The 55889-nt window shown below is 73.3% G+C and carries 56 protein-coding genes and 1 pseudogene (2 of these 57 running past the window's edge); 34 read left to right on the top strand and 23 right to left on the bottom strand.

What is annotated here, in order from left to right; all coding sequences use genetic code 11:
* Positions 1-85, top strand: partial view of a sugar phosphate isomerase/epimerase family protein gene (locus AC1VM9_RS02270; RefSeq protein ID WP_483120938.1) — the 3' end only. It extends 713 nt beyond the left edge of the window; only the last 85 of its 798 coding nucleotides appear in the window; its start codon lies beyond the left edge, outside the window; the stop codon is at positions 83-85.
* A gap of 54 nt (positions 86-139) precedes the next feature.
* On the opposite strand, the gene AC1VM9_RS02265 is transcribed toward AC1VM9_RS02270, so the two are convergent.
* From AC1VM9_RS02265 to ku, 3 genes are all read right to left on the bottom strand, one after another.
* The gene (locus AC1VM9_RS02265) at positions 140-868 is read right to left on the bottom strand and encodes an SDR family oxidoreductase (RefSeq protein WP_483120936.1); all 729 of its coding nucleotides are present in this window, start codon (positions 866-868) and stop codon (positions 140-142) included.
* A gap of 63 nt (positions 869-931) precedes the next feature.
* Positions 932-2158, bottom strand: coding sequence for an acetyl-CoA hydrolase/transferase family protein (locus tag AC1VM9_RS02260; RefSeq protein WP_483120935.1), 1227 nt, complete (start codon positions 2156-2158; stop codon positions 932-934).
* Positions 2159-2251: 93 nt separating this feature from the next.
* The gene (gene ku / locus AC1VM9_RS02255; RefSeq protein WP_483120933.1) at positions 2252-3226 is read right to left on the bottom strand and encodes a non-homologous end joining protein Ku; all 975 of its coding nucleotides are present in this window, start codon (positions 3224-3226) and stop codon (positions 2252-2254) included.
* An 18-nt stretch (positions 3227-3244) separates the two neighbouring features.
* Here ku and ligD (AC1VM9_RS02250) point away from each other — a divergent pair, with 18 nt between their 5' ends.
* Together ligD (AC1VM9_RS02250) and ligD (AC1VM9_RS02245) are read left to right on the top strand one after the other, a co-directional pair.
* Positions 3245-4192, top strand: a complete 948-nt coding sequence (gene ligD / locus AC1VM9_RS02250; protein ID WP_481345741.1) for a non-homologous end-joining DNA ligase — start codon at positions 3245-3247, stop codon at positions 4190-4192.
* Entirely contained in the window at positions 4192-5079 is an 888-nt protein-coding gene (gene ligD / locus AC1VM9_RS02245; RefSeq protein ID WP_483120931.1) for a non-homologous end-joining DNA ligase, read from the top strand. The genes ligD (AC1VM9_RS02250) and ligD (AC1VM9_RS02245) overlap by 1 nt, the downstream gene beginning before the upstream one ends.
* A gap of 131 nt (positions 5080-5210) precedes the next feature.
* On the opposite strand, the gene AC1VM9_RS02240 is transcribed toward ligD (AC1VM9_RS02245), so the two are convergent.
* Together AC1VM9_RS02240 and AC1VM9_RS02235 are read right to left on the bottom strand one after the other, a co-directional pair.
* Positions 5211-5540 carry a histone-like nucleoid-structuring protein Lsr2 gene (locus AC1VM9_RS02240; RefSeq protein ID WP_481340370.1) on the bottom strand — a complete coding sequence of 110 codons (330 nt, stop codon included), beginning with the start codon at positions 5538-5540 and terminating at the stop codon, positions 5211-5213.
* A 240-nt stretch (positions 5541-5780) separates the two neighbouring features.
* Complete coding sequence (locus AC1VM9_RS02235; protein ID WP_483120929.1) at positions 5781-6050, bottom strand: hypothetical protein; 270 nt, start codon at positions 6048-6050, stop codon at positions 5781-5783.
* Between the two features lie 104 nt (positions 6051-6154).
* Between AC1VM9_RS02235 and radA the strand changes: the two genes are divergently transcribed.
* The 3 genes from radA (at position 6155) to AC1VM9_RS02220 (ending at position 9701) form a co-directional block, all read left to right on the top strand.
* Positions 6155-7585 carry a DNA repair protein RadA gene (gene radA / locus AC1VM9_RS02230; RefSeq protein WP_481340374.1) on the top strand — a complete coding sequence of 477 codons (1431 nt, stop codon included), beginning with the start codon at positions 6155-6157 and terminating at the stop codon, positions 7583-7585.
* Positions 7586-7640: 55 nt separating this feature from the next.
* Positions 7641-8717: a DNA integrity scanning diadenylate cyclase DisA gene (disA, locus tag AC1VM9_RS02225; protein ID WP_481340376.1), complete on the top strand. Its 1077-nt coding sequence runs from the start codon at positions 7641-7643 to the stop codon at positions 8715-8717.
* 90 nt (positions 8718-8807) lie between these two features.
* Positions 8808-9701, top strand: coding sequence for an HhH-GPD family protein (locus AC1VM9_RS02220; RefSeq protein ID WP_483120927.1), 894 nt, complete (start codon positions 8808-8810; stop codon positions 9699-9701).
* Positions 9702-9789: 88 nt separating this feature from the next.
* Here AC1VM9_RS02220 and AC1VM9_RS02215 read toward each other — a convergent pair whose 3' ends face one another.
* The gene (locus AC1VM9_RS02215; protein ID WP_481340380.1) at positions 9790-10179 is read right to left on the bottom strand and encodes a pyridoxamine 5'-phosphate oxidase family protein; all 390 of its coding nucleotides are present in this window, start codon (positions 10177-10179) and stop codon (positions 9790-9792) included.
* 125 nt (positions 10180-10304) lie between these two features.
* Between AC1VM9_RS02215 and AC1VM9_RS02210 the strand changes: the two genes are divergently transcribed.
* Genes AC1VM9_RS02210 through AC1VM9_RS02200 form a run of 3 tightly spaced genes read left to right on the top strand, consistent with a single transcriptional unit; the run spans position 10305 to position 12929 of the window.
* Positions 10305-11099, top strand: coding sequence for an ABC transporter permease (locus AC1VM9_RS02210; protein WP_481340382.1), 795 nt, complete (start codon positions 10305-10307; stop codon positions 11097-11099).
* Positions 11092-11973, top strand: a complete 882-nt coding sequence (locus tag AC1VM9_RS02205; RefSeq protein ID WP_483120925.1) for an ABC transporter permease — start codon at positions 11092-11094, stop codon at positions 11971-11973. Before AC1VM9_RS02210 ends, AC1VM9_RS02205 begins: the two co-directional genes overlap by 8 nt.
* A complete protein-coding gene (locus AC1VM9_RS02200; RefSeq protein WP_481345632.1) occupies positions 11970-12929 on the top strand; it encodes an ABC transporter ATP-binding protein in 960 nt (319 codons plus the stop codon). The genes AC1VM9_RS02205 and AC1VM9_RS02200 overlap by 4 nt, the downstream gene beginning before the upstream one ends.
* Positions 12930-12947: 18 nt before the next feature.
* Here AC1VM9_RS02200 and AC1VM9_RS02195 read toward each other — a convergent pair whose 3' ends face one another.
* From AC1VM9_RS02195 to AC1VM9_RS02150, 10 genes and pseudogenes are all read right to left on the bottom strand, one after another.
* The gene (locus AC1VM9_RS02195) at positions 12948-13490 is read right to left on the bottom strand and encodes an amino-acid N-acetyltransferase (RefSeq protein ID WP_481340388.1); all 543 of its coding nucleotides are present in this window, start codon (positions 13488-13490) and stop codon (positions 12948-12950) included.
* Positions 13487-14713 (bottom strand): LCP family protein, encoded by a 1227-nt coding sequence (locus tag AC1VM9_RS02190; protein ID WP_483120922.1) that lies wholly within the window; start codon positions 14711-14713, stop codon positions 13487-13489. Before AC1VM9_RS02190 ends, AC1VM9_RS02195 begins: the two co-directional genes overlap by 4 nt.
* 22 nt (positions 14714-14735) lie before the next feature.
* The gene (locus tag AC1VM9_RS02185; protein ID WP_483120920.1) at positions 14736-16070 is read right to left on the bottom strand and encodes an FtsX-like permease family protein; all 1335 of its coding nucleotides are present in this window, start codon (positions 16068-16070) and stop codon (positions 14736-14738) included.
* Positions 16067-16825 (bottom strand): ABC transporter ATP-binding protein, encoded by a 759-nt coding sequence (locus AC1VM9_RS02180; RefSeq protein WP_483120918.1) that lies wholly within the window; start codon positions 16823-16825, stop codon positions 16067-16069. Before AC1VM9_RS02180 ends, AC1VM9_RS02185 begins: the two co-directional genes overlap by 4 nt.
* Positions 16826-17072: 247 nt before the next feature.
* Positions 17073-19688 carry an ATP-dependent Clp protease ATP-binding subunit gene (locus AC1VM9_RS02175; RefSeq protein ID WP_481340396.1) on the bottom strand — a complete coding sequence of 872 codons (2616 nt, stop codon included), beginning with the start codon at positions 19686-19688 and terminating at the stop codon, positions 17073-17075.
* Between the two features lie 307 nt (positions 19689-19995).
* Positions 19996-20370, bottom strand: a complete 375-nt coding sequence (locus AC1VM9_RS02170; protein ID WP_483120916.1) for a hypothetical protein — start codon at positions 20368-20370, stop codon at positions 19996-19998.
* Between the two features lie 279 nt (positions 20371-20649).
* Positions 20650-21151: pseudogene (locus AC1VM9_RS02165) on the bottom strand (nucleoside deaminase).
* Between the two features lie 128 nt (positions 21152-21279).
* Positions 21280-22032: an SAM-dependent methyltransferase gene (locus tag AC1VM9_RS02160; protein WP_481345627.1), complete on the bottom strand. Its 753-nt coding sequence runs from the start codon at positions 22030-22032 to the stop codon at positions 21280-21282.
* A 154-nt stretch (positions 22033-22186) separates the two neighbouring features.
* Positions 22187-23482 (bottom strand): alpha-hydroxy-acid oxidizing protein, encoded by a 1296-nt coding sequence (locus AC1VM9_RS02155; protein WP_483120914.1) that lies wholly within the window; start codon positions 23480-23482, stop codon positions 22187-22189.
* Between the two features lie 132 nt (positions 23483-23614).
* The gene (locus tag AC1VM9_RS02150; protein ID WP_483120913.1) at positions 23615-24436 is read right to left on the bottom strand and encodes a maleylpyruvate isomerase N-terminal domain-containing protein; all 822 of its coding nucleotides are present in this window, start codon (positions 24434-24436) and stop codon (positions 23615-23617) included.
* Positions 24437-24602: 166 nt separating this feature from the next.
* Between AC1VM9_RS02150 and AC1VM9_RS02145 the strand changes: the two genes are divergently transcribed.
* The 4 genes from AC1VM9_RS02145 (at position 24603) to AC1VM9_RS02130 (ending at position 27677) form a co-directional block, all read left to right on the top strand.
* A complete protein-coding gene (locus AC1VM9_RS02145) occupies positions 24603-25553 on the top strand; it encodes a proline dehydrogenase family protein (RefSeq protein ID WP_481345624.1) in 951 nt (316 codons plus the stop codon).
* Positions 25554-25591: 38 nt separating this feature from the next.
* The gene (gene proC, locus AC1VM9_RS02140; protein ID WP_481343989.1) at positions 25592-26398 is read left to right on the top strand and encodes a pyrroline-5-carboxylate reductase; all 807 of its coding nucleotides are present in this window, start codon (positions 25592-25594) and stop codon (positions 26396-26398) included.
* 15 nt (positions 26399-26413) lie between these two features.
* Entirely contained in the window at positions 26414-27058 is a 645-nt protein-coding gene (locus AC1VM9_RS02135; RefSeq protein WP_483120910.1) for a GNAT family N-acetyltransferase, read from the top strand.
* Between the two features lie 88 nt (positions 27059-27146).
* Complete coding sequence (locus tag AC1VM9_RS02130) at positions 27147-27677, top strand: N-acetyltransferase family protein (protein ID WP_481343937.1); 531 nt, start codon at positions 27147-27149, stop codon at positions 27675-27677.
* Between the two features lie 197 nt (positions 27678-27874).
* On the opposite strand, the gene AC1VM9_RS02125 is transcribed toward AC1VM9_RS02130, so the two are convergent.
* Positions 27875-28543, bottom strand: coding sequence for a potassium channel family protein (locus tag AC1VM9_RS02125; RefSeq protein ID WP_481343936.1), 669 nt, complete (start codon positions 28541-28543; stop codon positions 27875-27877).
* A gap of 55 nt (positions 28544-28598) precedes the next feature.
* Here AC1VM9_RS02125 and AC1VM9_RS02120 point away from each other — a divergent pair, with 55 nt between their 5' ends.
* The 6 genes from AC1VM9_RS02120 (at position 28599) to AC1VM9_RS02095 (ending at position 35580) form a co-directional block, all read left to right on the top strand.
* Entirely contained in the window at positions 28599-29795 is a 1197-nt protein-coding gene (locus AC1VM9_RS02120) for an acetoin utilization protein AcuC (RefSeq protein WP_481343935.1), read from the top strand.
* A gap of 490 nt (positions 29796-30285) precedes the next feature.
* Complete coding sequence (aspS, locus tag AC1VM9_RS02115) at positions 30286-31602, top strand: aspartate--tRNA(Asn) ligase (protein WP_483120908.1); 1317 nt, start codon at positions 30286-30288, stop codon at positions 31600-31602.
* A 179-nt stretch (positions 31603-31781) separates the two neighbouring features.
* Entirely contained in the window at positions 31782-31982 is a 201-nt protein-coding gene (locus AC1VM9_RS02110; RefSeq protein WP_020145054.1) for a helix-turn-helix domain-containing protein, read from the top strand.
* A 226-nt stretch (positions 31983-32208) separates the two neighbouring features.
* The gene (locus AC1VM9_RS02105) at positions 32209-32307 is read left to right on the top strand and encodes a 30S ribosomal protein bS22 (RefSeq protein ID WP_003792170.1); all 99 of its coding nucleotides are present in this window, start codon (positions 32209-32211) and stop codon (positions 32305-32307) included.
* 298 nt (positions 32308-32605) lie between these two features.
* Positions 32606-33652 carry an NAD-dependent epimerase/dehydratase family protein gene (locus AC1VM9_RS02100; protein WP_483120906.1) on the top strand — a complete coding sequence of 349 codons (1047 nt, stop codon included), beginning with the start codon at positions 32606-32608 and terminating at the stop codon, positions 33650-33652.
* Positions 33649-35580, top strand: a complete 1932-nt coding sequence (locus AC1VM9_RS02095; protein ID WP_483120904.1) for a lysophospholipid acyltransferase family protein — start codon at positions 33649-33651, stop codon at positions 35578-35580. Before AC1VM9_RS02100 ends, AC1VM9_RS02095 begins: the two co-directional genes overlap by 4 nt.
* Positions 35581-35886: 306 nt before the next feature.
* On the opposite strand, the gene AC1VM9_RS02090 is transcribed toward AC1VM9_RS02095, so the two are convergent.
* Together AC1VM9_RS02090 and AC1VM9_RS02085 are read right to left on the bottom strand one after the other, a co-directional pair.
* Positions 35887-37275, bottom strand: a complete 1389-nt coding sequence (locus AC1VM9_RS02090; RefSeq protein ID WP_483120902.1) for a DUF5667 domain-containing protein — start codon at positions 37273-37275, stop codon at positions 35887-35889.
* A gap of 406 nt (positions 37276-37681) precedes the next feature.
* Positions 37682-38554, bottom strand: coding sequence for an RNA polymerase sigma factor (locus AC1VM9_RS02085; protein ID WP_483120900.1), 873 nt, complete (start codon positions 38552-38554; stop codon positions 37682-37684).
* 117 nt (positions 38555-38671) lie between these two features.
* Here AC1VM9_RS02085 and AC1VM9_RS02080 point away from each other — a divergent pair, with 117 nt between their 5' ends.
* The 15 genes from AC1VM9_RS02080 to AC1VM9_RS02010 all read left to right on the top strand — a co-directional run bounded on the left by AC1VM9_RS02080 (position 38672) and on the right by AC1VM9_RS02010 (position 52931).
* The gene (locus AC1VM9_RS02080) at positions 38672-38962 is read left to right on the top strand and encodes a glutaredoxin family protein (protein ID WP_481342773.1); all 291 of its coding nucleotides are present in this window, start codon (positions 38672-38674) and stop codon (positions 38960-38962) included.
* Positions 38963-39116: 154 nt separating this feature from the next.
* On the top strand, positions 39117-39797 hold the full coding sequence (locus tag AC1VM9_RS02075; RefSeq protein WP_481342772.1) for a redox-sensing transcriptional repressor Rex: 681 nt from the start codon (positions 39117-39119) through the stop codon (positions 39795-39797).
* The gene (hemA, locus tag AC1VM9_RS02070; RefSeq protein ID WP_483120898.1) at positions 39794-41176 is read left to right on the top strand and encodes a glutamyl-tRNA reductase; all 1383 of its coding nucleotides are present in this window, start codon (positions 39794-39796) and stop codon (positions 41174-41176) included. Before AC1VM9_RS02075 ends, hemA begins: the two co-directional genes overlap by 4 nt.
* On the top strand, positions 41173-42234 hold the full coding sequence (hemC, locus tag AC1VM9_RS02065; RefSeq protein WP_481345375.1) for a hydroxymethylbilane synthase: 1062 nt from the start codon (positions 41173-41175) through the stop codon (positions 42232-42234). The genes hemA and hemC overlap by 4 nt, the downstream gene beginning before the upstream one ends.
* Positions 42231-43880, top strand: a complete 1650-nt coding sequence (locus AC1VM9_RS02060) for a bifunctional uroporphyrinogen-III C-methyltransferase/uroporphyrinogen-III synthase (RefSeq protein ID WP_483120896.1) — start codon at positions 42231-42233, stop codon at positions 43878-43880. The genes hemC and AC1VM9_RS02060 overlap by 4 nt, the downstream gene beginning before the upstream one ends.
* Before the next feature lie 8 nt (positions 43881-43888).
* Complete coding sequence (gene hemB, locus AC1VM9_RS02055; protein WP_483120894.1) at positions 43889-44854, top strand: porphobilinogen synthase; 966 nt, start codon at positions 43889-43891, stop codon at positions 44852-44854.
* 32 nt (positions 44855-44886) lie between these two features.
* A complete protein-coding gene (locus AC1VM9_RS02050; RefSeq protein ID WP_481345377.1) occupies positions 44887-45372 on the top strand; it encodes a MarR family winged helix-turn-helix transcriptional regulator in 486 nt (161 codons plus the stop codon).
* A 56-nt stretch (positions 45373-45428) separates the two neighbouring features.
* A complete protein-coding gene (gene hemL / locus AC1VM9_RS02045; protein WP_481345378.1) occupies positions 45429-46763 on the top strand; it encodes a glutamate-1-semialdehyde 2,1-aminomutase in 1335 nt (444 codons plus the stop codon).
* Between the two features lie 175 nt (positions 46764-46938).
* Complete coding sequence (locus AC1VM9_RS02040) at positions 46939-47559, top strand: hypothetical protein (protein ID WP_481345379.1); 621 nt, start codon at positions 46939-46941, stop codon at positions 47557-47559.
* A gap of 263 nt (positions 47560-47822) precedes the next feature.
* Positions 47823-48503 (top strand): histidine phosphatase family protein, encoded by a 681-nt coding sequence (locus AC1VM9_RS02035; RefSeq protein ID WP_483120892.1) that lies wholly within the window; start codon positions 47823-47825, stop codon positions 48501-48503.
* Entirely contained in the window at positions 48503-49117 is a 615-nt protein-coding gene (locus AC1VM9_RS02030) for a TlpA family protein disulfide reductase (protein ID WP_481345381.1), read from the top strand. The genes AC1VM9_RS02035 and AC1VM9_RS02030 overlap by 1 nt, the downstream gene beginning before the upstream one ends.
* A 9-nt stretch (positions 49118-49126) precedes the next feature.
* A complete protein-coding gene (locus AC1VM9_RS02025) occupies positions 49127-49870 on the top strand; it encodes a cytochrome c biogenesis CcdA family protein (RefSeq protein ID WP_481340820.1) in 744 nt (247 codons plus the stop codon).
* Positions 49870-51603, top strand: a complete 1734-nt coding sequence (resB, locus tag AC1VM9_RS02020; RefSeq protein WP_483120889.1) for a cytochrome c biogenesis protein ResB — start codon at positions 49870-49872, stop codon at positions 51601-51603. Before AC1VM9_RS02025 ends, resB begins: the two co-directional genes overlap by 1 nt.
* Positions 51600-52625 (top strand): c-type cytochrome biogenesis protein CcsB, encoded by a 1026-nt coding sequence (gene ccsB / locus AC1VM9_RS02015; protein WP_483120887.1) that lies wholly within the window; start codon positions 51600-51602, stop codon positions 52623-52625. Before resB ends, ccsB begins: the two co-directional genes overlap by 4 nt.
* Positions 52626-52637: 12 nt before the next feature.
* On the top strand, positions 52638-52931 hold the full coding sequence (locus tag AC1VM9_RS02010; protein WP_481340817.1) for a DUF4229 domain-containing protein: 294 nt from the start codon (positions 52638-52640) through the stop codon (positions 52929-52931).
* 18 nt (positions 52932-52949) lie between these two features.
* Here AC1VM9_RS02010 and AC1VM9_RS02005 read toward each other — a convergent pair whose 3' ends face one another.
* From AC1VM9_RS02005 to AC1VM9_RS01990, 4 genes are all read right to left on the bottom strand, one after another.
* Complete coding sequence (locus tag AC1VM9_RS02005) at positions 52950-53825, bottom strand: 1,4-dihydroxy-2-naphthoate polyprenyltransferase (protein WP_481340816.1); 876 nt, start codon at positions 53823-53825, stop codon at positions 52950-52952.
* Positions 53826-53842: 17 nt separating this feature from the next.
* A complete protein-coding gene (locus AC1VM9_RS02000; RefSeq protein WP_481340815.1) occupies positions 53843-54124 on the bottom strand; it encodes a PLDc N-terminal domain-containing protein in 282 nt (93 codons plus the stop codon).
* A 52-nt stretch (positions 54125-54176) separates the two neighbouring features.
* Complete coding sequence (gene menE / locus AC1VM9_RS01995) at positions 54177-55430, bottom strand: o-succinylbenzoate--CoA ligase (RefSeq protein WP_483120884.1); 1254 nt, start codon at positions 55428-55430, stop codon at positions 54177-54179.
* A gap of 97 nt (positions 55431-55527) precedes the next feature.
* Positions 55528-55889, bottom strand: partial view of an MFS transporter gene (locus AC1VM9_RS01990; protein WP_483120882.1) — the end only. Its footprint extends 1171 nt past the window's final position; the window shows 362 of its 1533 coding nt (coding positions 1172-1533); its start codon lies beyond the right edge, outside the window; it ends in the stop codon at positions 55528-55530.

Genomic DNA, 55889 nt, shown 5'->3' with positions numbered 1-55889 from the left:
CGAGGACCGTGAGCTGGACCTCGCCGAGGCGCTCGCGTTCGCCCGGCTGGCCACCGTCCCGACGCGTGGTGCCAGCCGCATCTGACACCCGGCGCGCGGCGGGAACGACGTGCCGGCACGGCGCCCGCGGGCCGGACCGTCAGGCGGTGAAGCCGCGGGGGCGGACGCTGATGCTGTCGACGTTGGCGCGCGGACCCGCCTCGAGCGCGAGCCGCACCGCGGCGACGACCGACTCGACGTCGAGGTAGCGCTGCGGGTCGTAGTCGGCGCCCTCGAAGGAGACGAGCTCGTGCTGCATGTCGGTGTCGACGCGTCCGGGGTGCACCGACGTGACCCGCACCCCGTTGCCGCGCTCCTCCTCGCGCAACGCGTCGGTCAGGGCGCGCAGCGCGAACTTCGATGCGGCGTAGGCGCCCCCGCCCCGCGAGCTCGCGAAGCCGGAGCCCGAGTTGAGGGCCACGACGCGTCCCCGAGCGGTCCGCAGGGCGGGCAGCAGGGCACGCGTCACCGCAGCGACCGCCACGACGTTGACGGTGAGCGACTCCACCCAGTCCGAGACCGGCGCCTCGGCCACCGTGCCGCTGCGCAGGATGCCCGCCGAGTGGACGAGGACGTCGACGCGCGGCAGGCGGACCGCGAGGTCGGTGAGCGCCGCGTCGAGCGAGCCCCCCGGTGCGCAGTCGGCCAGGTCGGCGACCAGCCCCTCGGCAGAAGGCAGCTCGCCGACGACGCGGCCGACCGACTCGGTGCTGCGGCCACCCACGACCACGTGGTGGGTTGGTGCGAGGTCGCGGACGACGGCGAGGCCGATGCCGCGGGTGCCCCCGGTGACGACGGCGACGGGACGGGAGGCGTCGGTCTGGCTCATGCGGCCCACCCTAGGGTCGCCGGTCCCGCGTGGTCGGGCCTCCCGGCCCGAGGGGTGGTCGGCTCACGTGAGGCCGAGCGCGTGCGCCTCCTCCCAGAGGTCGTCGCGGACGCGGGGATGGGCGCAGTTCTCGATGATGTCGTGACACTGCTCGCGCTCGCTGCGGCCCCACAGCGCCGCGACGCCGTGCTCGGTGACGAACGCGCTCTGCTGGAAGCTCGTCACCGGCTCGTCGACGAGGGGCACGACCGTCGAGCAGTCCGCCCTCGGGTGCCACGACCGGAGCGCGATGAAGGACTGGCCGCCGGGCGAGTGCAGCGCCCCGACGATGAAGTCGGTCTGCCCCCCGAACCCGGAGTGGATGCGGGCGTCGATGCGTGAGGCGTTGGCCTGCCCGAACAGGTCGACCTCGAGGGCCGTGTTGACCGAGGTCATCCGACGCTGCTGGGCGATGAGGCCGGGGTCGTTGGTCTTCTCGGTCCGCAGCATCCGGACCCTCGGGTTGCGGTCGAGCCACTCGTAGAGGTCGGGTGAGCCGAAGACGAACGAGGTCACGAGCGGGTGGTCACGGTCGAGCGCCCCCGCCGCGTCGAGGGCGAGGATGCCGTCGGAGAACATCTCGGTCCACACGCGCAGGTCCCGGCGCCCGACGAGGGCCTCGAGAGTGGCGTCCGGAACGGCACCGATACCGAGCTGCATCGTCGCGCCGGCCGGGACCATCGAGGCGACCATCCGTCCGATGGCCGCGCTGTCGGCGTCCGGCGGCACCGGCACGTGCGCGGCCAGCTGCGCGTCGACCTCGACGGCGAGGTCGACGTGCTCGACCGGCACCTGTGCGTCGCCGAACGTGTACGGCATCCGCGGGTTGAGCACCGCGACGACGAGCCCACCCCGGGCGCGACACGCCTCGATCGCGGCCGGCAGCACGTTGACCTCGACCCCGAGGCTGACCTGCCCGTCGACCGGCGGCGCGCAGTGCACGAGGACGACGTCGGGCGGCAGCGACCGCCGGTAGAGCAGCGGCACGAGGGAGAGCCGCGAGGGCACGTACCGCAGGTTCGGGTGGCGACGCATGCCCGGGCCGACGAAGCACGTCTCGACGGTGACCCCGTCCCGCTCGGGCAGCCCCTTCGGCGCGTTGAGCGCGTGGAGGACGTAGGCCGGCACGGCCTCGTCGACCGCCTGCACGGCCTCGAGCGGCATGGCCATGTTGCCGCTCGTGACGATGCGCGGGTTGTCCGGCAGGCCACGAAGACGCTTCTGGAGCTCCTCGACGGTGACGATCTGCACGCGTCCATCCTCCCGCCGGCGGCGGCTCGGGAAAACTCGAGCCGACCCGTGGGGTAGTGACATGGGTCTCGTCCGACGCGGCGGTCCGGCTGGTCAGCTGGCCTTGCGCGAGGACTTCTTCGCGGCGGACTTCTTCGCGGTCGACGCCTTCTTCTCGCCCGCCTTGGTGGCGGACTTCTTCGCCGCCGCCTTCTTGGCGCCCTTCCCGCCGCCGGACGTCCCACCGGCCTCGGCCTCGTCGGCCTCGTCGGCCGTCCCTGCTGCGGACGACGCGCCACCGCCCGCCCCGCCGCGCGAGGCCTTGGCCCGGTCGACGCTGCGCTGCAGGGCCGCGAGCAGGTCGACGACCTCGGTCTCCTCCTCGGCGCGCTGCGGCGTCTCCTTGAGCTCGCCGCCCTCGATCTTGGAGGACACGAGCGCCTCGACGGCCTCCGAGTAGTCGTCCTCGAACTCGTCGGGCTCGTAGTCGCCCGAGAGCGAGTCGACGAGCGAGGACGCCATGGCCAGCTCCTTCTGCGTGGCGTGCGTGTCCTCCGACAGCGACTCGAACTCCGGCTTGCGCACCTCGTCGGCCCACAGCAGCGTCTGCAGGACGATGACGCCCTCGCGGACCCGCAGCACCGCGAGGGTCATGCGGGTGCGGATCGAGACGGTGACGAGGGCCATCCGGTCGGCCTTCTCCAGAGCGTCACGGAGCAGCACGTAGGGCTTGAGGCCGGTCTTGTCCGGCTCGAGGTAGTAGCTCCGGTCGAAAAGGAGCGGGTCGATCTGCTCGGAGGGGACGAACTTCTCGATCGAGATCTCCTTGGACGAGCGTGAGGGAAGGCTCTTCATGTCCTCGTCGGAGAGCACGACCATCTGGCCGTCGGAGGTCTCGTATCCCTTGGCGATGTCCGAATACGGGACTTCCTCGCCGTCGATTGCGCAGACGCGCTGGTACCGGATTCGTCCACCGTCCTTCTCGTGGACCTGGCGGAACTGCACGTCGTGGTTCTCCGTGGCCGAGAACAGCCGGACCGGCACATTGACCAGTCCGAACGACACGGCGCCCTTCCAGATGGCTCGCATGGGAACAAGAATGCACCCATGCGCCCCATGCTCGCGACGCCCGCGTCGGCCATTCCGACCGGGAACACGTGGCGGCACGAGGTGAAATGGGACGGGATGCGCGTCCTGGCCGACGTCTCGGACGGCCGGCTGCGGCTGTACTCACGCACCGAGCGCGACGTCACCGTCGCCTTTCCGGAGCTGCAGGGGCTGCGCTCGGAGTACGCCGACATGCTCCTCGACGGCGAGATCGTCTCCATGCGCGGCGGGGTCCCGTCGTTCGCCGCGATGGCCGAGCGCTTCCACGTCACCGACGTGCGGCGGGCCGCCCGGCTCGCCGAGGAGGCGCCGGTGACCCTCATGGCCTTCGACCTGCTGCGGCTCTACGGCGTCGACCTGCTCGGCCGCCGGTGGAGCGACCGGCGCTCGACGCTCGAGCGGCTGGAGCTGTCGACCGCCCGCTGGCAGACCCCGCCGACCTTCGCCGACGGCGTCGCGCTGCACGACGCGACCCGCGAGCAGGGACTCGAGGGTGTCGTCTCCAAGCGGGTCGACTCGGCCTACCTGCCCGGCGTCCGGTCCGCCGCCTGGCTCAAGTCGCCGCACCGCGGCACGGTGTCGGTGGTCATCGGCGGGTGGCGCCCCGAGGCGGCCGGGTCCGGGTCGCGCCGGCTCGGTTCGGTGCTCGTCGGCGTCCCGGCGTCCGGCGGCCTGCGCTACCTCGGCCGCGTCGGCGCCGGGCTGGCCGGGCGCAGCGGGCAGGCGCTGCTGCGCGACCTGACGCCCCTGGCGTCGGCCGACTCGCCCTTCGGGACGGACGTGCCCCGTGAGGACGCCGACGGCGCGACGTGGGTGCATCCCGTGCTCGTCGCCGACGTCCAGTCGCTCGGCCTGAGCGGGCAGGGCCGGCTGCGCCAGCCGGCGTTCAAGGGGCTGCGCACCGACCTGACTCCGGGTGACGTCGACGACGCCGTCGAGGGGGAGTGATGCCGGTCGAACCGCCGAAGGTCACCGTCGAGGTCGAGGGGCGCCGGATGCGTCTGTCGAGCCTCGAGAAGGTCATGTACCCGGCCACCGGGACGACGAAGGCGCAGGTCATCGACTACTACGCGCGCGTCGCCCCGGTGATCCTGCCGCACCTGCGCGACCGCGCCGTGACCCGCATCCGCTACCCCCACGGCGTCGGGGACATGCAGTTCTTCGAGAAGAACATCCCCGCCGGGACCCCGTCATGGATCCGGCGTGCCGGCCGGGACCCGGTGTTCCCGCTCGTCGACGACCTCGCCGGCCTGACGTTCTTCGCCAACCTCAACTCCCTCGAGCTGCACGTGCACCAGTGGAGGTACGAGGGCGAGGGCCGCGACGCGGTGGCCCGCAACCCCGACCGGCTCGTCATCGACCTCGACCCGGGCCCCGGCACGGGCCTGCCCGAGTGCGCGCACGTCGCGCTCGTCGTGCGTGAGCGTCTGGGCACCATCGGCCTGGACACGGTCCCGGTCACGAGCGGCAGCAAGGGCATGCAGCTGTACGCGGTCCTACCGGGCGAGCACACGAGCGACGCCATCCGCGACACCGTCCAGCAGCTGGCCCAGGAGCTGAGCAAGAAGCACCCCGACCTCGTGGTGTGGAAGATGGCCAAGGAGCTGCGCGACGGCAAGGTCTTCCTCGACTGGAGCCAGAACGTCGCCGCCAAGACCACGGTCTGCCCGTACTCGCTCCGGGGCCGGGAGCGGCCGACGGCGGCGTGCCCGCGCTCGTGGGACGAGGTCGAGGCCGGCGCGGACGGCGGCACCTTCGAGCAGCTGCGGATGGAGGAGGTCGTCGAGCGGGTGGCCTCCGACGGCGACCTCGCCGCCTCGATCACCAGCGCCTGACGCATGCCTGGCACCGGCCTGCCGCATGCCTGACACCGGCCCGCCGCCGGGTCTGACGCCGGCCGGGACGCGCGAGGGCCCGGCACCGTCGGGTGCCGGGCCCTGCTGGAGCCGTGCGCCGACCGGTGGCGTCAGTGCGCCTTGTCGTAGGCCTCCTGGACCTCGGCCGAGATGCGGCCGCGGTCGGAGACCTGGTGACCGTTGGCCCGGGCCCACTCGCGCACCGCGCCGAGGTCGCGCTTGGGGGACCCGCCCCCGCGTCGCTTGGTCGCCGCGCGCGAGGCGCCGCCGCTGCGTCGCGCGTGGCCGACCCACGAGGCGAAGTCCTCGCGCAGCTTCTTCGCGTTCTGGTCGGACAGGTCGATCTCGTACGTCACGCCGTCGAGGGCGAACGTCACGGTCTCGTCGGCGTCACCCTGGTCGATGTCGTCGATGAGTCTCACTTCGACACGCTGAGCCATGTTTCTCCGTCTTCAGATGATGGGTTGTTCTGGAGGGGAAATGCATGCCCGCCGTGGCGGGCAGGATCAATTTACCGCTCCCGGTCCCGAAATGCATTTACCCCGGGGGAAATGAGGCCCTGAATGGCGGTGAATTGCCGAAACGTGACCTTTCAGGTCGCCTCGTCGTTGTGTGTGGCCGCCTCGGGCGAATGCCGATCGGGGCTGTCCCCGGAAGACCGCATTCTCTGAATGGCCGTGTCAGTGGTCGACGCGGTCGGTGCCCGAACCCTCCCCGGCACGAGGTCCATTCACGTCGTGCGAGGCGTCGGAGGAAATGTCCGAGATCCCCTCGCCGGTCCGGTCGAGGCGCTGGGCCCGTTCACGGCGGTCGTGCTCGGCCTCCCATTTCGCCTGGGCGAGGCGCTCACGCCGGTCGCCCTCGAGAATGGTCTTGATGAGGAAATAGAACAGCGTGGCCACACCGATCGTCGGCACGACGGCGAGCACGTACGGCATGACCGACTCCATGCCTCCAGTCTCGCACGCACGTGAGAGGGCCTCGGCCTCGCCACCGGCCGGTCTTCCGGCCGGCCTTCCGGCCGGTGTCGGTCCCGGGCCCTACGGTCGTCGCCATGGCATCCAGGACCGTGACGAGATCGTCGACGACGGGCCGGCGCGCGCCCGGGTACCGCTGCGCGGAGTGCGGCTGGACCACCGTCAAGTGGGTGGGGCGGTGCGGCGAGTGCCAGGCCTGGGGGGCCGTGGCCGAGGTCGGCGCCACGACGGCGCGCACCGCGGCGGCGTCCGTCGTCGACCCGGCGCCGCGGATCGGCGACGTCGACGTCACCCAGGCAGCCGCACGCCCCACCGGGGTGGCCGAGTTCGACCGGGTCCTCGGCGGCGGCCTCGTGCCCGGGGCGGTCGTCCTCGTGGCCGGCGAGCCCGGCGTCGGCAAGTCGACGCTGCTGCTCGACGTCGCGGCGCGCGCGGCCCGCTCCGGCGCCGAGGTCCTCTACATCAGCGGGGAGGAGTCGGCCCCGCAGGTGCGGGCCCGGGCCGGGCGGATCGAGGCGCTCGCCGACAGCCTGTACCTCGCGGCCGAGACCGATCTCGGCACCGTCCTCGGGCACGTCGAGGCGCGCGCGCCGCAGCTGCTCGTCGTCGACTCGGTCCAGACCGTCGCCAGCGCCGACGTCGAGGGCCAGCCGGGCAACGTCTCCCAGGTCCGCGAGGTCGCCGCGAGCCTCATCCAGGCCGCCAAGTCCCGGGGCATGGCGGTGCTGCTGGTCGGCCACGTCACCAAGGACGGCTCCATCGCCGGGCCGCGCGTGCTCGAGCACCTCGTCGACGTCGTCGTCCAGTTCGAGGGCGACCGCCACTCGCGGCTGCGGCTCGTGCGCGCGGTCAAGAACCGGTACGGCCCCACCGACGAGGTCGGCTGCTTCGACCTGTCCGACGTCGGCATCGTCGGGCTGCCCGACCCGAGCGGCCTGTTCCTGTCGAGCCGCGACCACGCCGTGGCCGGCACGTGCGTCACCGTCACCCTCGAGGGTCGGCGACCCCTCGTGGCCGAGGTTCAGGCGCTCGTCGCGCCGTCGCCGCTGCCGTCGCCACGTCGCACGTCGAGCGGGCTCGACGCGTCGCGCCTCGCGATGGTCATCGCCGTCCTGGACAAGCGCGCCGGCGCGCCGGTCGGCTCCCGCGACATCTTCGCCGCCACCGTCGGCGGCGTCCGCATCACCGAGCCCGCCGCCGACCTCGCCATCGTGTGCGCCGTCGCGTCGTCGGTCGTCGACCAGCCGCTCGCCCCCGACGTCATCGCCCTCGGCGAGGTCGGCCTCGCCGGCGAGGTCCGGCGCGTCACCGGTCTCGACCGCCGCCTGTCCGAGGCTGCCCGTCTCGGTTTCCGGCACGCGCTCGTGCCCGCGGGGAGCCTCGCCGATACGACCGTGCCGCAAGGCCTCCGGGCCGTCGAGGTCTCCGACGTGCCTCGCGCCATCGAGGCCATCGGACGCCTTGCCGGTGACCGGACAGCGGGGGCGCATGCTCTCGGCACCGTCTAGACTGCGACCGACCGGGGTCGACGCGATGGGCTCGCCCCACGCTGACAGGGACGTGATGGACCGGAACGACGAGCTGCTGCTGCGCGCGGCCCTCGCCGCGGTGGCCCCCGGGACCGAGCTGCGGGACAGCCTCGAACGGATCCTGCGTGGACGCACCGGCGCCCTCATCGTGCTCGGCTTCGACCGTGTCGTCGAGTCCATCTGCACGGGTGGGTTCGCCCTCGAGGTCGAGTTCTCCGCCACCCGTCTGCGCGAGCTGTGCAAGATGGACGGCGCCGTCGTGCTCGACCGCGAGGGGGCGCGCATCCTGCGGGCGGCGACCCAGCTGGTCCCCGACTCCAGCATCGAGACCACCGAGTCGGGCACCCGGCACCGCACCGCCGAGCGGGTCGCCAAGCAGACCGGGTTCCCCGTCATCTCGGTGAGCCAGTCGATGGGCGTCGTCGCGCTGTACGTCGGCAACCGCCGCCACGTCATCGAGGGCTCGCCGACCACGCTGTCGCGCGCCGACCAGGCGCTGCAGACCCTCGAGCGCTACAAGGCGCGCCTCGACGAGGTCACCGGCACGCTGTCGGCCCTCGAGATCGAGGACCTCGTCACCGTCCGCGACGTCACCGCGGTGCTCCAGCGCCTCGAGATGGTCCGGCGCATCTCGGCCGAGATCCAGGACTACGTCGTCGAGCTCGGCACCGACGGCCGCCTGCTCAGCCTTCAGCTCGAGGAGCTCGTCGGCGGCCTCGGCAACGACCGTGAGCTCGTCATCCGCGACTACCTGCCGGCGACGAAGTCCGACCTCACGCTCGAGGAGGCGCTGGCCAACCTCGAGTCGCTCAACTCCGTCGAGCTGCTCGACCTGTCGGCCGGTGCCCGGGCCGTCGGGTTCACCGTCGTCGGCGACAGCCTCGACGCACCGGTCAGCCCGCTCGGCTACCGGCTGCTGACCAAGGTCCCGCGTCTGCCGAGCGCCATCGTCGAGCGCCTCGTCGTCCACTTCGAGTCGCTCCAACGGCTGCTCGCGGCGGGCATCGAGGACCTCATGCTCGTCGACGGCGTCGGTGAGGGCCGCGCCCGCGCGGTCCGGGAGGGGCTGTCGCGCCTGGCCGAGTCCAGCATCCTCGAGCGCTACGTCTGACACGCTGCCCGCCCGGCGCGTCGGAGTCGTCTCCCTGCTCTCGCCGCGGTGCTGACCAGTGACGTCGGCGCGGGCGCCTACGATGCGTCGGTGCCTGCCTCACCCGTCGCCACGCCGCTGCTCCACGAGCGCGTCAACGCCTGGTACGCCGAGGCCGGCCGCAAGGAGCTGCCCTGGCGGGCGCCGGACTGCACCCCGTGGGGCGTGTTCCTGTCCGAGGTGATGTCGCAGCAGACGCCGCTCGGCCGGGTCGAGCCGATCTGGCGGGAGTGGATGGAGCGCTGGCCGACGCCCGCCGCGCTCGCCGCCGCGGCGCCCGGTGACGCCGTGCGCGCGTGGGGCCGGCTCGGGTACCCCCGGCGCGCGCTGCGGCTGCACGAGGCCGCCACCGCCATGGTCGACCGGCACGCCGGGCAGGTGCCGGGCACGCCCGAGGGGCTGCTGGCGCTGCCCGGAGTCGGCGCCTACACGGCCGCCGCCGTCGCGTGCTTCGCCTTCGGCCTGCCGGAGGTCGTCGTAGACACCAACGTGCGCCGCGTCCTGGCCCGGGCCGTGGAGGGCAAGGCCTTGCCCAACCTCACGCTCAACCGGGCCGAGACACGCCTGGCCGCCGACTCCCTGCCGGCCGACCGCGGCACCGCGACGACGTGGAACGTCGCCGTCATGGAGCTCGGTGCGCTCGTCTGCGTGGCGCGCGGACCTCGCTGCGGGGAGTGTCCGGTCGCCGACCTCTGCGCCTGGAACCTCGCCGGTCGGCCGGCCCACGACGGGCCGCCGCGGCGCGGACAGGCCTGGCACGGCACCGACCGACAGGTCCGCGGCGAGCTGCTGCGGCGGCTGCGCGAATGGCACGTCGCCGTCGCGCTCGACGACCTCACCGGCAGCGGCCCGGACCTCGCCCAGGTCATGCGGTGTCTCGACTCCCTCGTCGCCGACGGACTCGTCGAGCCGCTCGCCGAGCACCGCTACCGCCTCCCCGCCTGACCGGGACCCGACGGGCCGAGCCCGCGCCTCGGCGGTGCAGGCACGCCCTGCCGGTGGCTGACCGTCGTCGCCACCGAGACGCGGCGGGTCAGACGTTGCCGAGGACGCGGTCCACGTGGATCTCCACGACCACCCGCTGCGGGTTCGGACGCGGCTGCCGGTAGCGGGCCGCGTACCGACGCACGGCGTCGGCGACGGCGGGCGGCTCGTCGACGACGCGCGCCGTGCCCTCGAGCGTCAGCCAATGGCGCCCCTCCACCTGGCAGAGCGCGACGCGCCCGCCGCGGGCCGCGTTGACGGCCTTCTGGCTCGTGCGGCTCGTGATGACCCGCGCCACGAGAGCCTCGGTGTCCCAAGTGAACCCGACCGGCGTCACGTGTGGCGAGCCGTCGCGACGCGTGGTGGTGAGGGTCGCGAGGTGCCGCACGGTGAGGAACTCGACGGCAGCCGGCGTCAGGTCGCGGGGGGAGCGTGGCACGGGCCCACGCTAGAGGAGCGGAGTCCGGTCGCACGCCGCAGGTTGCCCGCGCGGCCCGGGACTTGTAGCGTCGCCCCTTGCGCCACGGGCCGGGTGAGCTGGTTCGAAGGGGGTCTCGACGCGTCATGAGGACGTTCTGGCTGCTCGTCCGCGCCGGTTTCCGGCGTCATTCGACGTACCGCCTCGCGCTGCTGGCAGGCATGACGACCAACTCGGTCTTCGGGCTCATCCGAGCCTCGATCGTGCTCGCGGCCATCGCCTCGGCCGGCTCGGCGATCGGTGGCTACGACGCGCCGACGGCCGTCGCGTTCGTGTGGTGGGGGCAGGCACTGCTCGGCACGGTCAACCTCTGGGGCTTCCAGGAGGTCGGCCAACGGGTGCGCACGGGCGACATCGCGGTCGACTTCCTGCGCCCCATCGACCCCCAGCTCGCCTACCTCGCAGCCGATCTCGGCAGGGCCGGCATCAACCTGCTGGCCCGTGGTGCCCCGGCGCTGCTCATCGGCGCCCTGCTGTTCGACCTGGCCTGGCCGGACGGCGCGGTGACCTGGCTGGCCGGGCTCGGGTCGGTCGTCCTCGCCGTCGTCGTGGCCTTCGCGGGAAGCTTCGTCGTCAACCTCCTCGCCTTCTGGCTCGTCGAGGTGCGCGGAGTGCGTCTGCTCTACATGATCACCGGCGGCCTCCTGTGCGGTCTCTACGTGCCGGTGCCGTGGTTTCCCGGCTGGCTGCGGACCATCGCCCAGTGGTCGCCGTTCCCGTCCATGCTGCAGAACCCCATCGACATCCTCGCCGGTCGCGTGACGGGGTCGCAGGTCCTGCCCACCCTGGCCGGCCAGGTGTTCTGGGCGGTCGCGCTCGTCGCGCTGGGCCAGGTCGTCATGCGGGCCGGTCGCCGTCGGCTGGAGGTGCAGGGTGGCTGAGCTGACGAGCGCCCCGAAGACGGGCCGGCCCTCGAGGGGTCGCGCGGCGTCGCACCCGGCCGCGAGCGCGGTCGGGAACCGGCTGCGCCCCTACCGCGTCCTGCTCGCCTCGCGGGCCCGCGCACAGATGCAGTACCGGACCTCGTTCGCCACCGACGTGCTCGGGACGCTGGGAGCCGGGCTGGCCGAGTTCGCCGAGGTGTGGGTCATCTTCCACAACGTCGACGTGCTCGGCGGTCTCGACTTCACCGCCGCGCTGCTCGTCTTCGCGTTGTCCAACCTCGCGTTCGCGGTCGCGGACATGCTCGTGGGCCACCTGGACCAGCTGCCGACCTACATCCGGGCCGGACAGGTCGACGCCTTCTACGTGCGCCCCCTGCCGCTGCTCGCCCAGCTGGTGACGAGCGACCTGTCCCTGCGCCGGGTCGGGCGGATGTCGGTGGCGGTCGTGGCCCTCGCCGTCGCCCTGAGCACTGCCTCGATCTCGTGGTCCTGGGCGACCGTCGCGCTCCTCGTCCTCACCGTCGTCAGCGGCACGGCGATCTTCGCGGCTCTCTTCACGACGGCCGGCGGTCTGCAGTTCTTCCTCGTCGACGGGTCCGAGTTCACCAACGCGTTCACCTACGGCGGCTCCTACGCCGCGCAGCAGAGCCAGCAGGTGTTCCCGGACCTGCTGCGGATCTTCTGGATGTTCGTCGTCCCGACGGCGTTCGTCGCCTACGTGCCGGCGGTCGCCATCCTCGACCTGCGGGGCGACCACCTCGCCCCGACGTGGCTCGCCTGGTGCACGCCGCTGGCGGCACTCTTCGCGTGGGCCGTCGCGGCCCTCTGCTGGCGGCTCGGCACTCGTCACTACCAAGGAGCAGGCGGATGAGCATCATCGAGACCCGTGACCTCGTGCGCGACTTCAGACGCACCCGCGCGGTCGACCACCTGTCGTTCACGGTCGAGCCCGGCGAGTCGGTGGGCTACATCGGCGCCAACGGCGCGGGCAAGTCGACGACGATCAAGATGCTGACCGGCATCCTCAAGCCCACCTCGGGTCACGTCCGCACGTGCGGCTTCGACCCGATGCGTCAGCGGGTGGAGGTCGCGCGACGCGTCGGCGTCGTCTTCGGCCAGCGCTCCCAGCTGTGGTGGGACCTGCCGCTGCGCGAGTCCTTCACGATCCTCGCCGCCATCCACCGGCTCGAGGACTCCCGCGCCCGCGCCCGGACCGACGTGCTCGTCGAGCAGCTGGAGATGGGAGCGGAGCTCGGCACGCCGGTGCGATCGCTCTCGCTGGGGCAGCGGATGCGGGCGGAGATCGCCGCCGCCCTCCTGCACTCGCCCGACCTGCTCGTGCTCGACGAGCCGACGATCGGGCTCGACGTGCTGTCCAAGCAGCGGCTGCGCGAGTTCCTCGTCGGCGAGCGGCGGGAGCGCGGCACGACGCTGCTGCTCACGACCCACGACATGGGTGACATCGAGCGCCTCTGCGACCGTGTGCTCGTCGTCGACCACGGCCGCCTGGCCTTCGACGGCACGCTGCCGGGCCTCGCCGCGACGGTCGGCGCCCAGCGGCTGCTCGTGCTGGACCTGGCCCAGCCGACGCCCGACCTGCAGACCGTCCCCGGAGCGACGCTCGTGGCGAGCGAGTCCGAGGGCCTGCGGCAGCGCCTGTCGTTCGACCCGGCCAGGACGACGGCGGCGGCCGTGCTCGCCCACGTGTCGGCGCGCCACGACGTTCGCGACCTGACCATCGAGGATCCCGACATCGAGGACGTCGTGCGCCGGATCTATGCGGCGTCGGGCCGCCGTGAGCGGGGGGTCGCGGGCGCCGACCGCTGACCGCGGCTCGCCACGGCCTCAGAGGGTCAGCAGCATCCGGGTGTTGCCCAGGGTGTTCGGCTTGACGCGTTCGAGGTCGAGGAACTCCGCGACGCCCTCGTCGTAGGAGCGCAGCAGCTCCGCGTAGACGGCGTGCGACACCGCCTGGCCCTCGATCGGCACGAACCCGTGCCGCTCGAAGAACCGCGTCTCGAACGTCAGGCAGAACAGGCGCCGGACCCCGAGCTCGCGGGCGTCCTCGACCAGCTCGCGGAGGATGCGTCCGCCGAGGCCCGTGCCGAGCTGGTCGTCGGCGACGGCGAGCGTACGCACCTCGGCGAGGTCCTCCCACATGACGTGCAGGGCCCCACACCCCACGACGCGCCCGTCGACCTCGGCGACACGGAACTCCTGCACCGACTCGTAGTAGGTCACCGCCTCCTTGCTGACGAGGACGCGCCGTTCGGCGAGGGGCGCGACGAGCGCCCGGATGCCGCGGACGTCCGCGGTCCGGGCGCGGCGGATCACCGGCAGGCCTGCACCGACGTCCGCGCCGACGCCCACGCCGGCGTCGGCGCTCACGAGAGGTTCCCGTCGCGGAACTGCGCGAAGAGGCGTCGCGCCTCGGCGCCGAGCACCACGATGGACTGGCCACCCGCCCAGCCGAACGCGCCCTTGGCGACGCCGCGGCCCACCTTCAGCGGGTTGAGCGTGTGCAGGCCGGCCGTGAACGTCAGGATCTCCTCGGCGTCGAGGTTGCTCCTGCCCACCCTGCTGAAGCTCGTCAGGGCCTGTGGGATGGCGATGGGACCGGCGAGCTTGGCCTTGACCGCTGCCGCGAGGATGACCTCGCCCTGGTGCCGCGAGCGGCCGAAGTCCCCGTCCGGGAGCGTCTTTCGCTCCCGGGCGTAGGCGAGGGCCTCGGCGCCGCTCAAGGTCTGGGCACCGGCCTTGATGACGAGGTTCCTGGCGTGCGAGGCGACGACGGTCTTCGGCACGACGATCGGGATGCCACCCTGCTCGTCGACGACCTTCTTGAACCCGGCGAACCCGATGACGACGTAGCCCCGCACCGGCAGCCCGGTGACTCGTCGCACCGTGTCCACCTGCGCCGACGGACCGCCGAACACCATGGCGGAGTTGATCTTCCCCTTGCCGCCGGTCGACAGCGGCACCCAGAGGTCGCGCGCCATACCCATGACGCCCCCGCCGCCGGAGCCGTCCTCGCCGATGACCTGGAGCACGTCGGCACGCGTGCGCTCCAGGGGCTGGCCCTTGCGCGCGTCGGACCCGATGGCGAGCACCCAGCGAGGGCCCTTGGGCCCGAGGCTCGGCCGGTCGATGCCGAGACCGGGCCACCAGCCGCCGACGACCCTCCACGTGGGTCCGACGGCGAGCGTGACGTCCGCACCCGCGGTGACGACGGCTACCGGCGTGCCCATCCAGGAGCCCACCGACGCCTTGGCGCCCGGCGGAACCGGCGCCGGCTTGCGTTGTGCCAGAGCGGACTTCGCCGTGGGGCTGACGGCCGGTCCGAGGTCGCCACCGGCGTAGAGGCGCTTCACGAGCGCGGCCAGCGGGGCGGGTGCACCGGTCACGCCGCCCGACGCTGCGGACGACGGGCTCGCCGGACCCGACGAGCCCGACCCTCTGGCCGTGCCGGCTGCCGAGGAGCCGTTGGACGGGGCCGGTGCGGCGGTGCACGCGGCGAGCAGGGCCGGCGTGACGGCGCCGACGACGGCAGCCACGACGGTGCCCCGCAGCCCGGTGCGACGGCGCGCGGTGGGGCGGTGCACGAAAGTCACCGCCCCACCGTAGACGACCGGTTCACGCGACGCGGGAGGCCGTCCGTACCAGGGACCGCGAGGCGAGGACCGATGCCAGCACGACCGCTCCCGCGAGCACCGACGTCAGGACGAAGCGGACGACCAGGGCCGAGTCGAGCTGGCTGCCGAAGGGCAGCATGAGCACGACGACGAACCCAGCCGACACGCCGATGGTCACCGCGAGCGGGAGCGCGACCTCGAGGGCACGCGCCCGGTGCAGGGACCTCTGGCCGGTCCCGGCCAGGGCGAGCGCGCGGTACTGGTCGCGTTGGTCCAGGACGCGCGCGGCCTGCACCACGCCCGTCGACGTCGCTCCGACGACGGTGATGATCGCCAGGGTCACGAACGATCCCGTGCTGAGATCTGCCGCGAGGTAGCGCTCGAGCCCCCTGGCGGAGTCGTCGACCGAGGTGAGGCTCGTGAACCCCGTGACGATGACGGCGAGCCCGAGGGCACCCACGGCTCGCCATGTGCTCTTCGGGTCATCGACGATGCGCCGGGCTGCGAGCAGCGTCGTCGCCGTGGGCGCGACCCGTGCCGCGACGCGGCCGGCGACCATGACGACCCAGGGCCCGACGGCGTTGACGGCCAGGATCATCGCGCCGAGCACGAGGACGATGACGACGCGGTCCGGCTCCTTCATGGGGGTGATGACGAGCAGCCAGGCGGCACCGGCGGCCGCCGCCACGAGGAGCCGGAGCAGGCTCAGTCGCCTCGGACTCGTGCGGGCGGCGACGCCGAGCGGGCTCACGACCACCCGGGACAGGCTCGAGGCCCCGGACAGCAGGGCCACGACGACGACTGCCGCGACGACCAGGCCGGTCTTCCACAGCGGTAGCAAGAGCTCGCCGAGCTCGAAGGTGCGCCCCTGGAACGTGAGCCGGGCCACGAGCGGTAGCACGGCCACGTAGAGGACGACGCCGGCCAGGGCACCGACGAGCGCCTGCGCGGCGGCCTCGGCCAGCGTCATCAGGGTCACCTGTCCGGTCGTCCCACCCGCGAGGCGCAGCACGGCCAGACGCTGGTCGCGCCGGGCGATGGCCAGTCTCGCCGCCACCCCGCCGAGGGTCAGGATCGGGATGACCAGGCAGGTCGTGGCGATCCACGCCAGCGTGACGTACAGCTCGCCGAGCGTCGCGGCGTCGATGGAGAGGCCGGCGACGCTGGCGTGCGGCGGGGTCGTGTTGCGCGCCTCGAACGCCGACAGGCCGGCGACACTGACGAGCAGGGCCGCGGTGGCGACGGCGAACGAGACGACGGCAAGGACGCTCGGCACCCGGTCCGACTCGGCGGCGGCTCGACGCAGGCGCCACCAGAGCGACAGCGCGGCCCTCACCGCCCGACTCCGAGCACGGCACCGGAGGTGTGACCCGACGTCGAACGGGCTGTCGTCCGCTCCACGACCCGTCCGTCCCGCACCCGCACGACGGACTGGCACCACGCAGCGACGTTCTCGTCGTGGGTCACGACGACGAGCGATGCCCCGGTGTGTGCGGCGAGGTCGGTCAGGTGCCGCATGACCTCGGCGCTCGTGTGCTGGTCGAGCGCACCGGTGGGCTCGTCGGCGAACACGACGCCGGGCCGCGCCACCATGGCGCGCGCGATGGCGACCCGCTGGGCCTGTCCGCCGGAGAGCTCGCCCGGGCGCCGCTTCTCCAGGCCGGCGAGGCCGAGGGGTGCGAACAGGGGCAGGGCCTGCCGGGTGGCGGCCCGCCGCGACAGGCCGTCGAGCATGAGCGGGAGGGCGACGTTCTCCACCGCGGGCAGCTCGGGCAGGAGCATGCCCTGCTGGAAGACGAAGCCGAAGTCCTTGCGGCGCAGTGTGGTCCGTTCCCGGTCGGACAGGCGTGCGATGTCGCGTCCGCGCCACAGCACCTGGCCGCCGGTGGGTCGCAGGATGCCGGCGAGGACGTGCAGCAGCGTCGTCTTGCCCGAGCCGGACGGGCCCATGACGGCGATGCTCTGGCCGCGGTGGACGGTGAGGTCGACGCCGCCCAGCGCGGGCGGCGTCTGGCCGGGGGTGTGGCCGTAGGTCATGACGAGGTCGCGGGCGACGAGGCCCTCGGGCGCGTTCGGGTCGTGGTTGCTCATGGCGTCCACCCTCGCCTCGGACGACCTGCCACGTCGTCGGCCGCCGGTCCCCATGCATGCGGCGCGGCTACGACCCCGGTCTGACCCCGCGGTGCACCGGCGTCAGACCCCGGTCGAGGCCGCGGCGGGCGAAGTGGAGCGGAACGGCCATGGGGGAGGACGGCGAAGGGGCCGGGGAACGTGTCCCCGGCCCCTTCGGCCGATGGTGCCTCGTGACGCCGACGAAGCGCCGGCTCCGGACCGTGCCTCAGCGCTCGCCGGACACCCCGCGGTCGGGGTAGACCGTGTCGTCGGGCACGGGCGGGCCGGCCGTGACGTTGACGCCGAGCGCCTCGTCGAGCGCGGCGCCCTCGGGCAGCTCGGGCAGATCGTCCGCGGGGCGGTGCGTCTTGCCCGGGTGGGCCATGTCGGAGAACGTGAACGTCTCCTCCTTGCCCTCGCCCTCGGTGTCGACCTTGACGTACTGGCCGGACGTGAACTCGGCGTAGAGGATCTTCTCCGAGAGCGCGTCCTCGATCTCGCGCTGGATGGTGCGGCGCAGCGGGCGCGCACCGAGCACGGGGTCGTAGCCCTTCTTGGCGAGCAGGTTCTTGGCCGCGGGCGTGAGCTCGATGCCCATGTCCTTGTCCTTGAGCCGCTTGTCGAGCTTGGCGATCTCGAGGTCGACGATTTGGGTGATCTCGTCCCTGCTGAGGTGCGGGAACACGATCGTGTCGTCGACGCGGTTGAGGAACTCGGGGCGGAAGTGCTGCTTGAGCTCGTCGGTGACCTTCGCCTTCATCCGTTCGTAGTCCGAGCGGCTGTCGGGTCCGGCGCTGAAGCCCATGGAGGCCTTGGAGATGTCGCGCGTGCCGAGGTTCGTCGTCATGATGATGACGGTGTTCTTGAAGTCGACCATCCGACCCTGGGAGTCGGTCAGGCGGCCGTCCTCGAGCACCTGCAGCAGCGAGTTGAAGATCTCCGGGTGGGCCTTCTCGACCTCGTCGAAGAGCACGACCGAGAACGGCTTGCGGCGCACCTTCTCGGTGAGCTGGCCGCCCTCCTCGTAGCCGACGTAGCCGGGGGGCGAACCGAACAGGCGCGAGACCGTGTGCTTCTCGGAGAACTCCGACATGTCGAGGCTGATGAGCGCGTCCTCGCTGCCGAAGAGGAACTCGGCGAGCGTCTTGGCCAGCTCGGTCTTACCGACGCCGGTGGGGCCGGCGAAGATGAACGAGCCACCCGGACGACGCGGGTCCTTCAAGCCCGCACGTGTGCGCCGGATCGCCTGCGACAGCGCCTTGACGGCGTCGTCCATGCCGACGATGCGCTTGTGCAGCTCGTCCTCCATGTGGAGCAGCCGGCTCGACTCCTCCTCCGTCAGCTTGAACACCGGGATGCCGGTGCTGGCGGCAAGGACCTCGGCGATGAGCTCCTCGTCGACCTCGGCGACGACGTCCATGTCACCGGACTTCCACTGCGCCTCACGGGCGGCCTTCTCCTGGCGCAGGCGCTTCTCGTCGTCGCGGACGCGCGCCGCACGCTCGAAGTCCTGGCCGTCGATGGCCGACTCCTTCTCGCGGACGAGCGCGGCGATCTTCTCGTCGAAGTCGCGCAGGTCCGGCGGGGCCGTCATCCGGCGGATGCGCAGGCGCGCGCCCGCCTCGTCGATGAGGTCGATGGCCTTGTCGGGCAGGAAGCGGTCGTTGATGTAGCGGTCGGCCATGTTCGCCGCCGCGACGAGCGCGCCGTCGGTGATGGTGACCCGGTGGTGGGCCTCGTAGCGGTCGCGCAGGCCCTTGAGGATCTCGATGGCGTGCGGCAGCGTCGGCTCCTGGACCTGGATCGGCTGGAAGCGCCGCTCGAGCGCCGAGTCCTTCTCGATGTGCTTGCGGTACTCGTCGAGCGTCGTCGCGCCGATCGTCTGCAGCTCACCGCGCGCCAGCATCGGCTTGAGGATGCTCGCGGCGTCGATGGCACCCTCGGCCGCACCGGCACCGACGAGGGTGTGGATCTCGTCGATGAAGATGATGATGTCGCCGCGGGTGCGGATCTCCTTGAGGACCTTCTTCAGCCGCTCCTCGAAGTCACCGCGGTAGCGGCTGCCCGCGACGAGCGAGCCGAGGTCGAGGGTGTAGAGCTGCTTGTCCTTGAGGGTCTCCGGGACCTCGCCCTTGACGATGTCCTGGGCCAGGCCCTCCACGACGGCGGTCTTGCCGACGCCGGGCTCACCGATGAGGACCGGGTTGTTCTTCGTGCGGCGGGACAGCACCTGCATGACCCGCTCGATCTCCTTCTCGCGCCCGATGACCGGGTCGAGCTTGCCCTCGCGGGCGGCCTGGGTGAGGTTGCGGCCGAACTGGTCCAGCACGAGCGACCCCGCCGGGGTGCCCTCGCCCTGGGCCTGGCCGACGCCGGCACCGGTCTTCTCGCCGCTCTGACCGCCCTGGTAGCCCGACAGCAGCTGGATGACCTGCTGGCGCACCTTGTTCAGCTCGGCTCCGAGCTTGACGAGGACCTGGGCTGCGACGCCCTCGCCCTCACGGATGAGGCCGAGGAGGATGTGCTCGGTGCCGATGTAGCTGTGGCCGAGCTGGAGTGCCTCGCGGAGCGAGTACTCGAGAACCTTCTTCGCGCGGGGCGTGAAGGGGATGTGGCCGGTCGGGGCCTGCTGCCCCTGGCCGATGATCTCCTGGACCTGGGCCCGGACCGCTTCGAGCGAGATGTCGAGCGATTCGAGGGCCTTCGCGGCGACGCCTTCGCCTTCGTGGATCAGACCCAGGAGGATGTGCTCGGTCCCGATGTAGTTGTGGTTGAGCAGACGCGCTTCCTCCTGCGCGAGGACAACCACCCTCCGGGCCCTGTCGGTGAACCGTTCGAACATGTTCTTCTCCTGACTGATCGAGAGACATCTCGATGCTATCCGTGCCCGCTGTCAGCGAGCACAACCCGACCAACGCGGCGGCCTCGGGTCCTGTTCCCCATCCTGAGTCGGTTGGGCTCAGGTTCCGAGCCTGTTCGCCATGGGCGGAACACACCAGTCCCATACCCGCGCCGCATCCGCACCCCGCTGTCCACGCACACTCCGACGAACCGGGCCCGCGCACCCTCCGCAAACCGACGCCACCCGAGGCCGGCCAACGCGACCGCGCCATGGCGCGGTTCCCCGCCGTCTTGGCGTCCCGGTGGCCTCAGAGCTGCGCCGTGGCGAAGTTCTCGGTCTCGAGTCCTCCGGCTGATGTCACGTCGCCGGGCCGGCTCGGGAAGTGGCGACGCCAGTCCTCGCGCAGCCGCGGCAACGGCATCCCCACGGAGCGCATCGCCTTGGTGACGCGGCCGAGTGTGCGCGCCGGGGTGGAGTAGATGTCCTTCGAGACGTAGCTGCCCGGGGTGACGACGGCAAGGGCCGCCTCGATCCGCGCCCTCGTCGTCGGCTCCGCCTCGCGCACGACATACACCCCGCGGAAGACCGGCTGGTGGCTGCGCCTCAGTCTGCCATCCGTGACTCCGGCCCCGATCGCGTCGGACCGGAGGAGCACCGACGTCTGCCGGTCAGGGGTCGCCATGCCGAGAGCCTGCCCGTTGACCGCGTCGGCGCGCGGCCGCTCTCCACAGCCCTCACGGGCGGCCCTTTCACAACTCCGCCGTGGCGCGGTTGTTTGGGGACGAGGTTGTGCTGCATCGGCCGTGGAGGTGCGCCGTGGCGCGGTTGTGGCGGGGAGTCATGGCCTCATCCGCCCGGGAAGTGCGCCGTGGCGCCGTTGTGGCGGGGAGTCGTGGCTCATCCGCCCGGGAAGTCCGCCGTGGCGCGGTTGTGGCGGGCGTAGGCGCAGGGCATCGACGCGTCAGCTCGGCGGGTGCCGGCGCGCGAACCGCTCGTGCAGGTCGCGGACCTCGTCCTCCAGCTCGGGCACCGGGCCCGCGACGACGGCGCCCGGCACGACGTCGGTGATCGCCAGGGCCCGGACCCGCGAGGGCGAGGCGCCCCACGACGCGCCACCGCACGAGCTGCTCGGTGCTCGCGGCGTAGACGATCCGACCCAGCCCCACCCAACCGTGCGCAGCCGAGCACATCGCGCAGTGCTCGCCCGAGGTGTAGACCGTCGCGGCGGCCCGCTCCGGCGGCGTCAGCCGGGCACCGGCCCACCGGGCGATGGCGAGCTCGGGGTGCTGGGTCTCGTCGAGCTCGACGACGTGGTTGTGGTCCTCGAAGAGCACCTTGCCCTCACCCGACACGAGGACCGAGCCGAACGGCTCGTCGCCGCGCTCGAGCGCGAGACGGGCGAGCTCGACGGCCCGCCGCAGGTGGACGAGGTCGGCGCCGGTGACTCTCGACCCGGCGCCCACGCCACGCGCGCTCGCGCGGCCCGCACCCACGCCACCCGCGCCACCCGCGCCACCCGCGCCACCCGCGCTCCCGCCGCCCGCCCGGTCGTCGGTGCCGCCGCTGCCGCCGGCCAGCCGGTCGTCGCTGCTCATGCGACCCTCCCGGTGACGAGTGCGAAGGTGACGAAGGCGCCCCCGTCGGCCTCGAGCATCTGTTGCACGGGTGAGGTGGCCTGGCCCTTGAGCTCGTTGACGGCCCGCTCCCAGAGCAGCCAGTTGGCGCACCCCTCCGGCTGGCTGCGTGCCGTCACCGAGGTGAAGGCGCGGCTGAACTCCCACTGGCTGCGCAGCCACTCCGCGGTGTGCCACGCGGCGGTCTCGGCCCCGACGACACGGTCGAGGTGGTCCGGGATCTCGCCGAGCTCGCGCACCTCGGTGGTCAGGGCCGGCGTGGCGACGCCGAGCTGCCCTCCCGGGCGCAGGAACCTGGCCACGTACGGCGGGTAGTGGTCACCGGTACCGAAGTACTCCCACGCGTCGATGCTGACGACGGCGTCGAACGTGCCACGGCCGAAGGGCAGCTGGTGGGCGTCGACGCGCACCGGCAGGACTCGGTCCGCCACGCCTTCCTTGTCGAAGACGGCACCGGCCTCGCTCGGGTCGACCCAGAGGTCGGCGGCGACCACGTGCACGCCGTACTCCTTGGCGAGGAACACCGACGTCGCACCGAGGCCCGACCCCAGGTCGAGGACGCGCATGCCCGGGCGCAGCTCGAGGTCGGCCGCGAGGTCCTCGAGCAGCCAGAGCGGGTGCGGCCCCATGTCGAGGTCGACGAGCCACATGGCGTCGTACTTGGCGGACTTGGGGAAGGCGTCCTTCGTCAGGTGGTCGAGCGCTGGCATGCCCCGATCCTCCCTGTGACGGCCCCGCACGTCGACCGAGATCCACGGGCCGACCATCCGGACCGGTTCGACGCGACGGTGTGGGTGAGCGAACGCGTCGGTCCACCAGCGGGTTCGCGCGAGCGCCGCGTCGGCGGACGACGGGCGACGCGGGTCAGGTGGCGCGGACGAGGTCCTCGGGCATCAGCCCGACCACCGAGGTGCGGCCCGAAAGGGCCAGCTGGAGGTCGAGCTCGGCGCGCAGGTTGCGCAGCACCTCGGCGACCCCGGCAGCACCGGCCAAGGCCAGGCCGTAGACGTGCGGACGCCCGACGCCGACCGCGTTGGCTCCCAGCGCAAGCGCGACGAAAGCGTCTGCGCCGCAGCGGATCCCACTGTCGAACACGATCGGCATCCGTGAACCAGAGTGCCGCACCGCCTCGACGACGCCGGGCAGCGCGTCGAGCGCTGCCACCGACCGGTCGACCTGCCGGCCACCGTGGTTCGACACCCAGAGGCCGTCCACACCGGCGTCGACCGCTCGCCGGGCGTCGTCGGGGTGCAGGATGCCCTTGAGCACCACGGGGAGCGTCGTCAGCGACCGGAGCCGGGGGAGGTCCTCCCACGTCAGGGACGGCCGGCTGAACACGTCGAGGAAGGTGTCGACCGCGGCACGCGGCTCGGGTGAGGAGAGGTTGCGACGCGTGTCGCCCGGATGGTTGCGGCTGATGGACAGCAGCGTCGACACGGCGGCGGGGGTCGGACGCGGACGCTCCTGCGTCCCAAGGTGTTCCGCGGCCGCGAGCCGTTCGGAGACGAGGCGCCGGAACACCGGGTCGGACGTGTACTGGGCGATGCCCTCACCGCGGGCGAAGGGGAGGTGGCCGAGGTCAAGGTCACGCGGTCGCCAGCCGAGGTACGCGGTGTCGAGCGTGACGACGAGGGCCTCGCTGCCGCAGGCCTCGGCGCGGGACACGAGGCTCTCGACGAGGGCGTCGTCGCTGCTCCAGTACAGCTGGTACCAGTGGCCCGACCCGTCCAGCTCGCGCGCGACGTCCTCCATCGGCACGGACGCCTGGGTGCTGAGCACGGGCGTCACGTGCTGTTCGCGGGCGCCTCGCGCGACCGCGAGATCGGCGTCGCGGTGGGCCATCGACAGCACGCCGATGGGGGAGACGAGGAACGGCGAGGCGTGCCGCCGGCCGAACAGCTCCACGGACTGGTCACGGGCACGTGTGTCGACGAGCATCCGCGGCACGACCTGCCACCGGTCGAACGCCTGACGGTTGGCGCGGGCGGTCGCCTCGGACCCGGCCGACCCGGCGACGTAGGCGAACCCACGACGGGACATGACGCGGCGCGCGGCCTCCTCGAGCCGCGTCCCGTCGGTGGGCACGGCGGGGCGACGCCCGAAGGCGCCCGCCCGGTACACGGCCGACTGCACCGCGCGACCGAGCCCTCCGTCAGGCATGCCGCCTCCTCGTCCTCGGGCCCGACTGCAGTCCGGTGCCGCGGGCTGCTGCCCCCGACGCCGCCCCGGCGGCTGCCCCGTCCGCCGCCCCGGCGGCTGCCCTGTCCGCCGACCCGGCCGAAGCCCCTGTCGTCACCACGTCACGGACACCGCGTCACGCCACCACCGCTCGAGCGCGTCGGCCGGCTCGACGTCGGTCCGGCTCCAGAGCCGCAGGAACACGTCGACGGCGCCGCCGGTCCACGCCACGTCGGCGTCGGCGGCGAGGGCCTCGACGTCGGTGAGCCGGGTCGTCGTGGCGGGTCGGTCCGGCGCGAGGTCGAGCAGCCAGGCGAGCGCGGCGTCGTCGGGCCGCACGAGCAGGCGCACCGGTCGCTCCGGCTGCACGCCCTGCTTGCCGCGCGGGACGAACCCGGTGAGCAGCTCGTCGATGCCGTCGGACGCGGCCCTTGGACGCAGCCACGTCTCCTCCGGACGCGGCGGCCTCCCCAGGCGGGCCGCCATGGCGTCGACGGCGTGGACCGTCGTCTCGTGGCACTGCCGTCGCGTCCAGAAGACCCGCGGGGCGGGGGCGTCGTGGAGGAACGTGAACGCGTCGAGGTCGTCGGGGGCGTCGAACAGGGCCTGGAGCAGGCCGGTAGCGCCCTCGTCGAACCACGCGAGGAGGTCGGTCGCTGCCCGGCCCTCGGACTCGAGACGATCCGGGTCGGCCACCGGCGCACCGCGCACGTGGCTCGTGGCCCAGCGGTGCACCATCCCCTGGTGCGCGACGAGGTCGAGCACGGACCATCCGGGGCAGGTCGGCACGCGCGCGTCGAGGCCGGCCGAGCCGGCGTTGCCACGCAGCACGGTGGCGGCCGTGCCGAGGCCCTCGCCGAGGTCGTCGAGCGTCAGCCCGGAGGCCAGGGCCGAGGACGGGCCGCTGCCGGGCGCGTCGAGGGAGTGCTCGCTCACGGCCCCGAGTCTGCCCCAAGCGGCCGGGCCGGGGAGAGCCGCAGAGAGGGGAAGCCACGCTGCCACAGCGGTCCCGGACCGGGCATCACGGCCCGCAGCGGTAGATTTCGCGCGAGGACGGCCACCGCCGCCTGCCCGTACCGCCAACGAACCCCGGAGGCCCGCCGTGGACGCCAGCGACCTGCTGCGCAACTCCCTCCTGCAGCTGTCCAAGCAGGAGAAGATCCGAGACGTCATCGAGAAGGCGCCCGTCTCGCGCTCGGTCGTCAAGCGTTTCGTCCCCGGGACCGACCGCGCCGACGTCGTCGGGGCCGCCGCCGAGATCGCCGCCTCGGGCCGGCTCGCCACCATCGACTACCTGGGCGAGGACACCGTCGAGCTCGCCCACGCGCAGCACACCCGGGACGCGTACGTCGGGCTGCTCACGGCCCTCGCCGACCAGGGACTCACCCAGGGCGGCACCGTCGAGGTCTCGCTCAAGCTGAGCGCCCTCGGTCAGGCGCTGCCCGGCGACGGCGACACGATCGCGCTCGACCACGCCCGCGACATCTGCGCCGCGGCCGAGCAGGCCGGTACGACGGTGACCCTCGACATGGAGGACCACACGACCACCGACCGCACCCTCGAGTCCCTGCGCGAGCTGCGGGCGGACTTCCCGAGCGTAGGGGCGGTCCTGCAGGCCTACCTCTACCGGACCGAGGCCGACTGCCGCGACCTCGCCCACGCCGGCTCCCGCGTCCGCCTGTGCAAGGGCGCCTACAAGGAGCCCGAGTCGGTGGCCTTCCAGTCGAGCGCCGACGTCGACAAGTCCTACGTCCGCTGCCTCAAGGTGCTCATGAGGGGCGAGGGCTACCCGATGGTCGCCTCGCACGACCCACGGCTCATCGAGATCGCCGGGGCGCTCGCCGGCCAGGCCGGACGCGACCCGCGGTCGTTCGAGTACCAGATGCTCTACGGCATCCGCCCCGACGAGCAGCGCCGCATCGCCGACCGGGGCGACCAGATGCGGGTCTACATCCCGTACGGGCAGGAGTGGTACGGCTACCTCATGCGGCGCATGGCCGAGCGCCCGGCCAACGTCATGTTCTTCCTGCGCGGCATCGCCACCAAGGGCTGACGTCCCCCACCCACCCGCACTCGGCTCAGGAGGCCACGATGACGACCACCGCGATCTTGGGAGCCGGGGTCATGGGCGAGACGCTCGTGTCCGGGCTCATCCGGTCCGGCCGCGCGCCCGCCGACCTCGTCGTGACCGGGCGAACGCCCGAGAAGGTCGACGCGCTCGCCCGCCGGTACGGCGTCCGCGTCCTGTCCAACCCCGAGGCGGCCGACGCCGCCGACACGCTCGTGCTGTGCGTCAAGCCCCAGGACATGACGGCACTGCTCGACGAGATCCACGACCACGTGGCGCCGGGCAACGTCGTCGTGTCCCTGGCGGCGGGCATCACGACCGAGTACCTCGAGTCGCGCCTGCCCGAGGGCACGTCGGTCGTCCGCGTCATGCCCAACACGCCGGCGCTCGTCGACGAGGGGATGGCCGGCATCGCGCCCGGCCGGCACTGCACCGACGACCACCTGGCCGAGGCCGAGGCGCTGCTGTCCTCGTGCGGCAAGGTCGTGCGCCTGCCCGAGAAGCACCTCGACGCGGTCACGGCGATCTCCGGGTCGGGGCCCGCGTACATCTTCTACGTCGTCGAGGCCATGATCGAGGCGGGCGTCGTGCTCGGCCTGCCCCGGGCCACGTCCACCGACCTCGTCGTCCAGACGCTCTACGGGGCCGCGACGATGCTCAAGGAGACGCGCGAGCACCCGACGGTGCTCCGCGAGCAGGTCAGCTCGCCCGGGGGCACCACGGTCGCGGCGCTGCGCCAGCTGGACGACCACAAGGTGCGCGCCGCGTTCGTCACCGCGATGGAGGCGGCGGCGGCGCGTAGCAGGGAGCTGGCCTCGGGGCAGTCCTGAGGGCACGCTGGGCCGATGGAGATCTCGGGCACAACCGACAGCAGCGGCAGCACCGGCGGCACGAAAGGCCGAGGCAGCACCGGCGGCACCGACAGCGTGGACAGCGGCGGCAGCACCAGGGATGCCGGCGCCCGGGCTGCAGCGGGCTCGGACGAGCACCGGCCGGCGATGCACCTGCACCGGGTCGGCCCCGACGACTGGCAGAGCCACCGCGACATCCGCCTCGAGATGCTCACCGCCGCCCCGGACGCCTTCTGGTTCACCCACGCCGACGAGGCGGTCTACGACGAGGCCGACTGGCGCGAGCGCATCGAGGGCGCCTGGCTGGTCCAGGCGCGTGACGCGTCCGGCGTGCTCGGCAGCGCCGGCCTGGGGTCGCACTGGGAGCCCGAGCGGGCCACCGTGGCAACGCTTTTCGGTCTCTACGTGGCTCCACGCGCCCGCGGCAGGGGCGTCGGGGAGGCGCTCGTCCGCGCGGTGCTGGACGAGGCACGTCGACGCGGCAAGTCCGAGGTGCTGCTCGAGGTGACGAGCAACAACCCCGCGGCCCGGGCCCTGTACGAGCGCTGCGGCTTCGTCGCCACCGGCGCCACGCACCCGCACCCGCGCCGCGAGGAGCTGCACGAGCTCGAGATGGTCGCCCGGCTCACCGACCCGTGAGCCCGGGCCCCGTGGCCGCGAGCTTCGCCGGGAAATGTTCACGTCCCTGCGGGTGCACGCCGAAGGGGCTTCGTGCGAAGGTTGCTCCATGAGCGAGATCACCGTGCGCCCACTGGCTGAGGACGACTGGCAGGACTACCGATCCGTCCGCCTCGCCGCCCTGCGCGAGTCGCCCGAGGCGTTCGCGGCGACGGCCGGCGAGGAGGAGGCGTACGACGAGGACCTCTGGCGCGAGCGGATGCGACGCTCGGCCCGCCTCGTCGCCGAACGTGCGGGCGACGCCGTCGGCGTGGTCAGCGTCGGCACGGCCAAGGCCGGCGACGACGCCTCCGCCGGCGAGCTCTTCGGCCTCTGGGTGCGGCCGGAGGCGCGTGGCTCCGGAGTCGCCACGACGCTCGTCAAGGAGGGCGCCCGCCTCGCCACGGAGCGCGGCCAGACCCACCTCGTGTACTGGGTCGGCACCGAGAACGGGCGCGCCGTCGCCTTCGCGAGCGGCATGGGGTTCCGTCCCACCGACTACCGTCGCCCGATGGGCGTGGTCAGCGAGGAGGACGGCGAGGAGGAGATCGCCATGGTCCTCCCGCTCGGCTCGGACCCCAGCCCGACGTTGCAGCTCTGAGGCGTCGCCTGACTCGAGCGGCCGGCCGCCGGACAGCCGTCAGGCGCCGGTCGAGCGGACCTGCGGGGCCGGGCGGACGCGCAGCGGCCGGGCGGTCAGGCGGTCAGGCGGACATCACCCGTCGGCCGAATGGGACGGTCACCGCCCACAGCAGGACCAGCGCCACCGCCCGTCCTGCTCGCGGGTCACCCACCCCGTCACGGCCGGGCGGCGAAACGCTCGAGCAGCTCGGTGGGGCCGCTGACGATGAGCATGTGGTGCGCCGAGATCTTCGTCTGCGGCACCGCGTAGGTGAAGTCCTCGCCCGGCGCCTTGACCCCGACGACCGTGACCCCGTACTTGCGACGGATCTGGCTCTGCTCGAGGGTGAAGCCGATCGCCTCGCTCGGCGGCTTGATCTTGACGATGGCGAACCCGTCGTCGAACTCGATGTAGTCGAGCAGCTTGCCGTTGACCAGGTGCGCGACCCGCCGGCCGGAGTCGGCCTCGGGCGAGATGACGTGGTGCACGCCGATGCGGTCGAGGATCCGCTTGTGCTCCGGCGAGAGAGCCTTGGCCCAGATGGAGGGCACGCCGGCGTCGACGAGGTTCGCGGCGGCGAGCACCGAGGACTCGACGGAGGACCCGATGCCCACGATGGCGATCTTCGGGCCGGCGTCGCGGATCATGTCCAGGGCGGAGGCGTGCGCCATGTCGGCGTGCACGACCTTGGCCACCTTGTTGACGTAGGACTCGGCGATCGCGTTGTCGCGCTCGACGGCGATGACCCGGTTGCCGAGCCGCGTCAGCTCCAGTGCGACCGCCGAGCCGAAACGTCCGAGCCCGATGACGATGACGTCGTCGTCGTACAGGCGGTTGCGGGCCATGGGAGCTCCTCGTTCGCGGGGCTCGCGCCGGGTCGGACGCGATAGCGTCTCAATCATGCCAAGTCAGGCCCGGGTCGTCTGGGACTCATCCTTCACGCGGTACGACTTCGGGCCCACCCACCCGATGGCGCCGGTGCGGCTCGACCTCACGGCGCGCCTCTGCGAGTCCCTCGGGATCTTCGGGTTGCCCGGTGTCGAGGTCGTCGGGGCGCAGGCCGCGCCCGACTCGCTCATCGAGACCGTCCACGACCCCGAGTACGTCGCGGCCGTCCGGGCGGCCTCCGAGGACCCGGCCTCCGCCGACCCGGCCCGCGGCCTCGGAACCGAGGACGACCCGGCCTTCCGCGGCATGCACGAGGCCAGCGCCCGCGTCGTCGCCGGCACCGTCGACAGCGCCCGTGCGGTGTGGGAGGGAACGGCCGAGCACGCCGTCAACTTCACCGGCGGGCTGCACCACGCCATGCCGGGGACGGCGAGCGGCTTCTGCGTCTACAACGACATCGCCGTGGGCATCCGGTGGCTGCTCGACCACGGTGCCGCGCGCGTCGCCTACGTCGACGTCGACGTCCACCACGGTGACGGCGTCGAGCGGATCTTCTGGGACGACCCGCGGGTGCTCACGATCTCGGTCCACGAGTCGGGCCGGGCGCTCTTCCCGGGCACGGGGTGGCCCAGCGACATCGGTGGCAAGGGCGCCGAGGGCACCGCCGTCAACGTGTCCCTGCCGCCGGGGGTGGCGGATGCCGGCTGGCTACGGGCGATCCACGCCGTCGTGCCGCCGGTCGTGCGCGCCTTCAAGCCGGACGTGCTCGTGACGCAGCACGGCTGCGACACCCACGCCGAGGACCCCCTGGCGCACTTCGCCGTCAGCGTCGACGCCCAGCGCGCCGTGGCCGACGCGTTCCACCGCCTCGGGCACGACGTCTGCGAGGGCCGCTGGGTGGCCCTCGGCGGCGGGGGCTACGAGGTCGTCGACGTCGTGCCGCGGACGTGGACTCACCTGACCGCGATCGCGGCGCACGCTCCGATCAAGACCTCGGCGGAGGTGCCGCAGGAGTGGCGCGACCACGTCGAACGCGTCTTCGGCCGGCCCGGACCACGCCGGATGGGCGACCTCACCGCCGAGGACGGCCCGCTCTGGTGGCGCTCCTGGGAGATGGGCTACGACCCGGCCAGCGAGGTCGACCGCGCCGTCATGGCGACGCGGTCGGCGGTGTTCCCGCACCACGGCCTGGACGTGCACTTCGACTGAACCTTTGCGCTTCGCTTCGCTGCGCGCGTGCCGCGGCGCCCTTCAGCCGTCGCCTTCCTCCGCTCCGCTCGCTCGTTCCTCGCTCGCTGCGCTGCGTCCAGGCGACGCCGGCGCCACGGGGTGCTTTTGGCGCCTCGCTCGCTGCGCTGCGTCCAGGCGACGCCGGCGCCACGGCGTGCCTTTGGCGGTCCGCTTCGCTGCGCGCGTGCCGCGGCGCCCTTCAGCCGTCGCCTTCCTCCGCTCCGCTCGCTCGTTCCTCGCTCGCTGCGCTGCGTCCAGGCGACGCCGGCGCCACGGCCAGCCGGAAATCTGTTCGCAGCGCGACACTGGTCCCACGTAGCCTTCTCGGCACGGCGATGACGGGCCTGACGATCCTGAGCCGAGCACGACCAGAGGCCGAGCGCGATCCGCGGCGGCGAAGGTGTGGTGGCACAGCGACATTCCCCATCGCCCACACCTCCGGGGCACCAACCCTCCGGAGGTGAACGGAATGCCACCCACCCAACCCACGACCGTCGCTCCGCGCGTGCTCGCGCGTGACCTCGCCACCGTCGGCGACGGTGGCCCGGCCACGCTGATGGGCTGGGTGCACCGGCGTCGCGTCCTCGGCAGCGTCGGCTTCCTCGTCGTACGGGACCGCTCGGGCCTGGCCCAGGTCGTCGTGCGCGAACCCGAGGCGCTCGCGGCGCTCGCCGACGTGCCCGAGGAGACGACCGTCCGGGTCACCGGACGGGTCCGCCTCACAGCCGCCGCGCCCGGGGGTGCCGAGCTCGTCGAGCCGGTCCTCGAGGCCCTGACCGAACCGGCGCAGGCACCGCCCGTCGAGCTGTGGCGCCCGACGTTCGGGGCCGGCCTGCCGACGCACCTCGACCGTGCGGCTGTCACGCTGCGGCACCCGAGGCACCGGGCCGCATGGGCGGTCGCGTCGGCGTCGCTGCACGGGTTCCGTGCCGCCCTGCGGGCGCTCGACTTCACCGAGGTGGCCACGCCGAAGCTCGTCGGCACGGCCACCGAGTCGGGGGCCACCGTCTTCACCGTCGACTACTTCGGGCGCTCCGCCTACCTCGCGCAGAGCCCGCAGCTGTACAAGCAGATGCTCGTCGGGGTCTTCGAGCGCGTCTTCGAGGTCGGCCCGGTCTTCCGCGCCGAACCGCACGACACGGCGCGTCACCTGGCGCAATACACCTCGCTCGACGCGGAGCTCGGGTTCGTCCGCGACCATCGCGACGTGCTCGCGGTGCTGCGCGAGGCCCTCGCCGGCATGGTCGCGGCCGTCCGTGCCGAGGCCTCCGACGCCGTCGCGCTGCTCGGCATCACGCTGCCCGAGGTGCCGGAACAGATCCCGGTCGTCCACTTCCGCGACGCGCTGCGTCTCGTCGGCGCGGACCCGGACGAGCCCGACCTCAGCCCGGCGCACGAGCGCGGCCTCGGGGAGTGGGCGCTGGCCGAGCACGGGTCGGACTTCCTTGGGGTGGAGGGCTACCCGATGGCCAAGCGTCCGTTCTACACGCATCCGCAGCCGGGTGACGAACGCTGGAGCAACAGCTTCGACCTGCTCTTCCGGGGCCTCGAGCTGACCACCGGGGGGCAGCGCCTGCACCGGCCGTCGGACTATGCCGCGGCGCTCGCCCGCACCGGCACCGACCCTGCCGCCCTCGCCGGCTACCTGGCGGCCTTCACGCACGGCATGCCTCCGCATGGCGGATTCGCGATCGGTCTGGAAAGGTGGGTGGCGCGCCTCACGGGCGCCGAGAACATCCGCGAGGTGACGCTGTTCCCGCGCGACCTGCATCGGCTCGAGCCGTGACCTGCCGGGAGATCTACAGGGGTCCCACCGGCGTGTCGAGTTGCGCCTCAGCGATTCGTTCGTGCGATCGCTTCCCCTCCAGTCACATCTGCCCCTAGTGTTGCTTCTTGCACCTGCGTGCAGTTTCGCCGGAGGGGAAGCCGGCGACGCGCGGGTGCGCCCTAGAGATCGGGGTTCACATGTCGAATGAGCGCCAGCTCGCCGAGGTGCGGTTCCTGACCGTCGCCGAGGTCGCCTCGATCATGCGCGTGTCCAAGATGACGGTCTACCGGCTCGTCCACGGCGGGGACCTCCCCGCCGTGCGGGTCGGCCGCTCCTTCCGGGTTCCGGAGGACGCGGTTCACAAGTACCTGCAGACGTCGTACATCGACACCGCGTGACACAGCGTCACATCGCACAGAGGGCGGTCCGGGCCACACGGTCCGGACCGCCCTCTCGTCGTCGGCCCCGATCGGGAGCCGACACGGCCCGCTTTTGGGTTCGACGCCGGGCACACGCTAGGCTGTGGAGCCTGTTCGGCTCGTGACACATCGACTGCACTATGACGGTGTGTCGGCGCAGGTCGACGCACCAGTCAACACTTCCAGTCGCACGACAAGGACAACCATGGGCTCTGTCATCAAGAAGCGCCGCAAGCGGATGGCGAAGAAGAAGCACCGCAAGCTGCTGCGCAAGACGCGTCACCAGCGTCGCAACAAGAAGTGAGCTGACTCCTCCCGGAGCGCTCCCTCGCGGGCCCGGCCCGCAACGCCGTCGACCCTCGCCCGACCTCGGGTGGGGGTCGTTCGCGTCTGCGGCCCCCTCAGGACGCGTCCGGCGTGGCCACCGCGGACACCGCGGCCACCGCGGTGGCGCGGTTGCGACGAGACGCACACCGCCTCACCCGGCGCGGACGCCGGGGTGCTGGGTAGGCTCTCCATGGACGAGGGAGCCGGCGCTCCGCCGCCCGGGCCGACCGTCGCACACCGCCACTGACCGACGAATCCCGAGGACTGGAGGACCGATGCCCAAGGTCGTTCTGGTGACCGGCGTCTCCCGGTACCTCGGCGGCCTCTACGCCCGGCGGCTGTCCGGGGAACCGGGCGTCGAGCGGATCCTCGGCGTCGACGTCGTCCCGCCGCGCCACTCCATCGGGCGCGCCGAGTTCGTCCGCGCCGACATCCGCAACCCGATGATCGGGCGGATCATGGCCCAGGCGAAGGTCGACACCGTCGTGCACATGAACGTCATCGCCACGCCGAAGGACACCGGTGGGCGCGTGACGCAGAAGGAGATCAACGTCATCGGCACGATGCAGCTGCTCGCCGCGTGCCAGAAGTCCGAGTCGGTGAGCCGCCTCGTCGTCAAGTCGTCGGCGGCCGTCTACGGCTCGTCACCGCGCGACCCGGCGATGTTCAGCGAGGACATGACCCCGAAGACCATGCCACGGACCGGCTTCGGCAAGGACTCCGTCGAGGTCGAGGGGTACGTGCGCGGCTTCTCGCGGCGCAGGCCCGACGTCGAGATCACGATGCTCCGGTTCGCCAACGTCATCGGACCGAGCATCAAGACCGCCTTCACCGACTACTTCGCGCTGCCCGTCGTGCCGGTGCCGCTGGGCTACGACGCCCGCCTCCAGTTCGTCCACGAGGACGACGCGACCGCCGCGATGATCCTGGCGACCACCGGCCCGGCCGTCGGCATCGTCAACGTCGCCGCCGACGGGTTCCTCACGGTGGCCCAGTGCACGGCGATAGCGCGCCGCCCGATCCTTCCGGTGCCGCTGGCCGCGGCCGGGGTGTTCGGCAGCATCGTGCGCCGCAGCGGCCTGGCCGACTTCTCCCACGACCAGCTGACCTTCCTGGCCTTCGGACGCGGCCTCGACACCTCCCGGATGCGTACCGTGCTCGGCTTCGAGCCGCAGTACACGACGCGCTCGGCCTTCGAGGACTACGCACACCACCTGCGTCCGGCCGTGCCCGGCGTCGACGGTGTGTCCGACGCCGTGACCGACGCCGCCGGAGGCACCGCTGCGGCCATCGCCCGCGTCCTCGACAGGATCCAGCCGTGAGCCCCGGCCGCGAGACCCCCGACACCCCGACCCCGGCGGCACCGGGCGGTCCCGGCGCCGAGCCGGCCGGCGCGCCCCGCGCGACGGTCAGGCAGGCGGCCGCGAGGACGGCGTCGAAGAAGGCCGCGACGAGCAAGGCCGCGACGAGCAAGGCCACAGCGAAGAAGGCCACAGCGAAGAAGGGCACGGCCAAGAAGGGCACGGCCAAGAAGTCCGTGACGAGCCCGACCGCCGTGCAGAAGGCCACGGCGAAGAAGGCGAGCACGACGGCGGCCATGACGCAAGGCACGGCGACGCCAGGCGCCACGACGCCGGGCGACGCGACGTCGCCGCGACGCGGGGTGTTCGCCGCCGGCGCGGCGCGCGCGACGGGGGAGCGGCTGCGCCGGTCCGGCACGCCGCTGCTGTCCGGCGGTGACGCCCTCGAGCCCGTCGAGGTGAGCGCCGCGCGTCGGCTGCGGCTCGAGCAGGCCACCGAGACCCCAGACGTGCCCGAGGCCATCGGTCCGGACGCGCAGGCGCCGTCGGGTCCCCCGCTCGAGCGGGACTCCGAGACCGGTGGCTGGGCCCCGGAGGCGGTTCCCGAGGTACCGCGGACCAGGCCGAGCCGTTCGGCGATCCACGCCCGCCGCACGGAGTCGGCGTCCCGGGCCGCGCACCCGACGGCCGTCCCACCCGGCTCGCCCGGCACGTCCGGCTCGTCGTCCGGGCTGCCCGGCACACCCGGGGCGTCCGCGTCCCGCGCCCGGACGCGTCCGCCTCGCCGGGTGCCGCTGACTCCGACAACCAGCACGACGAGCACGACCACCACGACCACGGCGTCCACCACCCCGACCGGTCCGTCCGCGGAGGAGGCGCGCGAGGCGACGCGGCTGCGTGCCGTGCCCCCGATCGCCGACGCCGAAGGCGCCTCCGACCTCGCGACGACCCTGGGCCTGGCCGGCCTGCAGTCGAAGGCCGAGCGCCTCGTCGGGGCGGTCCTCGAGGCGGCGGAGTTCAGCAGCGAGTCGCGCCCGGGACCGGCAGAGCTCGTCGAGCTGGCCGTCAACGTCTTCCGCGCGGCCGCGACGTCGGCGGGGCTGCCGGCCGAGGACGTCGAGCGACAGGTCGCCGAGACGCTCGCGTACCTCCGACGTCGGCTCACGGGCGACTACACGGTCGACGAGTTCGGTTTCGACGAGGACTACACCGTCCACGTCCACCTGCCGCTGCTCCGCCCCCTGTACCGCTCGTGGTTCCGGGTGGAGGTCCGGGGCATCGAGAACATCCCGTCCGAGGGCGGAGCCCTCGTCGTCGGCAACCACTCGGGCACGGTGGCGATGGACTCGCTCATGACCCAGGTCGCCGTCTTCGACGAGCACCCGCAGCACCGGCACCTGCGGATGCTGGGCGCCGACCTCGTCTTCCAGCTGCCGTTCATCGGCACGATGGCCCGACGCTCCGGCACCACCCTGGCGGCCAACACCGACGCCGAGCGCCTGCTGGCCGGCGGCTCGCTCGTCGGGGTCTGGCCGGAGGGGTTCAAGGGCGTCGGCAAGCCGTTCAGCGAGCGGTACAAGCTGCAGCGGTTCGGTCGGGGCGGCTTCGTGTCGGCCGCCCTGCGCGCTGGGGTCCCCATCGTGCCCGTGTCGATCGTCGGCGCGGAGGAGATCTACCCCATCCTCGGCAACATGCCGGCCGTCGCGCGGTTGCTCGGCCTGCCGTACGCGCCGATCACGCCGACGTTCCCGCTCCTCGGCCCGCTCGGGATGATCCCGCTGCCGAGCAAGTGGCTCATCGAGTTCGGGCCGCCCATCGACACCACCTCCTTCGGCCCGGACGCCGCCGACGACCCGATGCTCGTCTTCGACCTGACCGATCAGGTCCGCGAGACGATCCAGCAGACGCTCTACAGCCTGCTCATGCAGCGCAAGTCCGTCTTCATCTGAGCCCTCCGGCCCTCGAGCGGGCCTCCCTGACCCCGACCGAACGACTCGTTCGGTGCCGAACGCGTTATGGAGGCTCGAACGCGTCGGTGCGCCCCCGCCCTCAGCACCGAACGACTCGTTCGGTGCCGAACGCGTTATGGAGGCTCGAACGCGTCGGTGCACCCCCGCCCTCAGCACCGAACGACTCGTTCGGTGCCGAACGCGTTATGGAGGCTCGAACGCGTCGGTGGACCCCTGCCCTCGGCACCGAGCGACTCGTTCGGTCGACCAGGTCGTGCGTTGCGGATGGCCTTCTCGGCGGTCGGGTCAGGGGAGCAGCTTGGGCAGGGTGGGCGACAGCGGGAGCTTGGGCACGGTCAGCGTCACCGACGGGAGGGGGACGGACGGGACGCCGGTGATCGACACGCCTCCGCCGCCGACCCCGATGGTGCCCGACGTGGCGGTGACCCCGGGCAGGCTGACGGTGCTGCCCGGCAACGTGACCCCGCCACCGCCGACGGCCACCGAGGAGGTCGAGACGCCGACGCCCGGCAGCTGCACCGTGCTGCCGGGAAGGGTCACGCCGCCCGTGACGCCGATGCCGGGGAGCGGGACGCCGCCGGCGCCGGGCACGGTCACCGTCGCGCCCGGTTGTCGTGGGACGCTGGTGCGCGGCGGGACCGGGGTGGCCGGGCGCGTGCCGGGCGGCGCGCCAGTGGGCGTCGCCGTCGGGGCCCCGCCCAGGATCGCCGACAGCAGCTGCCGGGCCTGGGTCGCGGCGCCGCCGCAGGCGCTGCAGCCGGCGAGCTCGCGCAGGACGGTGACGCGGTTCTGCACCAGCAGGTCGTGCAGCCGCTGCCACGACGGGAGGGCCTCGGCGGGAACCCTGTCGTGCAGCGCGTCGACCTGCGGCAGCGCGCGGGTGTAGAAGTCGGCGAGCTGCGTGATCGCGTCGACGCGGTCCTCGCTGCGGAAGGCCTCGAGCAGGAGGGTCTGCGCCCGGGTCGTCGCGTCGGACGCGAGGTCGAGCGCGGTCTCGACGTCGACGGCGGCCGGGGCGCCGCGGTCGACGAGGTCGCGGGCCTCGCCGATGTGCTGCTGGGCCTGCGCGAGGTAGGTCAGGCCCTGGTCGTAGCGCGACCCGGACAGCTGGACGGCAGCGCGGTCGAGCACCTGCTTGACGCCGTAGAGCGCGTCACCCGGCAGGGCGGAGCGCGAGGCCCAGCCGAGGGCGCCGCCGACCACGAGCAGCGCCGCGGCAGCGGCCGCGACGTAGCGCAGCGGACGCGCCGCGACGCGCAGGACGGAGACGGTCCCGCCGGACGGGCCGGCGCCGCGGCGAGCGTCCGGAGCGCCCGTCGGGTCGGGCTCCGCGTCGGCGTCGGGGCTCGGGTACGCGTCGGTGGTCGGGTCAGCGTCGGTGCTCGGGTCAACGCCCTGGCGCCCGGCGCTCGTCGGGCTCACGGACTCGGGCAGGGAACCACCGTCAGCGGGCCCGCCGAGCGGGACGACCGGAGCAGCCAGGCCGCCGTCGTCCTCGAGGAGCCTGGCCCGCAGGTCGGCGACGAACTCGCGGCGCGGCGCGAGGCCCGCCTGGTCGATGGCGGTGACGGCGTGCACGACCGCGACGAGCTCGAGGATGCCCGGCTCGGTGACCCGCTCGCCCTCGAGGGCACGCTGGAGGAGGTCGGCGTCGGACGTGGGGCCGAGGTCCATCTCTCCTCCTTCGTTCTCGTGCGGTCAGGTGCTGCCGGAAGGTCGTACGGGTCGTGCGGTCAGTCAGGGTGCGTCGGACCGACGCGGTGTGGTGGTCGCCGGGCCGGAGGAGCCGGTGCGGCACCTGCCGTGGCTGGAGCCGGGCCGGTCGCCGGACCGGAGCCGGGCCGCACGTGCGGGTCGAGGCCCGGCACGCGGGACCGGCGGCGCGCGTCGGCCTCGGTGAGGCGCGGCGCGGTTGCGGGGTGCGGGTGGTGCGTCGTCTCGTGTCCTGCCCTCGGGGTCGGGATCGGGGTCGGGGTCGCGCGCCCCACGGCGCCCGGGAGCGCGAGGGGCTGCGGTGCGGCCCCACACGAACCGTCCCGCTGCCGTGAGAACGACGCAGGTGCCGAGGGCGTTACGGGCCTCACAGGTCCACTCCCTCGAGGGTCTTGCGCAGCGCCCGGGTGGCCCGCAGCTGCAGCTGCTTGACCGCGCCCTCGGACTTGCCGAGGACCGTGGCGGTGTCGGCGAGGCTGAGGCCCTGCAGGAAGCGCAGGGTGATGCACTCGGCCTGGTCCGAGCCGAGGCCGCGGATGGCCTCGACGAGCCGTTCGTCGCGCAGCCGGGCGAGCACCTCGGCATCGGGGGCGTCGACCCGCTCGTCGGCGTCGCGCATGTCGGCGGTGGTCACCTCGAAGCGGAACCGGGCCGACTTCACGTGGTCGGCGATGAGGTTGCGGGCGATGGTGACGAACCAGGCGGCGATGTCGCGGCCCTGCCACGTGAACGAGTCGATGCGGCGCATGGCCCGCAGGAACGTCTCGGACGTGAGGTCCTCGGCCAGCTGCCGGCTCGCGACGCGGACGAGGACGTAGCGGAAGACCGTGTCGACGTAGGCGTCGTACAGCTGCGCGAAGGCCTCGCGGTCGCCCCGCTGCGCCAGCTCGACGAGGGCGGCGATCCGGGCCTGCTCGACGACGTCGCGCTCGAGCGTCCGGGTGCCGCGTCCACCCCGGCCACCCGCGCCGGCAGCGCCGCCGAAGCCGCCGGCGCCGCTACCCTCGGCGCCCGGGCCTCCCGCGCCGGCGCCGGAGAAGCGATCGCCCGCGCCGTCCTCGAGGGCTGCCCAGATGGCGTCGAGCGCCGAACGCCAGGACGGCAGGCTGCCCGGCGCGAGACGGCTGCCGGGCGAGGCCGCTCCGGCGGCGAGGGCAGGGTGCAGCGCGACCGCGGCCGGGAACGCCCCCGGCGCGGCCCCGCGCGGCTGCCGGTGGACCGGCGTCCTCCTCGGGCGCATCCGTCACAGTCTGACTGACGCGGCGCCCTCATGGCAGTCAGTTCGACCGGATGTGACCGATCTGCTACCGACGGGTAACGCGCGGGCCCCGGCCCCGCCGCGACCTAGAGTGGGCCCATGAGCACGTCCCCCGGTCCCGGCAGCAACGCGACGGACGCCGGAAGCGCCGGGCCGCCGCCCCGCGTGCTCCTGCTCGGCCGTGCTGGCTGCCACCTGTGCGACGAGGCGAGGGCGGTCGTCGAGCGGGTCGCCGCGGACCTCGGCGTCGGGTGGCAGGAGCGCTCCGTCGACGACGACCCGGAGCTGCTGCGACGCTACGGCGAGCAGATCCCGGTGACCTTCGTCGACGGCCGCCGCCACGACTTCTGGCGGGTCGACGAGGCCCGGCTCCGGCGGGCTCTGGGCTGACCCGGTGGGGGACCGGTGACCGGCCGGCGCCCTACGTCTGATAGGCCGGTCACGTCAACTTTGTGCATGCCTTCACAAACGTCTAGCCTGAACGGGTCCCCACGTGCTCCGCGTTCGTGCCGAACGCCCCAGCGAGAGGAGCCGGTGAGCAAGCGTGTCCGCCGACCCTGTCCTGCGTCGAGAGATCCCCGACGCAACCGTCGCGCGGCTCCCTGAGTACCTGCGGACGCTGTCCCGCCTGGCCGAGGACGGCGTGCTGTCGGTGTCGTCCGAAGAGCTCGCGGCCGAGGTCGGCGTGCGCTCGGCCCAGCTCCGCAAGGACCTCAGCCACCTCGGCTCGTACGGCGTTCGCGGCGTCGGCTACGACGTCGAGACGCTCGCCCTCGAGATCTCCCGGGCCCTCGGCCTCACCGAGGACTGGCCGGTCGCCATCGTCGGGATGGGCAACCTCGGTCACGCGCTCGCCTCCTACTCGGGCTTCGTCACCAAGGGTTTCCGCGTCGTCGGCCTCTACGACGACGACCCGGCCCTCGCCGACGAGGTCGTCGTCGGCGTCCGCATCCGTCCGCTCGCCGAGCTGTCCGAGCGCCACGCGGTGGACCCCATCGCGATCGGGGTCATCGCGACGCCGGCACCGGCCGCGCAGGCCGTCTGCGACGCCCTCGTCGGCGCCGGCATCAGCTCCATCCTCAACTTCGCGCCGGCGGTGCTCGCGGTCCCCGACGGTGTCCACGTGCGTCGCGTCGACCTGTCCACCGAGCTGCAGATCCTCGCCTTCCACGCCCAGCGCAAGGCGCTGGCCGCCGGCGAGCTGCGATCGGCGGTGGCGCGGTGAGCCTGCTCGTCATCGGCCTGTCCCACCACACGGCGCCCCTGTCGGTGCTCGAGGCGCTGTCCGAGCGTCCCGACCGCGCGGCGGCCATCGCCGGCTCGCTCCTCGGCTCGGCCACGGCCTCCGAGGCGGTCGTCCTGTCGACGTGCAACCGCCTCGAGGTCTACGCCGAGGTCGCCGCGTTCCACCCGGCCGTCGCGGCGATCGGCGAGGCGCTGGCGCTGGCCGCCGGCATCGAGCAGCCCGAGAACACCGGGACGTCGTACGCGCCGCCCACCGACCCCACGGAGGCCCTCGCCGCGCGCGCCGAGTCCCTCGCCGACCACCTCTACGTCCGGTTCGACGACGCCGCGGTGGCGCACACCTTCACCGTCGCGTGCGGCCTCGACTCCATGGCCGTCGGCGAGGCGCAGGTCCTCGGCCAGATGCGCGACGCGCTCGCCGCGGCCCAGGCGCGCGGCCAGGTCGGCACGTCCCTGAACTCGCTGTTCCAGCAGGCCCTGCGGGTCGGCAAGCGGGCCCACTCCGAGACCGACATCGACCGCCACAGCGTCTCCCTCGTGCAGATCGCGCTCGAGCAGGCCGCCCAGGTGCTCGGGCCGCTCGAGGGGCGTGACGCCGCCGTCGTCGGCGCCGGGGCCATGAGCGGCCTGGCCGCCGCCACGACCCGTCGCAACGGCATCGGCCGGCTCAGCGTCGTCAACCGCACCCCGGATCGGGCGACGCGCCTCGCCGCCGCCACCGACGGCACCGCCCGGCCCTGGTCCGAGCTGCCCGACGTCCTCGCCGAGTCCGACCTCGTCATCACCTGCACCGGTGCCGTCGGCCACGTCGTCACGGGTGCGGACCTCGCCGCCGCGGCGGCCCGCCGCGGCGGCCGCCCGCAGGTCGTCGTCGACCTCGCCCTGCCCCGAGACGTCGAGCCGGCCGAGACGTGGTCGAGCCCGGTGCCGTCCGTGACGCTGCTCGACCTGCAGCACCTCGGCCGCCTCCTCGAGGGCCGCGCCGACACCACGCAGGTCGTCCGCGTCCGCGAGCTGGTCACCGGTGAGGTCGCCGACTACCTGACCCGACGCGTCGAGAAGTCGGTGGCGCCGACCGTCGCGGCGCTGCGCTCGCGGGCCGCCGAGCTCGTGGCCGGGGAGATGGAGCGCCTCGACCAGCGCCTGCCCGGTCTCGACGAGGGGACCCGCGCCGAGATCGCCCTCGCGGTGCACCGCATCGTCGAGAAGCTGCTCCACACGCCCACCCGACGCGTCAAGGAGTTCGCCATGGAGGGCAGCGGCGACGACTACGCGGCCGCACTGCGCGAGCTGTTCGACCTCCAGCCCGAGGACGTCGCCAACGTCTCGGCACCGCCGAAGCGGGGAGGTGCCGCATGACGACCCTGCGCCTCGGCACCCGCCGCTCCGCCCTCGCCACGACGCAGTCCTCCTGGGTCGCGGACCGGCTCCGGGCGCTCGGCCACGACGTCGAGCTCGTCGAGATCACGACCGAGGGCGACACCTCCGGCGCGCTGCTCACCGCGATCGGCGGCACCGGCGTCTTCGCCGCAGCGATCCGCAGGGCACTGCTCGAGGGACGCATCGACGTCGCCGTCCACTCGCTCAAGGACCTGCCCACGACGCCCGAGCCGGGCCTGGTCGTGGCCGCGGTCCCCGAGCGCGAGGACAGCCGCGACGTGCTCGTCGCGCGGGACGGGCTCACGCTCGGCGAGCTGCCGCCCGGGTCGGTCGTCGGCACCGGCTCGCCGCGTCGCACCGCCCAGCTGGCCGCGCTCGGGCTGGGCGTCGAGATCCGCCCGATCCGGGGCAACGTCGACACCCGCATCGCCCTCGTCACGTCCGGCACGCTCGACGCGGTCGTCCTCGCGCGGGCCGGCCTGGCCCGTCTCGGCCGGCTCGGCGAGGTCACCGAGGTGCTCGACCCGATCCAGGTGCTCCCGGCGCCCGGCCAGGGGGCCCTCGCCGTCGAGTGCCGCTCCGACCGCCACGACGTGCTCGCCGCGGTCACGGCGCTCGACGACCCCGACACGCGCGCCTGCGTCCTCGCCGAGCGCTCGCTGCTGCGGACGCTCGAGGCCGGCTGCACCGCCCCCGTCGGCGCGCTCGCCGAGGTCGTCGAGGACGACGACGGCCCCGTGCTGTCGCTGCGCTCGTTCGTCGGCACGGAGGACGGCGCGAGCGAGCTGCGCCGGTCCCTCGTCGGTGGGTACGACGAGCCCGAGGACCTCGGCCGACGGCTCGCGGGCATCCTCCTCGAGGACGGCGCCGCCGAGCTGACCGGGACCCCCGTCAGCGCCCCCAACGACGCCCCGACCAGCGCCCCCAACGACGCCCCGAACGACGCCTCGGCCGTCGGGCCCCTGGACGTCGTCACCAGCACCGCACCACCGCAGCACACCCCGCACGCCACCCACCGACCGGAGCAAGTTTCGTGACCCAGTCTCGCCAGCCGTCGGAGCAGACGGCGTCGACCACCACGCTGCCGACCTCGCCGGCACGCGTCGCCTTCGTCGGGTCCGGGCCGGGTGACCCGGGCCTGCTGACCCTCCGCGCCCGCGACCTGCTCGCCGCCGCGGACGTCGTCGTCATCGACCGCGTCGCCCGTGAGGACGCCGTCCTCGCCCACGCCCGCCCGGGGGTCGAGATCATCGACGCCGGCCACGGCGAGCAGGGCCAGGAGCTGACCCACGCGGTCCGGGCCAAGCTCGTCGTCAAGGCGGCCAAGGCCGTGGGCCCGTCGGGCCTCGTCGTGCGCCTCATGGACGGCGACCCCGCGACGTTCAACGGCCTCGCGGAGGAGGTGCGCGCGTGCCGCAAGGCGGGGCTCACCTTCGACGTCGTGCCGGGTGTCTCCGCCGTGACCGCCGCGCCGACGTACGCCGGCGTGCCGCTGACGTCCAAGGCCACCGGAGCCGTGCACGTGCTCGCCACGGAGCACGCCGCCCTCGACCTCACGCCGTACACGGCCGACGCCGACACCGTCGTCCTGCTCGGCGGTTCCGAGACCATTCGCAAGGCGCTGGCCGGGCTGCTCGCCGCGGGCCGCCCCGGCGAGTCGCTCGTCGCCCTGACGACGAACGCGACGACGGTCCGCCAGACCTCGGTCACGTCCTCGCTCGAGGCCGTCGACCGCCTCTTCACCGGCAGGGAGCCGCTCGAGGTCTCCCTCGCGGTCGTCTCGCCCAACGTCGACCTGCGCGACGAGTTCTCGTGGTTCGAGACCAAGCCGCTGTTCGGCTGGAAGGTCCTCGTGCCGCGCACCCAGGCCCAGGCCGGCCCGATGGTCGACCGGCTCGCCGCCTACGGCGCGACGGCCGACGTCGTCCCGACGATCTCGGTCGAGCCCCCGCGCACGCCGCAGCAGATGGAGAAGGCCGTCAAGGGCCTGGTCACCGGCCGCTACGAGTGGATCGGCTTCACGTCGGTCAACGCGGTGCGCGCGGTCCGCGAGCGGTTCGAGGAGTTCGGACTCGACGCGCGGGCCTTCGCCGGGCTCAAGGTCGCGGCCGTCGGCGGCGTCACGGCCGCGGCGCTGCGCGAGTGGGGCATCAACCCCGACCTCGTGCCCGACGGCGAGCAGTCGGCCGCGGGGCTGCTCGAGGTGTGGCCGGAGTTCGACGAGGTCCTCGACCCGATCAACCGGGTCCTGCTGCCCCGCGCCGACATCGCCACCGAGACGCTCGTCGCCGGCCTGCGTGACATGGGCTGGGAGGTCGACGACGTCACCGCCTACCGGACCGTCCGTGCGGCCCCGCCGGCCGCGTCGATCCGCGACGCCATCAAGGGCGGGGACTACGACGCCGTCCTCTTCACGTCGAGCTCCACGGTGCGCAACCTCGTCGGCATCGCCGGAAAGCCCCACGCCGCAACGGTCGTCGCCTGCATCGGCCCGGCCACGGCCAAGACCGCGCAGGAGCACGGCCTGCGCGTCGACGTCCTCGCGCAGGAGGCGTCGGCCCTGGCCCTCGTCGACGCCCTCGCCGGCCACGGCGTCGGGCTGCAGGTCGCGGCCCGCGAGGCCGGCCAGCCGGTCCAGCGCCCGAGCGACAAGCGTCCGGCCTCGCGCCGGCGCGCCCGCTGAGGGCCGCCGTGATCGAGCGCCCCCGGCGGCTGCGCCAGAACCCCGCCCTGCGCAGCCTCGTCGCCGAGACCAGGCTGCACCCGCGCGACCTCGTCCTCCCGGTGTTCGTCGCCGAGGGCCGCGACGAGGTGCGTCCGGTCGCGAGCATGCCCGGCGTCGTGCACCACACGCTCGGCAGCCTCGTCGAGGTCGCGCGCCGCTCCGTCGCGGCCGGCATCGGCGGCCTGATGCTCTTCGGCGTCCCGCAGGACAAGGACGCCGTCGGCAGCGGCGCCGTCGACCCCGACGGCATCCTCAACGTCGCGCTGCGCAGCGTCCGCGACGCCGTCGGCGACGACCTCGTCATCATGGCCGACACGTGCATCGACGAGTTCACCGACCACGGCCACTGCGGCGTCCTCGACGACCGCGGCCGCGTCGACAACGACGCGACGAACATCATCTACGCCGAGATGGCCGTGCAGCAGGCCCGCGCCGGGGCCCACGTCGTGGCGCCGAGCGGCATGATGGACGGCCAGGTGGGCGTCATCCGCCGGCGCCTCGACGACGAGGGCCTCACCGACACGGTTGTGCTCGCCTACGCGGCCAAGTACTCCTCGGCGTTCTTCGGCCCGTTCCGCGAGGCCGTGCAGTCCAGCCTCCAGGGCGACCGTCGCACGTACCAGCAGGACCCGGCCAACCTCGTCGAGTCGCTGCGTGAGATCGACCTCGACATCGCCGAGGGCGCCGACCTCGTCATGGTCAAGCCGGCGATGAGCTACCTCGACGTCGTCGCCGCGGCCGCCGAGCGCTCGTCGGTGCCGGTGGCGGCCTACCAGGTCTCGGGCGAGTACTCGATGATCCAGGCGGCCGCCGCCAACGGCTGGATCGACCTGCAGGCGGCCGCCCTCGAGTCACTCACATCGATCCGACGCGCCGGCGCGCAGGTCGTGCTGACGTATTTCGCCCTCGACGCCGCCGACTGGCTCGCCTGACGCCTTACGATCAGGGGGCGCAGGAGGTGCACATGGCCGGTTCAGGGGACGACGGCGTGAGGTGGCTCGACGACGGGGAGCAGCGGTCGTGGCGGGCGATCCTGCGCGGCACGCGGCTGCTCGAGCGCGCGCTCGACGACGCGCTCGGTGACGCCGGCATCCAGCTGAGCGAGTACGAGATCATCTCGATGCTGTCCGAGAGCCCCCAGCACCGGCTGCGGATGTCCGAGCTCGCCTCGATGGTCGTCCAGTCGCGCAGCCGGCTGACCCACACGGCCAAGCGGCTCGAGGAGCGCGGCTGGGTCACCCGTGAGTCGTGCCTGGCCGACAAGCGGGGCGTCGAGCTCGTGCTGACCGCCGGTGGTCTCGCCGCCGTCCACGACATCGCCAAGGTCCACGTGCAGAGCGTGCGCGACAACCTCGTCGACATCATGACGCGCGACCAGTTCCGGGCGATCGGCGACGCGATGCAGATCGTGCGCGACCACCTCGACCCCGAGGCCGCGAGCGGCCGCTGAGGTCGGCGGGACCGCCTGCCGGATCGCGGGCGCGGGGCGGTTGCCACAATGGCGGCATGAGCTCGCAGCCCACGACCGCGCCCGACACGACCGACGCCCCTGCCTCGGCGGCCCTCCTCGAGCGGGCCGGACGCGTCATCCCCGGCGGCGTCAACTCGCCGGTGCGCGCCTTCCGCGCCGTCGGCGGCACGCCCCGCTTCATGGCGAGCGGCCGGGGTGCCTGGCTCACCGACGCCGACGGCAAGCGGTACGTCGACCTCATCTGCTCGTGGGGACCGATGATCCTCGGGCACGCGCACCCCGAGGTCCTGCGTGCCGTGAACCAGGCTGCGGCGCAAGGCTTCTCGTTCGGCACGCCGTCCGAGAACGAGGTCCTCCTCGCCGAGGAGATCGTCGCGCGGATGGACCCCGTCGACCAGGTCCGCCTCGTCAACTCCGGCACCGAGGCCACGATGTCGGCGATCCGCCTGGCCCGGGGGTTCACCGGCCGCGACGTCGTCGTCAAGTTCGCCGGCTGCTACCACGGTCACGTCGACGCGCTGCTCGCCTCGGCCGGTTCGGGCGTCGCGACGTTCGCGCTCCCCGACTCGGCCGGTGTGCCGCGCTCGAGCGCCGGCGAGACGATCGTCCTGCCGTACAACGACGTCGCCGCGCTCGAGGCCGCCTTCGCCGAGCGCGGGGAGCAGATCGCGGCGGTCATCACCGAGGCCGCGCCGGGCAACATGGGCGTGGTGCCGCCCGCCCCGGGGTTCACCGAGGCGCTGCGCCGGGTCACGAGGCAGCACGGCGCGCTCCTCGTGTCCGACGAGGTCATGACCGGCTTCCGCGCCTCGGCCACCGGCTACTTCGGCTGCGAGGACCACCCGTCCGGGCCGGCCGACCTCTACACCTTCGGCAAGGTCATGGGCGGCGGGTTCCCCACCGCGGCGTTCGGCGGACGGGCCGACGTCATGGCGCTCCTCGCCCCGCAGGGGCCCGTCTACCAGGCCGGCACGCTGTCGGGGAACCCCGTCGCGTCCGCCGCGGGGCTCGCGACGCTCCGTGGCTGCACCCCTGAGGTCTACGACCGCCTCGACGTCGTGGCCCACACCATCGCCGACGCCGTGACGCAGGAGCTGTCGGCCGCGTCGGTCCCGCACCGGGTCCAGTGGGCCGGGTCGATGTTCTCGGTGTTCTTCCGCGACGGCGCCGTGCGCACCTACGACGACGCGAAGGCCCAGGACACCGACGCCTTCCGCCGTTTCTTCCACGCGATGCTGGCCCAGGGCGTGCACCTGCCGCCGAGCGCCTTCGAGGCGTGGTTCGTCTCCGCGGCCCACGACGACGAGGCCGTCGGCCACGTCCTGGCCGCCCTGCCGGCCGCCGCCCGCGCCGCCGCGACGCCGGACTGACGCGACTGACCGGACTGACCGGACCGGCCGGACCGGCCGGACCGGCCGGACCGGAGGGGGCGGCGGCCGATGCCGCCGACCCCTCGAGACTCTTGTCGGCGGGCGGGGCAGGGAGGACGCTGGAGGGCGACGGCAGCGCCGTCGGGGCGCCGCCTCGAGGCAAGGAGGGTGGGCCGTGTACGCACGTTCCACGACGGTCATGGGTCAGCCGGGCATGGTCGAGTCCGGGATCTCCTACGTCCAGGACGAGGTGATGCCGCGGGTCAGGGACATGGACGGGTACGTCGGTCTGTCCCTCATCGCCGACCGCGACAGCGGCCGCTGCATCGTCACGACCGCGTGGCGGGACGAGGACGCGATGCGCTCGAGCGCGGACGCCGTCATGCCCCTGCGGGAGCGTGCCGCGGGCATGTTCGGCGGTGACGCGACCGTCGACGAGTGGGAGGTGGCCTACCTGCACCGCGACCACCGTTCCGCCGAGGGGGCCTGCGCCCGCGTCACCTGGGTCGAGGGCGACCCGGCCACCATCGACCGGGCCGTCGACATGTTCAAGATGACGATCATGCCCAAGGTGGAGCAGATCGAGGGGTTCTGCAGCGCCAGCCTGCTCGTCGACCGGATGTCCGGGCGGTGCTGCATCACCGCGTCCTACGACTCGACCGAGGCGATGACGAACTCCCGCGACATCGCGATGAGGCTGCGCGCCGACCTGTCGCAGGAGACCGGGATGCGGATCACCGAGGTGGCCGAGTTCGAGCTGGCCATCGCCCACCTCGACGTGCCCGAGCTCGTCTGAGCGCATCTGAGCCCACCGAGGCGAGGAGCCGCCCCCTCGACGCGCGCGCTGCCGCGCCTCGGTGGACGGTCGCGAGGAGGACGCCGGCCACCACGGACAGGCCGCCGAAGACGCGGCCCGGGGTTCGGCGTCCTGTCTCGCGCGGCGTGAGGCGGCGCGCGGGGGCCCAGCCGTTGCCGATCGAGGTCCGTCGTGCGGACCCACCCGCCCGTGCCCGGACCGCGGATTCGGTCGTTCGCCGACCGTTTGAGACACTGGGGCCCATGACGCGCAGCACGGCTGGAGGCACGGAGGGGTCCGCCGAGACCACCGCCGCCACGACCGTCGTGCACCTCATGCGCCACGGCGAGGTCCACAACCCCGCGGGCGTCCTCTACGGGCGGCTCGACGGCTACCACCTCAGCGACCTCGGCCGCGAGATGGCCGACGTCGTCGCCGCTCACCTGGCGACCCACGACGTCACGTACGTCGTCGCGTCCCCGCTCGAGCGGGCACAGGAGACGGCGGCGCCGATCGCGAGCAGCCACGGGCTGCCCGTCGCCACCGACCCTCGTCTCATCGAGTCGGCCAACCACTTCGAGGGCCGCACCACCGCGCGCAAGGAGCTCCTGCATCCCCGCAACTGGCGGGTCCTGGGCAACCCGACGAAGCCGTCGTGGGGCGAGGCCTACGAGGCCATCGCCGCCCGGATGCTCGAGGCCGTCGACGCCGCCCGCGACGCCGCGCGGGGCCACGAGGCCGTCGTCGTGTCGCACCAGCTGCCGGTGTGGACGGTGCGCAACAGGCTCGAGGGCCGGCGCCTCTGGCACGACCCGCGCAAGCGCGTGTGCACGCTGGCGTCGCTGACGTCGCTGAGCTACGTCGGTGACGAGCTGGCCTCCATCACGTACACCGAGCCGGCGGGCGCGCTGCTCGCGGGCGCGAGCCGGGGCGTGGGCGCCTGATGACCGAGCTCGACCGACGCACCGCGCTGCGGTGGGGCGCCGCCGCCGTGGCAGGCGGCCTGGCGCTGGTCACCGCCGCGTGCACCTCCGACCCGAACTCCGTGGAGGGCCAGGCCCGATCGGGCGACCGCAAGGGCTACGTCGCCGGCGACGGCTCGATCGAGCAGCTGACCCCGGGCCAGCGCGGCGAGCCGGTGGAGCTGCTCGGCACGACGCTCGAGGGCCAGCCCTGGTCGCTCAAGGACAAGGACGGCGCCGTCGTCGTCGTCAACGTGTGGGGCTCGTGGTGCCCGCCGTGCATCGAGGAGACCCCGGCGCTGCAGAAGGCGTGGGAGCGGGTCCAGGCCGACCGCAAGGACGTCGTCTTCATCGGCATGGACAAGCTCGAGGGACCCGAGACCGGGTTGGCGTTCCAGAAGGCCAAGGGCGTCACCTACCCGTCGCTCGCCTATGACGGCGGGGTGCCGCTGCTCGCGCTGCAGGGCAAGGCGTCTGCCACGCCGACCACACTCGTGCTCGACGGCGAGGGCCGCATCGCCGCGCGCGTGTCCGGCCCGGTCACCACCGCGACCCTGCTCGGCCTCGTCGACGACGTCCTCGCCGAGCAGGGCTGAGGCTCTCGCGTGACCCCCGACGTGACCACCGGCTCGCTGCTCGTCGCAGCGGTCGTCGCCGTCGCCGCGGGCTTCGTGTCGTTCGCCTCCCCGTGCGTGCTGCCGCTCGTGCCGGGGTTCCTCGGGTACGTCACGGGGCTGTCTGAGGTGTCGCTCGAGAAGCGCTCCCGCGGCCGCCTCGTGCTCGGGGCGCTGCTGTTCGTCCTCGGCTTCTCGGCGGTGTTCCTGCTGGGGGCCGCGACGCTGTCGGGGCTCGGCGTGGCGCTGCGCGAGCACCAGGACGCCCTGCTGCGGGTCGGCGGGGTGCTCGTCGTCGTCGCCGCCCTCATGTTCCTCGGCCTGGGCAACCGGTTCTCGGCGCAGCTGAGCTGGCGGCCGCGCGCGGGCCTGGCCGGGGCGCCGTTGCTCGGTGCGGTGTTCGGTCTCGGCTGGGCGCCTTGCATGGGGCCGACCCTCGGGGCGATCCTCGCGATGGCCGTGCCGCTCTCGGCGGAGTCGGGCACCGTGGGTCGCGGGCTGCTCCTCGCCGTCTTCTACTGCGTCGGGCTCGGCGTCCCGTTCGTGCTCATGGCGGCCCTGTGGGAGCGGGCCGGCCGGGCGAACGGGTGGCTGCGCCGACACCGCCGGGCCATCCAGGTCGTCGGCGGTGGCCTGCTTCTCGCCGTCGGCGTGCTCATGGTGTCGGGGCTCTGGGCGGACGTCATCGTCTGGGTCCAGACCCGCTTCGTCTCGACGTTCCAGGTGGCCCTCTGATGACGACCGGCACCCCGACGACGCCGACGCGACCGGAGACCCCTGCCGACCGACGCGCCGACAAACGGGCCGAGAGGGCGCGCGAGCGGCAGCAGCGGCGCGACGGCGAGCCGGCGCTGCCCGAGCTGGGCCCGGTCGGGATGCTCCGGTGGGGATGGCGCCAGCTGACCAGCATGCGCACCGCCCTGTTCCTGCTCCTGCTGCTGGCCATCGCCGCGGTGCCCGGCTCGATCTTCCCCCAGCGCAACATCGACGCGGGACGCGTCGCCGACTACCTGGCGCAGAACCCGACGTCGTCGCCGTGGCTGGACCGGTTCGGCTTCTTCGACGTCTACTCCTCGCCGTGGTTCTCGGCCATCTACCTGCTGCTGTTCGTCTCGCTCGTCGGGTGCATCGTGCCGCGCACCAGGGTGCACGTGGCGGCCCTGCGTGCCCGTCCTCCGAAGGCTCCCGCGCGGCTGCACCGCCTCGACGAGAGCGCCGAGCTGACGACGACGCTGACGTCCGAGGAGGCTCTCGAGGCCGCCCGAGAGGTGTTGCGCCGCAAGCGCTTCCGGCTCCACTCGCACGACGCCACCTCGGTCAGTGCCGAGTCCGGCTACCTGCGCGAGACCGGCAACCTGCTCTTCCACCTGGCCCTCACCGGCATCATCGTCGGCATGGCCGTCGGGCACCTGTTCGGGTGGCGCGGCGACGTCATCCTGCCCGAGGGCGAGAAGATCGCCGCGTCGGCGGGCACCTTCAACACGTGGTCGCCGGGGCCGTGGGTCAGCGACGAGTCGCTGCCGCCGTTCGTCCTGTCGCTGACGCGGCTGCACGTCGCGTTCGACGAGACGCCCGGCAAGGACTTCGGCAAGCCGCGCGACTTCACCGCCGAGGCGACGCTCTCGCCCGAGCCAGGCGCTCCCGCGGCCCACGAGTCGATCAGCGTCAACCACCCGGCCACGGTGGACGGGGCGGACATCTTCCTGCTCGGCAACGGCTACACGCCGGTCATCACGGTTCGCGACGCCAAGGGCACCGTGCTCTACCGGGAGGCGACCCCGTTCCTGCCGCAGGACCCGAACTACCGCTCGGTCGGCGTCGTCAAGGTGCCCTCCGCCGCGCCGAAGCAGCTCGGGTTCACCGGGTTCTTCCTGCCGACCGCCGAGCCGACCTTCCGGAACGGTCCGGTCTCGCTGTTCCCCGACGCCCAGAACCCGGAGCTGGCCCTGTCGGTGTGGGAGGGCGACCTGTTCCCCGGCAACCGGCCGCAGTCGGTCTACACGCTCAACACGGACGAGATGACGCAGGTGACCAGGGCCGACGGGTCGCCGGAGCTGATCCGCCTCAAGCCGGGGGAGACGAAGCAGCTGCCCGGCGGCCGCGGGTCGATCACCTTCGACTCGGTCAAGCGGTTCGCCGGCCTGTCGGTCCGCACCGACCCGGGCGCCCCGATCAGCCTCGTCAGCGCCCTGCTCGCCACGGCCGGGCTCATCCTCGGTCTGACGGTCCGGCGTCGACGCGTCTTCGTCCGGGTCCGCCCCGCCACGGCCGCGGGGGCGTCCGGCCCCGGCGGACCGGGCGGACCGGACGGCCAGGGTGACGGCGCTGTGGGGGCCGGCGCCGCACCGGTTACCGTGGTGACCATCGGTGGCCTCTCCAAGGACTCCGACCCCGGGCTCGCCGCGATCGTCTCCGCGATCAGCAGCGGCGTGCACGACCGACCGGCAGAACGGAACGACCGCTCGTGAACCTCGCAGCCAACGCGAACGCGGCGCTCTACGCGTCGATGATCGTCTACACGCTGGCCATGCTCGCCTTCGCCTGGCACCTGGCGGCGCGTGCGCCGAAGGTCGCCGACCCGCGGCTGGGCGGCCGTGAGGAGGCGCTCGCCCCGGCGGAGCCGGTGGCCGTGGGAGCCGGCGCATCGCGCGGACCCGGCGGCGCCGCGGCCGGTGAGGGTCGGGCGCGTGGACCGGTCTCCCCGTACGCCGCGGGGGCCGGCTACGAGGAGAGCGCCAAGAGCCGGCAGCGCGGCAGCATCGCCCTGATGCTGACCTACCTGGCGTCGGCGCTGCTCGCGGCGTCGGTGCTGCTGCGGGGCCTGGCCGTCTCCCGCCCGCCCTGGGGCAACATGTTCGAGTTCGCCACGGCTGCCGCGGCCGCCGTCGGCGTCGTGTTCTCGGTGCTGGCCCGCCGCCGACGCTGGGAGTGGCTCGGCGTCTTCATCGTCACGCCCATCCTGCTCGTCCTCGGGCTCTCGCTGACGGTCCTCTACAGCGAGGCCGGTGAGCTGATGCCGGCCCTGAAGTCGTACTGGCTCGGCATCCACGTGTCGGTGGCGTTCATCGCCGTGGCGTTCTTCACCATCGCGGCGGCCATCGGGGCCCTCTACCTCGTGCGCCGCCGGCGCGAGGAGACGCCGTCCACACCGGGCGTCATCGAGTCGCTGCCCCCGTCGGCGGCGCTCGAGCGGGCCGCGTACAGCCTCAACATGGTGGCGTTCATCCTGTGGACCTTCACGCTCATCGCCGGCGCCATCTGGGCCAAGCAGGCGTGGGGAGCCTACTGGCAGTGGGACCCCAAGGAGGTGTGGACCTTCGTCATCTGGGTCGTCTACGCCGCGTACATGCACAGCCGGGCGACGGCCGGCGTCGACCACCGCCGCTCCATGTACATCGCCCTGGCCGGCTACGTGTGCGTCCTCGTCAACTTCACCCTGGTCAACCTCGTGTCGACGTTCGTCGGCATGCACAACTACTCGGGCATGTGAGGGTGGTCTGACGTGGTCCGGTACGGCCTGCTCCGCATCCTGATCTTCTTCGGGTTCTTCTTCCTCTTCTGGCTCATCGGGATCAGGGACAACACGATCCTCCTGCTCGGCGCCTCCGTCGTGGCCTCCGCGGCCGCCTCGTACGTCCTGCTGCGCGGCATGCGCGACGAGATCACGGGCAGGCTCGTCCAGCGGCACGAGGCCCGGGCCCAGGCCAGGGGCGAGGCCACGACGCCTGCTCCGGACCCCTCGAGCGACGAGGCCGCCGAGGACGCCGAGATCGAGCGCGACGCCCGCGACCGCTGACCGCCCGCGGACCGGCCCTCAGGAGCGCCCGACGGCCAGGCCCACGGCGAGCAGCAGGGACCAGACGAGCTGGAACCGGCCGGTGCCGGCGAGGGCGGGCACGAGGCCCCGACCCTCGGCGCCGCCGAGCACGGCCTGCATCGGACGGACCGCGAGCGGGGCCGCGAGGAGCGCCAGCAGCGCCCACGGCGAGGTGAACGACACGAGCCCCGCCACGACGAACGCGACCGCGACGAGCGCGACGTAGAAGGCCCGCGTGCCGCGCTCGCCCATCCGCACCGCGAGCGTCCGCTTGCCGTGCAGCCGGTCGGTCGGGATGTCACGCAGGTTGTTGGCCACGAGGATCGCCGAGGCGAGCGCCCCGACGCCGACGGCTCCCCACCAGCAGGCGGCGGTCGGCGGCGTCATCGTCGCCGTCGTGCCGACCGTGGCGACGAGGCCGAAGAAGACGAAGACGAACGCCTCGCCGAGACCCAGGTACCCGTACGGACGCGAACCGCCGGTGTAGTACCAGGCCGCGAGGACGGCGGCGGCGCCGACCGGGATCATGACCCAGAGGCCCGACAGGCCGACGAGGGCCAGCCCGACGACGGCCGCGAAGCCGAAGGACGCGAAGGCCGCGAACCGCACCGACGACGGCTGGGCGAGCCGTTGCCCGACGAGCCGGACCGGGCCGACCCGCACCGCGTCGGTGCCCCGGACGCCGTCGGAGTAGTCGTTGGCGTAGTTGACGCCGACCTGCAGCGCGAGGGCGACGACGAGCGCGAGGACGGCGTAGGCCCAGACGATGTGGCCGGTCTGGTAGGCCGCTCCCGTGCCGACGAGGATCGGCGAGACGGCGGCGGGCAGGGTGCGGGGGCGGGCGCCCTCGATCCACTGGGACAGAGTGGCCATGGGGTGAGGCGGTCCTTCTACAGCTTGCGGAGGAAGTCGGGGTCGTCGTCCGGTCCCTTGGGGCCCGTGGGCCCGGGACGCGGCGGCCCCGGCCGCCGCGGACCGCGCGTGGGACCGCCGCGCGCGTCGGTGCGCCCCGCGACGAGCCACACGAGCGGCCCGAGGACCGGCACGAGCACCGCGAGCAGCCACACCGGCTTGGGCATGACGCGGATGAGGCGGCGGTCGGTCATGAGGCAGTCGACGAGGGCGTAGATCGTCGCGAAGACCACGAGAGCGACCAGCGCGACGCGCAGCACGGCGGCCTCCGGACGACGAGAGGGGCGGGGACCCCTCCATCTTGCCACCGCCTCAGCGGGCGTCCGTCCTCGCCTCGACGGAGGGCTCGACCGGGGCGCCGGCCGACGCGGGGGTGGTCGTCACCGTCGGCCCGTCGCCGCGCAGGAGGGCGCGGAGGGCGGCGCGGTCCGGCTTGCCCGGGCCGCGCAGCGGGATCGAGGGCAGCACGACGACGCGGTGGGGCAGGGCCGCGTCGGACAGGATGCCGCGCATCCGCTCGCGCACGTCGTCCGTCGTGAGCCGTCCGGCCGGGTCGACGAGCGTGACCGCGGCACAGACGGACTCGCCCCACGCGGCGTCCGGGACGCCGAGCACGACGACGTCCACGACGTCGTCGAGGTGGCGCGTCATGGCGTCCTCGACCACGCCGGGGGTGACCTTGAGGCCACCGGTGTTGATGACGTCGTCGGCCCGGCCGTCGACGACGAGGAGGCCGTCGTCGTCGAAGTGGCCGAGGTCGTCCGTGCGGAACCAGCGCACGCCGTCGGGGTCGGTCGTGAAGGCGTCGGCGGTGAGGTACGGATCGCCGAGGTAGCCGTGGGCCAGCGTGTCGCCCCCGAGGACGACGTGGCGGTCGTTGTCGACGTGGACCCGGCTGACCGGCAGCGGGACGCCGTCGTACACGCAGCCGCCCGCGGTCTCGCTCATGCCGTACGTGAGGCTGACGGCCACGCCGAGCGAGTGCGCGCGCTCGAGCAGCGCCGCCGGCGTCGCGGCCCCGCCGACGAGGACGCCGTCGAAGCGACGCAGGGCGACGACACCGGCCGGGTCCTCGAGGAGGCGACCGAGCTGCGTCGGCACGAGGGCCGTGTACCGCTGCGTCGCGGCGGGCGTCGTGGCGACCCGGGCGGCGGCCTCCGTGAACGCGTCGACGGTGAACCCGCCACGCAGGTCCAGCACGGCCGGCGTCGTACCCGCCGCGAGCGCGCGCAGCAGGACCTGGAGGCCGGCGACGTGGTGGGCCGGCATCGCGAGCAGCCAGGCGCCGCTGCCGCCGAGCACGCGGTGCGTGGCCCACGCGGACCGGTCGAGAGCGTCGGCGGTCAGGAGCGCGCGCTTGGGCCGACCGGTCGAGCCGGAGGTGCCCACGGCGACGGCGAGTCCCTCGGGCAGCCTGGCGGGGTCGTGGTGGGGGATGACCGGCTCGGGTCCGCCTGCCGCGTAGGGCAGGACGGGGAAGCTTCCCTCGAGTGCGGCCGCGAGGTCCGGCAGGACGTCGAGGACCCCCGGACCCGCGGGGATCGGCAGCGGCCGGGGCGCGGACATGGTTGACATTCTGCCTGCCCGTGTGGGCGCCCGACGGCGGGGCGCCGCATCGGGCGCAGGCCGCGGGCAGAGCCCGACGGGCGAACCTCGCCGAACCTCAGGCCCGGCCGGGACGTGACGGGCGCGCCGCGGGCCGGTGGCGGGCTGCGACGTGCTTCTGCCGCGCGGCGACGACCACGGTCCAGGCCACCGCCGCCGCGCAGACCGGGAACCCGATGTGCGGCTCGAGCGGAAGGACGATGCCGAGGGCGCCGCCGAGCACCCACAGCATCTGCAGCATCGTCTCGGACCAGCCGAACACCGACGTGCGCACGTTCTCGGGCACGTCGCGCTGCACGAGGGCGTCGAAGCACAGCTTGGCCAGCTGGGCCGAGACGCCTTGGACGAGCCCGAGCAGCGCCAGCGACCAGACGCCGTACCAGACCGCGGTGAGGACGCAGCACACCGTCGCCGCGAGCA

This window comes from Monashia sp. HAY1-11D, assembly GCF_056868035.1.
This window is presented reverse-complemented; position numbering and strand designations above follow the sequence as displayed.

Coding starts and splice junctions, on each gene's coding strand:
- AC1VM9_RS02265 (WP_483120936.1), bottom strand. CDS start 868: ATGAGCCAGACCGACGCCTCCCGTCCCGTCGCCGTCGTCACCGGGGGC.
- ku (WP_483120933.1), bottom strand. CDS start 3,226: ATGCGAGCCATCTGGAAGGGCGCCGTGTCGTTCGGACTGGTCAATGTG.
- ligD (WP_481345741.1), top strand. CDS start 3,245: ATGCGCCCCATGCTCGCGACGCCCGCGTCGGCCATTCCGACCGGGAAC.
- ligD (WP_483120931.1), top strand. CDS start 4,192: ATGCCGGTCGAACCGCCGAAGGTCACCGTCGAGGTCGAGGGGCGCCGG.
- AC1VM9_RS02240 (WP_481340370.1), bottom strand. CDS start 5,540: ATGGCTCAGCGTGTCGAAGTGAGACTCATCGACGACATCGACCAGGGT.
- AC1VM9_RS02235 (WP_483120929.1), bottom strand. CDS start 6,050: ATGGAGTCGGTCATGCCGTACGTGCTCGCCGTCGTGCCGACGATCGGT.
- radA (WP_481340374.1), top strand. CDS start 6,155: ATGGCATCCAGGACCGTGACGAGATCGTCGACGACGGGCCGGCGCGCG.
- disA (WP_481340376.1), top strand. CDS start 7,641: ATGGACCGGAACGACGAGCTGCTGCTGCGCGCGGCCCTCGCCGCGGTG.
- AC1VM9_RS02210 (WP_481340382.1), top strand. CDS start 10,305: ATGAGGACGTTCTGGCTGCTCGTCCGCGCCGGTTTCCGGCGTCATTCG.
- AC1VM9_RS02200 (WP_481345632.1), top strand. CDS start 11,970: ATGAGCATCATCGAGACCCGTGACCTCGTGCGCGACTTCAGACGCACC.
- AC1VM9_RS02180 (WP_483120918.1), bottom strand. CDS start 16,825: ATGAGCAACCACGACCCGAACGCGCCCGAGGGCCTCGTCGCCCGCGAC.
- AC1VM9_RS02175 (WP_481340396.1), bottom strand. CDS start 19,688: ATGTTCGAACGGTTCACCGACAGGGCCCGGAGGGTGGTTGTCCTCGCG.
- AC1VM9_RS02170 (WP_483120916.1), bottom strand. CDS start 20,370: ATGGCGACCCCTGACCGGCAGACGTCGGTGCTCCTCCGGTCCGACGCG.
- AC1VM9_RS02160 (WP_481345627.1), bottom strand. CDS start 22,032: ATGCCAGCGCTCGACCACCTGACGAAGGACGCCTTCCCCAAGTCCGCC.
- AC1VM9_RS02155 (WP_483120914.1), bottom strand. CDS start 23,482: ATGCCTGACGGAGGGCTCGGTCGCGCGGTGCAGTCGGCCGTGTACCGG.
- proC (WP_481343989.1), top strand. CDS start 25,592: ATGACGACCACCGCGATCTTGGGAGCCGGGGTCATGGGCGAGACGCTC.
- AC1VM9_RS02135 (WP_483120910.1), top strand. CDS start 26,414: ATGGAGATCTCGGGCACAACCGACAGCAGCGGCAGCACCGGCGGCACG.
- AC1VM9_RS02130 (WP_481343937.1), top strand. CDS start 27,147: ATGAGCGAGATCACCGTGCGCCCACTGGCTGAGGACGACTGGCAGGAC.
- AC1VM9_RS02125 (WP_481343936.1), bottom strand. CDS start 28,543: ATGGCCCGCAACCGCCTGTACGACGACGACGTCATCGTCATCGGGCTC.
- AC1VM9_RS02120 (WP_481343935.1), top strand. CDS start 28,599: ATGCCAAGTCAGGCCCGGGTCGTCTGGGACTCATCCTTCACGCGGTAC.
- aspS (WP_483120908.1), top strand. CDS start 30,286: ATGCCACCCACCCAACCCACGACCGTCGCTCCGCGCGTGCTCGCGCGT.
- AC1VM9_RS02110 (WP_020145054.1), top strand. CDS start 31,782: ATGTCGAATGAGCGCCAGCTCGCCGAGGTGCGGTTCCTGACCGTCGCC.
- AC1VM9_RS02105 (WP_003792170.1), top strand. CDS start 32,209: ATGGGCTCTGTCATCAAGAAGCGCCGCAAGCGGATGGCGAAGAAGAAG.
- AC1VM9_RS02100 (WP_483120906.1), top strand. CDS start 32,606: ATGCCCAAGGTCGTTCTGGTGACCGGCGTCTCCCGGTACCTCGGCGGC.
- AC1VM9_RS02090 (WP_483120902.1), bottom strand. CDS start 37,275: ATGGACCTCGGCCCCACGTCCGACGCCGACCTCCTCCAGCGTGCCCTC.
- AC1VM9_RS02085 (WP_483120900.1), bottom strand. CDS start 38,554: ATGCGCCCGAGGAGGACGCCGGTCCACCGGCAGCCGCGCGGGGCCGCG.
- AC1VM9_RS02080 (WP_481342773.1), top strand. CDS start 38,672: ATGAGCACGTCCCCCGGTCCCGGCAGCAACGCGACGGACGCCGGAAGC.
- hemC (WP_481345375.1), top strand. CDS start 41,173: ATGACGACCCTGCGCCTCGGCACCCGCCGCTCCGCCCTCGCCACGACG.
- AC1VM9_RS02050 (WP_481345377.1), top strand. CDS start 44,887: ATGGCCGGTTCAGGGGACGACGGCGTGAGGTGGCTCGACGACGGGGAG.
- hemL (WP_481345378.1), top strand. CDS start 45,429: ATGAGCTCGCAGCCCACGACCGCGCCCGACACGACCGACGCCCCTGCC.
- AC1VM9_RS02035 (WP_483120892.1), top strand. CDS start 47,823: ATGACGCGCAGCACGGCTGGAGGCACGGAGGGGTCCGCCGAGACCACC.
- AC1VM9_RS02030 (WP_481345381.1), top strand. CDS start 48,503: ATGACCGAGCTCGACCGACGCACCGCGCTGCGGTGGGGCGCCGCCGCC.
- resB (WP_483120889.1), top strand. CDS start 49,870: ATGACGACCGGCACCCCGACGACGCCGACGCGACCGGAGACCCCTGCC.
- AC1VM9_RS02005 (WP_481340816.1), bottom strand. CDS start 53,825: ATGGCCACTCTGTCCCAGTGGATCGAGGGCGCCCGCCCCCGCACCCTG.
- menE (WP_483120884.1), bottom strand. CDS start 55,430: ATGTCCGCGCCCCGGCCGCTGCCGATCCCCGCGGGTCCGGGGGTCCTC.